The sequence below is a fragment of the Sporosarcina sp. G11-34 genome (genome assembly GCF_026931025.1).
The window spans coordinates 173014-230684 of record NZ_JAHNZW010000001.1 but is presented as its reverse complement, the minus strand read 5'-3'; the positions used below and the strand labels follow the sequence as shown (position 1 = coordinate 230684).

The window sequence follows — 57671 nt, the reverse complement described above, 5'->3', positions numbered from 1 at the left end:
ACTGGCGAAATTGCTCAACACCGTTACGAAAACTATCTGTATTTTTTACAGGAAATAACAGACAGAAAGCCGAGGTATGAAAAACATGATTAAAATTGCACCATCGATACTAGCCGCAAACTTTTCCAAACTTGCGGAGGAAGTAATAGAGGTAGAAAAAGCCGGAGCGGATCTCATTCATATTGATGTTATGGATGGTCATTTTGTTCCTAATATTACAATGGGTGCCATTGTTGTTGAGGCGTTAAGGCCTGTAACGAAACTGCCGCTTGATGTTCATCTTATGATTCAGAATCCAGATGCTTATATTGAACAGTTTGCAAAAGCCGGAGCAGATTACATTTCCGTCCATGTAGAGGCATGTCCGCATCTACATCGTACACTTCAACTTATCCGTTCAACAGGAGCGAAATCAGGGGTCGTTTTGAATCCGCATACCCCACTAGAATCCATTCTGCATGTGCTTGATCAAGTTGACATGGTGCTATTTATGACAGTGAATCCGGGCTTTGGTGGACAAAAGTTCATTCAGTCAGTCTTGCCGAAAGTCAAACAACTGTCGACAATCATTAAAGAACAAAATTTGCCAATAGAAATAGAAATTGATGGCGGCGTTGACGAAGAAACAATTATTCCTTGCGTTGAAGCAGGAGCCACGATTTTAGTTGCTGGATCGGCTATTTATAATAAAGATAACCGGGCAGAAGCTTTGCAACAACTCAGAGCGGCGGGAGTAGGAGCACTTGTAAAATGAAGTATGCTGTTGTCTGCGCGGGAGGACCAGAAGTTGCGGAACTATCGGAATTTCAAATAGACGAGACAATTTTTATAGGTGCGGACAGAGGCGCATTTCACCTGCTTGAAAAAGGAATTATTCCGGAAGAGGCAGTGGGCGATTTTGATTCGGTTTCAAGAGAAGAGTATAAAGTGATTAGGGATTCTGTGCTGATAGTCGATCGGTATCGCTCTGAGAAAGATGAGACGGATACTGAGCTTGCAGTCAGTCGCGCTTTAACTTATAAGCCAGAGCACGTGGTCTTGACTGGGGTAACTGGCGGTAGGTTAGATCATACGGAGGCTGCACTCCATCTGCTGTATCGATTGCAAACAGAGAACCCTGCTATCTCATTTTCGATTCGAAACGAAACAAACGAACTGTCTATGCTACTACCTACAGTTCATGAGGTTACAAAGAAACCTAATTACCCATACGTATCATTTTTTCCTTTCGGGGGAAAAGTAACGGGGCTTACACTCATTGGGTTTAAATACGAGACACTTAACGAGACGCTTGAGACAGGGATGACAAAGTTCACAAGTAATGAGACTGCTTCTAGTAACTGTACTATCTCATTCCATGAAGGCATATGCTTAATGGTAAGGAGTTCAGATGCTTGAAAGGAGTGGGGAGTTGCGCGTTTATACATTTACATTACCTAAGTTTGTGAGTGGTTTTGTCAGGAAGTGTATGTACGTATTTAGGAAAGATGAGCAACCGAATTCATCAAATAAGAAAAAGAAGAAGAAAAACGAAAAAACACCAGGCTGATTTTTTCTCAGCCTGGTATTTCATTTTATTCACGACTAAACGTTAGTCGAAAATCAGTTTTGCGCCATTGTAATTATACGCGTTGTACTTTACCTGATTTAAGAGCTCTTGCAGAGACCCAAACACGTTTAGGTTTTCCGTTAATAAGAATGCGGACTTTTTGAAGGTTCGCACCAAATGTACGTTTAGTTGAGTTAAGCGCGTGAGAACGATTGTTTCCTGAACGTGCTTTACGTCCTGTGATAACACATTGTTTTGCCATTATTGTACCTCCTCGTAACTGAAGATTAAGCGATGCATTTCTTAATTCGCATACAACTTAATTTATCATATAAGAGCGTGCATTGCAACTAATTTCGATGCATCTATCAAGTAAGAGTACTTTACACGTTTTTTGAATGAAAATCCTTTCTTTTATTATAATGTAGTATATAGTACAATAAGGTAACTGATTAAAGGATGCGGGGAGGACATATATATGTCAATCGAATTGATTAACGAATATGGTAAGATCGATATTACGAATGATGTAATTGCCCAAGTCGTCGGTGAAGCTGCAATCGAATGTTATGGCATTGTAGGTATGGCATCAAGACATCAAATTCGCGATGGACTAACTGAGATCTTGAGAAAAGAGAATTACTCTCGAGGTGTCATCGTTCGCAACATAGGTGAGGAAACTCACATCGACATGTACGTTATCATAGGTTACGGTACGAAAGTTTCGGAAGTTGCCTATCAAGTACAATCGAAAGTAAAATATACGCTTAGACAATCGGTCGGAATGAATGTAAAATCAGTTAACATTTTTGTCCAGGGTGTCCGCGTGATAAACCCATAGAAGGAGGAAATTATTTCAATGAAGTCTATAGATGGTTTAAAGTTTGCTGAAATGATTGAACTAGGTGCGCATCATTTATATTTGAATGCGGATTACGTTGATTCATTAAACGTATTTCCAGTACCTGATGGTGATACAGGGACTAATATGAATTTGTCCATGACATCGGGCGCGAAGGAAATCGAAGCGAACGCAGTTACGCATATTGGCCAAGCAGCACAGGCGCTTTCAAAGGGATTGTTGATGGGAGCACGGGGAAATTCCGGTGTTATTTTATCGCAATTGTTTCGTGGGTTCGGGAAAGCGATTGAAGATGAGGCCATTATTGATGGCAAGCAATTTGCAGCGGCGCTAAAATATGGCGTTGAAACGGCTTATAAAGCAGTGATGAAGCCTGTTGAAGGTACAATATTGACTGTAGCTAAAGATGCGGCTAATGTTGGCGTTGAAGTAGCAGAAACAACAGATAATTTTATTGAGGTAATGGAAGCAATTGTAACGGAAGCGAAAGCCTCACTTGAAAGAACACCAGACTTGCTTGCTGTATTGAAGGAAGTTGGCGTCGTTGATAGTGGTGGACAAGGTCTTGTATACGTCTATGAAGGATTCCTAGCTAATTTAAAAGGTGAAGGGCTTCCTGAAAGAACAGACGCAGAAGCGATGGGTGCGCTAGTTAGTGCGGAACATCAGCGTAGTCTGCAAGGATTTATGAATACTGAGGATATTATTTATGGTTACTGTACAGAGTTTATGGTGAAATTTGAAGAGGACAAGCTAAAAAATAATCCATACGATGAAACTAATTTCCGAAAGGAATTAAGTCAATTTGGAGATTCGCTTCTTGTTATTTCAGACGATGCAGTAGCTAAAGTACATATTCATTCGGAAGAGCCGGGCGATGTCCTTTCATTTAGCCAAAAACACGGTTCACTAATCGATATTAAAATCGAAAACATGCGTGAGCAGCATATAAATCTTGTTGGGAAAGATCATGATGTACATAGCGGTCAACAAACGAAAGCTGTCACACATCCATATGCGGTTGTTACAGTCGCAATGGGAGCGGGAATAGCTGAATTATTGAAGAGCGTAGGTGCCTCAGCAGTAATTGAAGGCGGACAAACAATGAACCCTTCAACTGAAGATATCGTAAAAGCAATAAAAGATGTTGGTGCTGAGCGCGTGCTGATTTTGCCGAACAATAAAAATATTATTATGGCAGCACAACAAGCTGCTGAAATTATAGGTATTGAAGCGGCAGTTGTTCCAACGAGGACTGTCCCAGAAGGATTGTCTGCTCTTCTTGCTTTTAATCCGGAAGTAGCTGTAAGTGTGAACGCGGCTGCGATGGCGGAAGCGGCTTCCCATGTGAAAACAGCTCAAATAACACATGCGGTGAGAGATACATTAATTGACGGCATCGATATAAAGAAAGATGAATTTATGGGGATTTACGATGGGAAAATTGTTACGACTCATGCATCGGTTGACGGCGTAACAAAGTCACTCCTCTCGATGGTTATTGATGAAGATTCGGAGATTGTTACGGTTTTATACGGAGAAGACGTTAGCGAAGAAGAAGCGACACTTCTCGAAGAATACATTGATGAACATTTTGATCATGTCGACACAGAGTTTTATAACGGTAAACAACCACTTTATCCATACATCATCTCTGTCGAATAAAATAAGTAAACAGTGCGTAGTAGTTTAAGCGCACTGTTTTTTTTATTGGAAAAAGAATTGCTTTTTGTGTTTAACTAGAATCTCATGTAACATAGTAATAAGTCTATTAATATTAGGGGGTAGAGAGAGATGAAATTTAGATCGGTTTTTGATGTTATCGGTCCAGTTATGATTGGACCATCATCTTCACATACGGCTGGTGCTGCAAGGATTGGCCGAGTAGCACGAACACTTTTTGGCCGCCAACCTGAATGGGCCCGTGTTCATCTTTATGGATCCTTTGCCGAAACATATAAAGGGCATAGTTCGGATGTTGCAATCATCGGTGGTCTATTAGATTATGATACATTCGACGAGCGAATAAAAACATCGTTTAGCGAGGCTGAAAAAGTTGGTATGACATTTGAATTCATCCCTGAAGAAGAAGAGATGGATCATCCGAACACCGCAAAGATTGTAATTGGAGACAGCGAGAGTGTCATGGAGCTTACCGGGATTTCAATCGGTGGAGGAAAGATGGAAGTTGTTGAATTAAACGGATTCCCATTAAGACTTTCTGGGAACTATCCGGCACTGCTTGTCGTTCATGAGGATCGTACTGGTTTGATTGCAAGCGTTTCCAATGCACTAGCCAAAAAAGATGTAAACATTGCGCACATGGAAGTTGGGCGTAAAGAAAAAGGTAAGATGGCATTAATGGTCATTGAAGTCGACCAGTTAATTGACCAATCTATAATTGAAGAACTCAAAGTATTGCCACACATTATACAAATTGCAACAATAGCAGATTAAGGGGGAATAAAAGATGAAAGTATTATTTAGATCTGTAAAAGAACTTGTCGCTTTAGCTGAATCACAAAATAAGCCTATTTCAGAAATAATGATTGAGCAGGAAATGTCTATTACAAGACGTTCGCGCGAAGACATCATCGCACAAATGGATAATAATCTAACGGTTATGGAAGAAGCAGTGGAGCGTGGACTAAAAGGTGTAGAATCCGTATCGGGTTTAACGGGCGGTGACGCGGTTCTTATTAAGAAGTATATGGAATCGGGTAAATCATTGTCGGGAGACGTAATTTTAGATGCAGTAAGTAAAGCAGTTGCGACGAATGAAGTGAATGCAGCGATGGGAACAATTTGTGCAACACCAACAGCGGGGGCAGCTGGCATCGTTCCAGGAACCTTGTTTGCAGTGAAAAATAAATTGAATCCAACACGCGAGCAAATGATTAACTACTTATTTACATCGGGTGCATTCGGATTTGTGGTAGCAAATAATGCATCAATTTCTGGTGCTGCAGGAGGATGTCAAGCTGAAACAGGTTCAGCAGGTTCTATGGCTGCTGCGGCAATTGTTGAAATGGCAGGTGGAACGCCACAACAAAGTGCTGAAGGATTCTCTATAGTTATGAAGAATATGCTCGGCTTAGTTTGTGATCCGGTTGCAGGCCTTGTTGAAGTACCTTGTGTGAAGAGAAATGCGATGGGTGCAGCGAAGGCACTAGTGGGTGCTGATATGGCGCTTGCGGGTGTAGTAAGTCGTATACCAACGGATGAAGTAATCGAAGCGATGCATAAAATTGGTCAGGCAATGCCTTCTTCACTACGGGAAACTGCAAAAGGCGGATTAGCGGCTACGCCAACTGGAAAAGCATTAGAAGAAAAAATATTTGGTGGAGCAAGAGTGACAAGTGCCAATCCTACTTCATGACAATGTGACAACTGTAAAAGGAATTGGACAGAAGACGGGAGAGCAACTTGAAGCGCTCAACATCTATACAATTTCGGATTTAATTATGACGTACCCGTATCGTCATGATGATTTCACATTGACGGATTTGTCGGAAACACCACATAATGAACGAGTTACAATTGAAGGACGAGTAGAAAGTGAACCTAGTGTCTTTTTTTCTGGGAATAAACGATCTCGTCTTGAAGTCCGCCTTCTTGCCGGTAGGCATTTAGTGAAGGCGGTTTTTTTTAATCAGCATTATTTAAAAAGTCGACTTGAACTAGGAGCGACAGTGACGGTTACTGGGAAATGGGACAGAGGAAGGCAGTCTATCAGTGTGAGCAATTTTAATGCAGGCGCAAAGGATGGACAAGCCGATTTTGAACCTGTTTATAGTTTAAAAGGGGTCATGCATCAAAAATCTTTTAGGCGTTATATGCGAAGCGCGCTCGATAGCGTGACTGGTCAGCATGAAGAGTCACTACCAGTGGCTTTGCTAGAAGAATATAAGTTGCCGCCGATTGACCAAGCGCTAGAAATGGTTCACTTTCCTAAAAACCCAGCACATATGAAACATGCACGAAGACGTTTTGTGTATGAAGAATTATTGCTGTTTCAGCTGAAAATGCAAGGCATGAAGAAGATACGGAAAGAAACAGAGCGCGGGCTTATTATGGATTATAATCTTGATAAGATCAAAGCGTTTATAGCTTCGTTGCCATATGAGTTAACAGGTGCTCAAAAACGTGTTGTCAATGAATTGTGTGCAGAGTTAAAAAGTGAAGTTCGGATGAATCGATTACTGCAGGGAGACGTCGGTTCCGGGAAGACCGTTGTGGCCGCAATCGCTCTTTATGCGGCCATTACAGCGGGTTATCAAGGCGCGCTTATGGCTCCTACGGAAATCCTTGCTGAACAACATGCATCGTCTTTAGCGGAGTGGCTGGAACCTTTTGGGGTTACTGTAGCTTTCCTTTCTGGTTCGACAAAAGGGAAGGCGAGGGTCAATGTGCTTGAAAAGTTAGCAAATGGCGATGTGGATTTACTTATTGGTACACATGCACTTATTCAACCCGATGTCATCTTCAATAAGTTAGGGCTTGTCATTACGGATGAGCAACATCGATTTGGTGTTGAGCAACGACGCGTCCTTAGAGAAAAAGGGATGAATCCAGATGTCCTATTCATGACGGCAACACCGATTCCGCGAACACTAGCCATTACGGCTTTCGGCGAAATGGATGTATCGGTATTGGATGAGCTGCCTGCTGGGCGTAAAGAAATTGAGACGCACTGGCTGAAAGAAGATGCATTGCTTTCGATATTGGATAAAATGGAAAACGAACTTCGAAACGGTCGGCAAGCATATGTCATTTGTCCGCTTATTGAGGAATCCGATAAATTGGACGTGCAAAACGCAGTCGAAGTATATGAACAGTTATCTTTCCATTACAAGGATAAATATACCGTTGGACTTATGCATGGGCGCCTCCATCCAACTGATAAGGACCATATTATGCGCCAATTTAGCGAAGGGGTCATTGATGTTCTCGTTTCAACGACAGTTGTTGAAGTCGGCGTTAACGTGCCGAATGCGACATTTATGTTGATATACGACGCAGGTCGTTTTGGGCTTTCGCAACTTCATCAACTAAGAGGACGAGTCGGACGAGGTGCGGAGCAGTCCTACTGCGTATTGCTTGCGGATCCCAAAACCGATGAGGGTAAGGAACGAATGAAAACAATGACAGAAACGAATGATGGGTTTGTGCTTGCGGAAAAGGACCTTGAATTAAGAGGTGCAGGTGACTTTTTTGGAAGAAAACAAAGTGGTATGCCAGAGTTTAAAATGGCAGACCTTATTCACGATTATCGAGCACTTGATACGGCGAGAAAAGATGCAGAGAGATTTCTTGCTTCAAAAGAATTTTGGGAAGCTCCAGAGTATGCCGTGTTAAGGGCCCGCCTGAAAGAATCGGGTGCGCTCGGTAATGAGCGGATTGATTAAATAAAGGGCGGAAGGCGAAGCTAAATAAGCGCCTTCCGCTTTTCTTGCTGTCTAGTCTTCAGCGGTCAGATGCTCGGGTCATAAATCGTTTTGTTAGGGAAGGATAGAACTGAAAACTATCTCGGCAAAGAACGCCACTTCACCAATCCGCCTTATGCTTGTCGGAGCTAAACAACGCCATCTACTTTTCTTACTTGCTTTCTCTTTTGAGTCTTTATATACTGATGTTAGTACCAAGTGCTAATTTGGAAGGTGAAATGATTGCGGATGCCGAAAAGGGAGAGGCAAGAGCTTCTTCAAAAGTTGGTAGAGCGAAATCCATTCCTGACAGATGAAGAGCTGTCGAAACGATACGATGTTAGCGTTCAGACAATTCGGTTGGACAGGCTTGAATGTGGAATTCCCGAACTACGAAAACGATTATTAAACGTAGCCTCGCAAACGATGGAGGATAAAGTGAAATCAATAGGAACCGATGAAGTTCTCGGCGACATTATCGATATTGTACTCGATGAAAGAGCGATATCCATATTTGATGTTACAATAGATCACGTCTTTCAACGTAATGGAATCGCGCGTGGACATCATTTATTTGCCCAGGCCAATTCACTTGCAGTAGCGGTTATGGACGACGACCTTGCCTTAACTGTGAAATCTTCGATTGATTTTTTGAAGCCGGTAAAAGCCGGAGACCGAGTAGTTGCACGCGCAGAAGTGAACAAAGAGAGCCTTTTGGAAAAAAGGACACTCGTAGAAGTCGTATCAACAGTTGGCGATGTCCAAGTATTTACAGGGAAGTTTTACATGTACCGTACGACGGATAGGAAGCAGGTAGATTAACGATGATTATAGCTTTAGATGGAATGGGCGGCGATCACGCTCCTGGTAAGATTATTGATGGGGCGCTGGAAAGTCTTGCTACATTCACCGACATACATATACATATTTTTGGAGACGAAAAAGTAATGGCTCCTTATTTAAAAGAACATGACCGTTTAAAAGTCATTCATTGCACAGAAATAATAGAACCAGATGATGAGCCGGTTCGTGCAATCCGCAGGAAAAAAGATGCCTCAATGGTCCGTATGGCACAAGCCGTTAAAGACGGTGAAGCTGATGCGTGCGTTTCTGCAGGAAACACTGGCGCGCTTATGGCTGCCGGGCTCTTTATTGTGGGAAGAATAGATGGGATTGAGCGACCTGCTCTTGCACCCACACTACCTACAGTTGATGGACAAGGATTTGTCATGTTGGATCTCGGGGCCAACGCAGATGCAAAGCCTTCACATCTTGGACAATACGCGGTAATGGGAAGTATTTATGCTGAGAAAGTACGTGGGATTTCAAATCCAAGAATCGGCTTATTAAATATTGGAACAGAAGAAGGTAAAGGGAACGAATTAACGAAAGCCGCATTTGATGTACTCAAAGAAGCCCCGATTAATTTTATTGGAAACGTGGAAGCGCGTGATTTATTAATGGGTGTTGCAGATGTTGTCGTTACGGATGGCTTTACAGGAAATATGGTCTTAAAAACGATTGAAGGTACAGCGCTTGGCTTTTTCACGATGTTGAAAGAAGTATATACGACTTCTTTAAAAACAAAAGTTTCAGCTGCACTTGTAAAAAAAGAATTGGGCGGATTGAAAAAAACAATGGATTACTCGGAATACGGTGGAGCAGGTTTGTTTGGTCTGAATGCACCCGTTATTAAAGCACATGGTTCGTCAAATGCGAATGCGATTTTTAATGCCATTCGACAAACGCGTACGATGGTTGAACATGACGTCTCCAGAACAATCCAAGAAACAATTGGAAAGGGGCAAATAGAATGACAAAAGTTGCATTTGTATTCCCAGGGCAAGGCTCACAAAAAGTGGGCATGGGAAAAGAACTAGCTGAAATTACAGAAGCTAGCGGACACTATTTTAAAAAGGCTGATGAGGTTTTAGGGTTCTCATTAAGTGAACTTATTTTAGAGGGGCCACAAGATTCGCTAACTGTAACTTATAACGCCCAACCTGCATTACTCACGGTTGGTACAATGATTGCGGCAAGACTTACTGAAGCGGGAGTTACCCCGGATTATACAGCGGGTCATAGTCTCGGTGAATATTCAGCACTTGTTGCTTCGGGTGTATTATCATTTGAGGATGGAGTATCAGTCGTGCATAAACGCGGTCTATACATGAATGATGCAGTGCCAGCAGGTGTTGGCGCGATGGCTGCAATCCTCGGTTTAGACAATGAAGCAGTAACTAAAGTAACGGACGATATTACTGCAAACGGTGATGCAGTCCAACCTGCAAATTTAAACTGCCCGGGCCAGATTGTGATTTCCGGTACAAAAGCAGGTGTTGAAAAAGCGTGTGTCGAATTAAAAGAAGCAGGCGCGAGAAGAGCGATACCGCTAGATGTTAGTGGACCGTTCCACTCATCGCTCATGAAGCCAGCCGCAGAAAAACTGAGTGCTGCACTTGATGAGGTAACGATGAATGATGCTACAATTCCGGTCGTCGCAAATGTTAATGCCAAAATTATAAAAGATAGCAATCAGTTACAGGAATTACTTGTCGAACAACTATACTCCCCAGTATTATGGGAGGATTCGATTCGCACGTTACTTGATAACGGGGTCACGCATTTTATCGAATGTGGTCCGGGGAAAGTATTGAGCGGTCTTATTAAAAAGATTGACAGAACAGCAACAGTCATGCCAGTCTATGATGAGTTGACTTTACAAGAGGTAATTGAAGCTTCGAAAGGATGGTCGTAATGAATAGATTTGAAGGCAAGGCTGCAATCGTTACAGGTGCATCACGCGGTATTGGACGTGAAATCGCGTTACAACTCGCGAAAGAAGGGGCCAAGGTCGCTGTTAATTATAGTGGTAGCAAAGACAAAGCCGACGAAGTAGTTCAACTTATTAAAGATGCCGGCGGAGAAGCGTTTGCGATTCAAGCAGATGTGTCAAATTCGGATAGCGTGAAAAACTTGGTTGAGAAGACGATTGAAACTTACGGCTCAATTGATATACTAGTAAACAATGCAGGCATTACGAAAGATAATTTGCTCGTTCGAATGAAAGAGGACGAGTGGGACGACGTTATTAACATTAATCTAAAGGGTGTCTTCCTTTGTACGAAAGGCGTGACTCGCCAGATGATGAGGCAGCGCGCTGGAAAAATTGTTAACGTCGCATCAATTGTTGGTGTTTCAGGAAATGCGGGGCAAGCAAACTATGTTGCTGCAAAAGCAGGCGTTATAGGATTCACAAAAACGACTGCACAAGAACTTGCGGCACGTAATATTAATGTCAACGCAGTAGCACCTGGATTCATCACAACAGATATGACGGATGCCTTGGATGAAGATATGAAAAAACAAATGTTGGCAAACATTCCGCTTGGAAAGCTTGGTAGTCCTGAAAACGTAGCAAAAACAGTTATGTTCTTGCTTTCCGATGATGCCGCTTATATTACGGGTCAAACAATACATGTCGACGGTGGCATGGTAATGTAATATGGTTGGTATTGATTACATTGAGGGGAGGTGAAAAATTTGGCAACGGTAAGTGAACGTGTAATTAAGGTAATCGTCGATCGTCTCGGCGTAGATGAAAGTGAAGTTAAAATTGAAGCTTCTTTCCGTGATGACCTCGGTGCGGACTCTTTGGACGTAGTTGAGCTTGTTATGGAATTAGAAGATGAATTCGATATGGAAATTTCTGATGATGACGCTGAAAAAATTGGAACAGTTGGTGATGCAGTTTCGTACATCGAAACGAAAGTGAAATAAGAGGCATTCTGGCTGAGGCGCTTTCTCCTTTCGACTGAAAGGGTGAAAGCGTCTTTTTCGTCTTTGCACTTATCGGGCTAACAAGGTAAAATTAAAGATATCATAAAGGGGAAAGGCAGAATCGTTGTTATGACAAGAAAACAAAATACAAGTAAAAACAAATCAGCGCTATTACCACTAACGGTGCGAAATAAATTTACGGAATTAGAAAAAAAATTAGCCATCGAATTTAATAATCATTCCCTTTTATACAATGCGTTTACCCATTCATCATATGTGAATGAGCATCGAAGGAAAAACTTTACAGATAATGAACGGCTGGAATTTCTTGGGGATGCGGTTCTTGAACTTAGTGTTTCTAAGTATCTGTATTCAGCAGAACCAGGGATGAGCGAAGGTGAATTGACGAAATTAAGAGCGGCGGTTGTTTGCGAACCCGCGCTAGTAAAGTTTGCCAATGAGCTTGAGTTCGGTCAGTATGTTCTGCTTGGTAAAGGTGAAGAACAAACGGGTGGACGAATGCGCCCAGCTCTCCTAGCGGATGTATTCGAAGCGTTCATCGGGGCTTTATACATAGACCAAGGGCTAGATGCTGTAACCGCATTTTTGGAAACCATTATTTTTCCGAAAATTAGTGACGGTGCTTTTTCGCATGTGATGGATTATAAGAGTCAATTACAGGAAAACGTTCAACAAACAATTAATGGTCAACTTCAGTACGAAGTGATTGAAGAGAAAGGCCCAGCTCATTCCAAAACATTCGTGACAGTTGTTCGGCTTGAAGACAAAACGCTTGGAATGGGAGAAGGGAAATCGAAAAAAGAAGCCGAACAGGAAGCTGCACGTCACGCAATCATAGAACTAAAGCGTGGCCAGATTGAAGGAGAAGTTTAAATGTTTTTAAAAAGGCTCGAAATTATAGGGTTTAAATCTTTTGCGGACCGAATTGGTATCGATTTTGTGAAGGGTGTAACCGCAGTCGTCGGACCCAATGGCAGTGGGAAAAGTAATATTACAGACGCAATTCGGTGGGTTCTCGGTGAACAATCAGCGAAATCACTTCGCGGCGCCAAAATGGAGGACGTCATTTTTTCAGGAAGCGATTCGAGAAAACCGCTTAACTTTGCCGAAGTGACGCTTATTTTGGATAATAGCAAAGGTCTGTTTCCTTTGGATTACACCGAGATCAGTGTCAGTCGACGTGTATTCCGTTCCGGTGAAAGTGCATTTTTGTTGAATGGGCAGCAATGCCGATTAAAAGATATAACGAATGTCTTTATGGATTCGGGACTTGGGAAAGAAGCGTTTTCAATTATTTCACAAGGGCGCGTCGACGAAGTCTTAAACAGTCGTCCCGAAAATCGAAGAAGTATTTTCGATGAGGCTGCAGGAGTATTGAAATATAGAACGAGAAAGCGTAAGGCTGAGCATAAGTTATTTGAAACGGCCGATAATCTTGATCGTGTACTTGATATATTAAAAGAACTAGATACACGAATCGGACCACTTAAAGAGCGCTCTGAAGCAGCTGAAAGACATGTAATACTTTCGGATGAAACTAGGGAAGCTGAATGTAGACTCTTAAATTACGATGCTGGCAACTTACGCATTGAAATTCAAGCGAAGATGGTTGAGGCAGAGCGATTTCTAACTAGTAAAGAAAAACTGACCGCCACAACTGTGGAATTGGAAGAAGAAACAAAAATCTTAAAGCAGGAGTTAGCAACCGTAAATCAGCAGATGGAAGCATTACAAAGAAAGCTCGTTGATGCAAGCGCCGAAACTGAAAAGTGGGAAGGCCGACGCCTTTTATCACTTGAAAAAGAACGTAATGCAAGTGCTCAAATTGGTCGAATCCAATCGGATTTATCTGCGACTGAAGAAGAATATAAAGAGCTAGAGTTGAAATTGGCCGAAGCAAGAAAAACTCATGCTATCTTAAGTGCTGACTATGAAGAAGCTTCAAGAGAAATGGGCGAAATTTCACAAATTCTAAAGCGTTCCGTGAAAGAAACGGAAATTGAAATTGAGGAATTGAAGTCAGTATATATAGAAAGACTGAATGAGGAAGCAACACTTCGCAACGAGTTGAAACATATTGAGGAACGACTAGCCGGTGAGAAATATTCTACCGAAAAAACAATTGAGCAAACGAACACGCTTAAGAGTCGCTTTAAGACATTGAAAGCACAACGAGAAGAGCAGGAATTAGCGTTAAATGAATTAAAACGTAAGTTGAAAAGTGTGAATGAATCCTACTCTGAGAGTGCGAAAGCATTGAAGGAAATCGAAGAAGAATCGCAAAATAAGCAACAGTTACTTCAACAAGCGCATAACAAACAACATGAAATGCAGGGTAGGATGCGTGCGCTAGAAAGTATGGAGGCGGACTTCTCTGGGTTCTTTTCTGGCGTCAAAGAAGTGTTGGTTGCCCGAGAATCTGGAAAAGTTACTGGTATAAATGGGGCTGTTGCAGAACTGATTACTGTCGAAAATAATTATATTAAGGCAGTAGAAACAGCGCTTGGTGGAGCTATGCAGCATATTGTTACCTCTACTGAAGCTGATGCAAGAAAAGCAATCGGCTATTTAAGGGCGCGAAATGCCGGTAGGGCAACATTCCTTCCGTTGGATGTTATGAAGTCGAGGAAGATTCAGCAGTCTGCGTTAAGTGCGATTGCGAGGCATCCAGAATTTATTGGAATAGCCGACGAACTTGTCAATGTGGAAGAGCGCTATCGAGTTATTAAGGAAAATCTTTTAGGAAACGTCCTAATCGCTACGACGCTTGCGGGTGCGACAGAAATTGCAAAGTCGCTTAATTATCGGTACCGTATTGTAACGATAGATGGTGACATTGTAAATGCTGGTGGATCACTAACGGGCGGTGGTGTCAAAGGTCGAGCAACCGTATTTTCTAGGAAAGCTGAACTTGAAACCCTAAGAGGGCAACTTGATAAAATGTCTTCCTCAATTGAGGTAGCGAATCGGACAATCGGCGATACGAAAATGGAAGTTGCCAAGTATATGCAATTGACAGAGCAGTCTCGTAAGCACATTGAAACGCTACAACTCGAAATCGCCGCTGCCGAATCTGGAAAACGGGAAACCGAAATCGCTATCCATTCCATTGAAATCGAAGTGGCAAACGTCGAAATGGGCAGGCGTGGGGCAGAATCAGCGGGTTCACAGCTATCTAAAAGGAAAGTCGAGCTTGAAACGAACTATAAACAACTTCAAGCAACACTTGAGACGATAAAGAAGGAAGTAGAAAAGCTTGAACGTCTAGCTACGAATAGACGAAATGAAGAGGCGACATTGACAGCTCGTTTGACGGAACTACGTGAAAAAACGGCTGTCTTACGCGAACAGAAAACGTATAAGAAGCTAGCAATAGATGAGATGGATAAAGCGATGTCAGTTGCCCATCAAAAAATAGCGACGTTATCAGGGGATCTTCATTATTTCACTGATGCTGATGGAGGAAAAGAATTATCCTTCGAAGATATTGAAAAGCAAATTACAGAAGCCGCGCACGAAAAGAAATCAATAGAGTTATCGATTGTCAGCGGAAGAGAAAAGCAGAAGGATTGGTCTACAAGAATTGGCGAAAAAGAAGAGTTGTTACGTAAGCTAAGGTTGGATGTAAATCGGGAAACGACCAATCATAATAAGTTATCGGTTGCTTTATCTCGTTTGGAAGTCAGCTACGAGACGATAGCAGAAACACTTCTTAATAAATATGGTTTACGTCCCGACTTCGACTTGACGATAGAGGTTGACGAACAAATCGCGCGTGATAGGCTCGCTAAATTGAAAAAAGAACTGGAGGAAATTGGACCTGTTAATCCGGGGTCAATTGCCGAGTATAAGGAAGTTTCAGAACGACATCAATTTTTAACTGAACAACGGAATGATCTTCTGGAGGCTAAGGGAACATTGCAAGAAGCGATGTCTGAAATGGATGCAGAAATGTCATCACGATTTTCGACTACGTTCAACGCTGTGCAAAGTAGATTCCGGCATGTCTTCAAAGAAATGTTCGGCGGCGGAGATGCGGACCTAATACTTACGGATCCCAATAATTTACTTGAAACAGGTGTTGATATTGTGGCACGCCCTCCAGGGAAAAAGTTGCAAAACTTAAGTCTGTTGTCTGGTGGAGAACGCGCATTGACAGCTATTTCCTTATTATTTGCGATTATAGAAGTACGTCCAGTCCCATTTTGTATTTTGGATGAAGTCGAGGCAGCACTAGATGAGGCGAATGTTATCCGCTATAGTAACTATTTGAAGAGCTTTTCTGATAAAACGCAGTTCATCGTCATTACCCACAGAAAAGGGACGATGGAGGGAGCAGACGTACTTTATGGTATAACTATGCAGGAATCGGGTGTATCCAAACTTATTTCTGTTAAATTGTCGGAAGTGCCAGAGGAAGCATTACTATAGATAGGGATATTGTTTGTTTATCCAAGTACTTTTTACGATGAGAATCTTTAGTCCGACATATTTAGACCAACTTCAAAGGAGCGATGTATGAGTGTCTTTTTTCAGGAAAATAAAAGAAAGAATTACGGGAACAAATGAAGCAGTAACTGAGAAGTTTAGAGATGGACTTACAAAAACACGTGACCAGTTTACATCAAAGGTAAACGATCTTGTTGCGCGCTTTAGGGTTATTGATGAAGAGTTTTTTGAAGAACTGGAAGATTTACTTCTTCAAGCAGACGTAGGTATCGAAACGGTTATGGAGCTTATTGAGGAGTTAAAACTCGAAGTACAGCGAAGCAATAGGAAAGACACAGCAGGAATCCAATCGGTCATTTCAGAAAAATTAGTTGAAATATATGAAGCGGGCGAAGAAATTGATGTCAGCTTAAATATTCAACAAGAGGGATTGACTGTCATTCTAATGGTTGGGGTTAATGGCGTTGGTAAAACAACAACAATTGGAAAGTTAGCGGCACGTTTGATGGCGGAAGGTAAAACGGTTATGCTAGCGGCGGGGGACACGTTCCGCGCAGGTGCAATCGACCAATTAGTTGTCTGGGGAGAACGAGCAGGCGTGGAAGTTATTCGCCAGTCTGAAGGATCCGATCCCGCAGCCGTGATGTTTGATGCAATTCATGCTGCAAAAAATCGCAAGGTAGACGTGCTTATTTGTGATACAGCAGGTAGATTGCAAAACAAAGTGAATCTGATGAATGAACTAGAAAAGGTTCACCGAGTTATTAGCAGAGAAGTAGAGGGCGCTCCACACGAGGTCCTGCTTGCGCTAGATGCGACGACGGGCCAGAATGCACTCGTACAAGCTGAGACGTTTAAGGAGGCGACAAACGTCACTGGTATCGTACTGACAAAGCTTGACGGAACTGCAAAAGGCGGAATCGTATTAGCAATCAGGAAAAAGTTGAATATTCCTGTGAAATTCGTAGGTCTTGGTGAAGGTGTAGATGATTTACAACCGTTTGATCCTGAAAAATATGTCTATGGATTATTCGCCGAAGGACTTGAATTAGAAGAGGACGAGGCAGACAAGTAAAAGAGCTTGACAGTAGTCGTGGTTCCTATTATGCTATTGTAGGAATCAAAAGTTAAGGTGGCTAAATGAATGTCGCTAGTAAAAACAACTCGCATTAACTTTCTCTTTGATTTCTATCAGTCGCTCTTGACTGATAAACAAAGAGAGTACATGAACTTGTATTATTTGGAAGATCTTTCGCTCGGTGAAATCGCCGGAGAGCATAGCGTTTCGCGCCAAGCAGTTTATGATAATGTGCGTAGAACAGAAGCGTTACTTGAAGACTATGAAGCGAAGTTGAATTTATTTTCGAAGCACCAAAAGCGAATAGAGCTTGTTGAAAGCATGGAAATGCTACTGGCGGGTAAAACTGATCAACGAGAAGATTTGCAAAAGCTGTTGGTCACATTAAAAGATCAAATGTAGGAGGCGGCGAGCATGGCGTTTGAAGGATTAGCTGAGCGGCTGCAAGGAACGCTCCAAAAAATTAGGGGCAAAGGAAAAGTTAACGAAGCTGACGTAAAAGAAATGATGCGCGAAGTGCGCTTTGCGCTCATTGAAGCAGATGTTAACTTAAAGGTCGTTCGGGAGTTTGTTAAAAAAGTTAGCGAATTAGCTGTTGGTCAAGACGTTATGAAAAGTTTAACACCGGGTCAGCAAGTTGTGAAAATCGTTAAAGACGAGTTAACCAACTTGATGGGCGGAGAACAAGATCCGATTCAGTTTTCTAGAAAACCCCCGACTGTCATTATGATGATAGGCTTACAGGGTGCCGGAAAAACGACAACTTCTGGAAAACTTGCGTCATTATTACGCAAACGACATAATAAAAAACCGCTTCTTGTTGCGGCAGACGTTTATCGACCGGCGGCAATAGAGCAGCTTATTACGGTAGGTAAGCAATTAACGATACCGGTATTTTCACGCGGGACTGACATTTCACCTGTTGAGATTGTTCGGCAGGCAATGGAAGAAGCGGAAAGAGAACATCACGATGTTGTCATTGTGGATACTGCGGGAAGATTGCATGTTGATGAAGAATTAATGCAAGAGTTGACAGATATTCACGAACTTTCAAAGCCGGAAGAAGTGTTTTTAGTTGTTGATGCAATGACAGGGCAAGATGCTGTTAACGTTGCGAAAAACTTTGATGAGACCGTCGGCGTTACCGGTGTTGTCTTAACGAAATTAGATGGGGATACACGAGGTGGAGCCGCGCTTTCTATTCGTGCAGTTACGGGCAAGCCAATTAAATTTATTGGTGTCGGTGAACGAATGGATGCCCTTGAGGCGTTTCATCCAGAGCGAATGGCTTCAAGGATATTGGGTATGGGAGATGTCATGTCGCTTATTGAAAGGGCACAAGACAATGTCGATGACGGAAAGGCGAAAGAGCTTGAAGAGAAGTTCCGGTCGCAGTCTTTCACGCTTGATGACTTCCTAGAACAACTTCAACAAGTTAAACAAATGGGACCACTCGATGAATTATTAAAGATGATGCCGGGTGCAAACAAAATTAAAGGGCTGGAAAATGCTCAGGTTGATGAGGGTCAAATGGGGCGTGTAGAGGCAGTTATTCAATCAATGACACCTACAGAGCGCGCGACGCCTGACATAATCAATGCGAACAGACGTCGTCGAATTGCAAAAGGATCGGGAACTTCTATTCAGGAAGTAAACCGACTTTTAAAGCAGTTTGAGGATATGAAGAAGATGATGAAGCAAATGTCGGGCATGCAACAAAAGGGAAATAAGAAAATGAGGATGCCTGGATTGGACTCGTTTTTCAAGTAAAAAGAACGTTTTAAAAAAGAATTTCAAGGTGTTAAGAGAAAACCCTTTACAAACAAGTGAAAGCTTGATAACATACATTCTTGTGTGAAACTATTCGGAGGTGCAATAAATAATGGCAGTTAAAATTCGTCTTAAACGTATGGGTGCAAAAAGAAATCCTTTCTATCGTATTGTAGTAGCGGACTCACGTTCACCACGTGATGGTCGTCAAATCGAAACAGTTGGAACTTACAACCCACTTACTAACCCGGTTGAACTGAAAATCAATGAAGAATCTGTTCTTCAATGGTTACAAAATGGTGCTAAACCATCTGACACAGTTCGTAACCTACTTTCTGACCAAGGCATTATGGAAAAATACCATAACGCAAAACTCGGTAAATAATCAGGAGGGGTGCACATGAAGCAGCTGATTGAAACAATCGTCAAACCGTTAGTCGATCATCCCGGCGATGTCCGGGTTGAGCAAGATGAACAGGAAAGCAGAGTTACATATAAACTTTCTGTAAATGGTGAAGACATGGGTAAGGTAATTGGAAAGCAAGGACGTGTTGCAAAAGCAATCCGTACCATTGTTTACTCAGCAGCAGGCAGTCACCACGGTAAGAGAGTCTTTGTAGACATAATAGATTGACTTGAAAAAGGAAGGAGCCTAGGTTCCTTCCTTTTTCTACTTTCACAATTTGTTTATAGGTTAGGCTTAAGGTAATAACTAATAATTTGCTTCAACATATACAGTAATAATTTCTTTGGAGGTGGACAATATGCAATGGTTTAATGTTGGTAAAATTGTTAATACGCACGGAATCCTTGGAGAGGTACGCGTTATTTCAAGTACTGATTTCCCAGAAGAGCGTTATGCAATCGGGAGTAAGCTCGCTCTTTTTATGCCGAAAGATAAAACACCTAAGTATCTAACTGTCGCAAGCCATCGACGCCATAAAACCTTTGATCTGTTAACATTCGAAAATCATCCATATTTACAGGATGTCGAACATTATCGAGATGGAGTCCTTAGGGTGTCTGAGGACCAGTTGACGGAATTAGAAGAAGGTGTTTACTACTATCACGAAATTGTTGACTGTGTTGTCGTAACAATAGATGGCATGGAAATCGGTAAAGTGACAGAGGTTTTGGAAACGGGTGCGAATGATGTGTGGACAGTTACACCTGATAAAGGTAAGCAACAATACATTCCGTTTATTGATGATGTTGTAAAAGAAGTGGACATCGCCAATAAGCGAATTGTTATTGACGCGATTGAAGGCTTGCTTTCGTGATGAAAATTGATATTCTTTCATTATTTCCGGAAATGTTTGAGGGCGTGCTCCATTCATCCATAATGAAAAAAGCACAAGAAAACGAAGCTGTTACATTTGGTGTGACGAACTTTCGTGACTTCTCTGAAAACAAACATCGGAAAGTCGATGATTATCCGTATGGTGGTGGGGCAGGTATGCTTCTAAAGCCCGAGCCGCTCTTTGCTGCGGTCAAATCAGTTACAGAGGACTCTGAGGCTGCCCCTCGTGTAATCCTGCTCTGTCCGCAAGGAGAGCGCTTTACGCAGGTGAAGGCAGAAGAACTTTCGAAAGAAGAACATCTTGTCTTTATTTGCGGTCATTATGAGGGGTACGATGAGCGAATTCGTCAACACCTAGTGACTGATGAATTATCGATTGGCGATTTCGTACTAACTGGTGGGGAACTCGCGGCTATGACTATTGTCGATAGTGTTGTTAGACTGTTGCCGAACGTTCTTGGTAATTCGGAATCACCTGTTCAAGACTCATTTTCCACCGGCTTGCTCGAGCACCCTCAATATACAAGACCGGCCAATTTTAACGGAATGGAAGTCCCGGAAGTTCTACTGTCCGGGAACCATGCAAAAATTGACCAATGGCGGGAAGAACAGTCACTACTTCGGACGTATGAGCGAAGAAAAGACTTGCTTAAAAAGGCTCCATTAACAGAGCATCAGAAAAAAATGTTGATTAAATTAGAAGCTAAAGATAAATGAACAGAAAGCCTTGCATGACTTAACCCTTTGTGATAAAATCTGTTATGTACTTCTAATATGGAGTATATACTGACGAATGCTCCGCTACAAAGGAAAGTGTGTATGAGCATCTGTGAAGAAGGAGAAGAATAAAATGCAAAACATTATTGCAGCAGTTACTAAGGATCAGCTTCGTACAGATCTTCCAGCATTCCGTGCAGGAGACACTGTTCGTTTGCACGTTAAAGTTGTAGAGGGAACGCGCGAGCGTATTCAACTCTATGAAGGTGTTGTCATTAAACGTCAAGGTGGCGGAATTAGTGAAACATTTACAGTTCGTAAAATTTCAAACGGTGTAGGCGTTGAACGTACATTCCCTGTACATACACCGAAAATTGAATTGATTGATGTTATTCGTCGCGGTAAAGTACGTCGTGCAAAATTGTACTACCTACGCAGCCTACGCGGAAAAGCAGCACGCATCAAAGAAATTCGCAAATAATAAGACAGATTCAAGGAGGCCGAAAACACGGCCTCCTTTCTTTTTGCCCCAAATATGAATAGAATGTATAATAGGTTAAGTAAATGCGGGAGGCTTGCATAATGAAAGAGAAAAAAACTAAAAATGAAACGTGGGAATGGATAAAAGCCCTATTAATTGCTTTTGGTTTGGCTGCAATTATTCGAGTGTTCCTTTTTACGCCAATCGTCGTTGATGGGGTTTCGATGATGCCGACATTGGAGAACGGGGACCGGATGATTGTAAACAAGATAGTGTATACAATTGGTGAGCCGGACCGTTTTGATATCGTTGTTTTTCATGCTGAAGAAGAAAAAGATTATATTAAGAGAATTATCGGGCTTCCAGGCGACACAGTAGAATATCAAAATGATGTTTTATATATTAACGGGGAACCATTTGAAGAACCGTACCTAGACCAATCTAAACAGGAAATTGCTGAGAACCAATTGACTGAAGACTTTACACTACTAGACAAAATCCAAAGTGAGGTCGTTCCGGAGGGTCATGTATTTGTCTTGGGAGATAATCGAAGGCAAAGTAAAGACTCACGGCATATTGGTGCTGTCTCGATTGATGAAATCATTGGCAGTACAAGAATTGTATTTTGGCCATTCAAAGATTTCGGATTCGTTAACTAATAGAAGGAGATAACTGATATGACTATACAATGGTTTCCAGGACATATGGCGAAAGCTCGGCGGGAAGTAACTGAAAAGCTAAAACTCGTCGATATCGTATTTGAACTAATTGACGCAAGACTGCCGCTATCGTCCAGAAATCCGATGATTGATGATGTGATTCATCAAAAACCGAGGCTACTAATTTTGAACAAAGCGGATCTTGCGGATAGTGCAGAAACAACAAAATGGATTCAGCACTTTGAAAGAGAAGGAACCCGTGCGGTTGCTATTAACTCATTCCATGGGCATGGTTTACAAGCGGTTACACGTGCAGCGAAAGAAATACTAGCACCGAAAACTGAACGAATGATTTCGAGGGGCATTCGTCCAGGCGCAATTCGAGCCATGATAGTCGGCATACCGAACGTTGGAAAATCAACGTTGATTAACCGATTGGCGAAAAAAAATCTCGCGAAAACGGGCAACGCACCGGGTGTAACGAGGGCGCAACAATGGATCAAGTACGGGAAAGAACTTGAACTGCTCGATACTCCAGGTATTCTGTGGCCCAAGTTTGAGGATAAAGAAGCTGGATATAAATTGGCGTTGACTGGAGCGATAAAAGATACGCTGCTAAATATGGAAGACTTAGCGCTTTATGGGCTCCGGTTTTTGGAAGAACATTATCCGAAACGTTTAATGGAAAGATATGATGTGTCAACGGTTGGAGAGGGTCAAGATGATATTATCAACCTGCTCAATCATATTGGAAGACAGCGCAATATTTTAACGACGGGTAATGAGGTCGATTATGATAAGGTGTCTGAGCTGATCGTTCGGGAAATTCGAAGTGAGCTGCTTGGAAAATTGACGTTTGACTTTACGACAACTGAAATATCGAAGTAATTGGGTCGATGCCAATGCAGAATTCTGTCATGGCAATCGGCTTTTTTTATTCAAAAAAACCTTAATGACCATATAGTGGTTAGGTTTTTAGTTTATGAATAAAAAGGTAGAAGATTTAAAAGAGAAATCCTATTTTATGAATTATTTAATAAGAATACTAACTTTAATATACATATTGAACTAAAGTAAGCGACGCTTGGTTTGTTTAAGTGCTCAGTATGGTTAGAGTGGTTACTTCAACTTACATAGCAAAGGAAATACTGTATTAAATATCAGGGGGATGATTGTGTGAAGACGGTAAAGGAAATTGAAGCTCTGTTACGTGAGATTGACGAGCCGACATCTTGGCTGACAGAACTTAGTAGTGATGAGCGGGCAGGCGTAAAGAAAGCACTTGCCCGTTGGCAAAGTAGATATGATAAAAAGCAACTTATAAAAGAAGCACATCAATTAAAGATGGAGTTTGACGCTTCATATAGGCCGTTTAAGGGAGCGTATATTGCTGGAGTCGATGAAGCAGGCAGAGGACCGTTAGCGGGCCCTGTCGTCACTGCAGCGGTTATTTTACCAGAAGAGACGCCGGAACTTGTAGGACTCGACGATTCGAAGACGATATCTAAGGCTTCCCGTGAAGAGTTAGCCAATAAAATCCGAGGTGTCGCCATTTCTATATCGGTGCATATTCAATCGGCACCAAAAATTGACGAGCTGAATATTTATGCCGCGACGCGCGATTCTATGGAACGAGCTGTCAATGCACTTTCGGTTACACCGAACTTTGTCATTGCCGATGCAATGTCGCTAAAAGTAGATTGTCCAACAGCGTCGGTAATAAAAGCAGATGCGCAGAGTTTGGCAGTTGCAGCGGCATCTATAATTGCGAAAACGACACGGGACGAAATAATGGATAACCTACACAAGGAGTTCCCGATTTACAATTTCTCGAAAAATGCTGGATACGGAACGGCAGAGCATCTTGCAGCGTTGCAAACAGTTGGACCATGTGAGCATCACAGGGAAAGTTTCGAACCGATAAAATCTATGGTTAGAAACAGGTGAAAATGAGTTACGCCAAAGTTTATCGGGAAAAGGGATTATACGATGAGTAAATTGCCGATGAATATAATTGGCACGCTATCCCAATTCAAGAGAATCCAAGTCTTGTAGAAATATTAGGGTAGTTAAACATAAATGACTCAATCCCGGAAGAATTATAAAGGAAGTATCTGAAGTATTTGCTTATATATATCAAGCAAACTACGAGCACAGCCTACAAAAAAGACCTGAAATGCAACAAGCATTGACAAATTTCGATATTCAGTGGTCATATGTGGACATTGTATGACATGTTTATTACAATAGATAAGGCAGTAAATTAAAAGAGTTATAAGTTCGATTGGAGGATGTAAGATGAATATCCATGAGTATCAAGGAAAACAGCTTTTACGCGATTATGGTGTAGCTGTTTCAACAGGAATTGTCGCTTTCTCTCCGGATGAAGCGGTTAAGGCAGCAAAACAACTTACAACAGACATCATCGTTGTAAAGGCACAAATCCACGCAGGTGGCCGCGGTAAAGCCGGTGGCGTCAAAATTGCAAAAAATCTTGACGAAGTTCGTGCTTATGCAAAAGAATTACTCGGTAAGATTCTTGTCACTGAGCAGACGGGTCCAGAAGGAAAAGAAGTAAAACGTCTACTTATTGAAGAAGGTTCTAACATCGAGAAAGAATATTACATCGGGCTAGTACTTGATAGTGCAACAGACCGTGTAACACTTATGGGATCAGAAGAAGGCGGCGTAGATATTGAAGCAGTTGCTGAAGCAACGCCTGAAAAGATCTTCAAAGAAATAATTGACCCAGTTGTAGGATTAACTGGATTCCAAGCACGTCGAATGGCTTTCAACATGAACATCCCGACGAAACTTGTTAATAAAGCAGCGAATTTTATGGCTGGTCTTTACAAAGTATTCATTGAAAAAGATGCATCTACAGTTGAAATTAACCCACTAGCTGTAACAGCTGAAGGCGATATTTTAGCTCTTGACGCGAAATTTAACTTTGACGAGAGTGCGCTATATCGTCATAAAGATATCGTAGAACTTCGTGATTTCGACGAAGAAGATCCAAAAGAAATTGAAGCTTCAAAGCATGACTTAAGCTATATTTCTCTTGATGGAAATATTGGCTGCATGGTTAACGGTGCTGGTCTTGCAATGGCTACAATGGATACAATCAATTATTACGGCGGATCACCCGCAAACTTCCTTGACGTTGGGGGCGGTGCAACTGCTGAAAAAGTTACTGAAGCGTTCAAAATCATCCTATCAGATGAGGCTGTTAAAGGAATTTTCGTTAACATCTTCGGTGGTATTATGAAATGTGACGTTATTGCAGAGGGCGTAATTGCTGCTGCTAAAGAAGTTGGTCTTCAAGTTCCACTTGTTGTGCGTTTAGAAGGTACAAACGTGGACAAAGGTAAAGCATTGTTGAACGAATCAGGTCTTAACATCATCGCTGCGGGATCAATGGCAGACGGTGCACAACAAATTGTTGAACTCGTAGGCTAAGAAAGGCTGGGACAAACATGAGTATTTATATTAACAAAGATACAAAAGTTCTCGTACAAGGAATTACAGGTTCTACAGCACTTTTCCACACGAAGGAAATGCTTGACTACGGTACAAAAATTGTAGCTGGCGTTACTCCTGGTAGAGGTGGAGAAACAGCTGAAGGCGTACCTGTTTTCAACACAGTTGAAGAAGCAGTTAGAGAAACAGGAGCTAATGTTTCAGTAATCTACGTTCCGGCTCCATTCGCAGCAGATGCGATTATGGAAGCGGTTGATGCAGATTTGGACATGGCAATCTGTATTACAGAGCATATTCCAATCTTGGATATGGTTAAAGTTAAGCGCTATATGGAAGGCAAGAAAACACGTCTTGTCGGACCAAACTGTCCAGGTGTTATCACTGCGGACGAATGTAAGATTGGTATTATGCCAGGTTATATTCATACAAAAGGACATATTGGAGTCGTTTCACGCTCTGGAACGCTTACTTATGAGGCGACTCATCAGTTAAGTGAAGCAGGTATCGGACAGACAACAGCTGTTGGTATCGGTGGAGATCCAGTAAATGGAACTAACTTTATTGACGTTCTAAAAGAATTCAACGAAGATCCAGAAACTTATGCGGTTGTTATGATCGGTGAAATCGGTGGAACAGCTGAAGAAGAAGCTGCAGAATGGATCAAAGAAAACATGACGAAGCCGGTAGTAGGATTTATCGGTGGTAAGACAGCTCCAGAAGGAAAACGTATGGGCCATGCCGGTGCGATTATCTCTGGAGGTAAAGGAACTGCTGCAGACAAGATCACAGCACTTAATGCTGCTGGCGTTCAAACAGCGGACACACCATCTGTTATCGGTGAAACTTTAATTAAAGTAATTAAAGAAGAAGGCCTTTACGAAAAATGTAAAACACATTAAGATAAACGGTACAGCGTATTCTTTTATACGCTGTACTTTTTTTATACTTTGAAATGGAGGCGTGCAGTTGAAGCTATCAGATATGGAAAAAAGGTTACTGGCACTTCATTATTTTTTTCCCGTTCCCAAAAATCGTTTGAATAGACTTTACGAGATAGACCCCAATCTCGAAAACTTTCACACGTACACTGCCGAAATACTATCAAAAATATTGAAAATAACTAGTCTAAAAGCAACTAGATTGAAAGCGAATTTACTGGAAAATTCGCATACCCCATATGAAGTTTTATACAAACAGTATAAAATAACCCCAATCCCATTCTCGAACCCCTTATATCCTGAACATTTATTAAAATTAATTGATCCTCCCGCTGTCTTATATATGAAGGGAGACCCCACCATTTTATCTCACAAATTTAAAGTGGCTATTATCGGTTCCCGGAAAGCGACAACATATTCGAGGGATGCTATGTCCTTAATCGTACCTCCTTTGGTAAAGAATAATACGGTGATCGTGTCAGGGCTCGCAAAAGGAGCGGATACGCTGGCCCATGAAGCCGCTATTGCATATGGTGGAAAGACAATCGCCGTTCTAGGACATGGTTTGTTCCATCTTTATCCTAAAGAAAATAGTCATTTAGCATCAGAAATCAGTCAGAATCACGTGCTAATTACTGAATATCCACCTTATGTAAAGCCTGAGAGATGGACATTTCCAATGCGAAATCGTATTATTAGTGGCTTGTCTGATGCAGTTGTAGTCACAGAATCTGCGATAAAAAGTGGAACGATGATTACTGTGGAGCACGCCCTTGAAAATGGTAAGGATGTATATGCCGTTCCAGGCCCTGTCACATCAGACCTATCAGCAGGCCCAAATCGGCTCATAGATGAAGGTGCACAGCCGCTATGGAATGGCTTTCAAATCGTCGAATCACTAGTTTTCATGCACTAATCTATGGTATAAACTCTGAAAAGTTTGCATTAATTTCGAAACTAGTATACATTTTGCAACAGGTTAGACTATTGAGGCATAAATATAAAACCTCTATAAGGAGGCAATTAAGATGGCAGATTATCTGGTAATTGTAGAGTCCCCAGCAAAAGCGAAAACGATTGAACGCTATCTTGGGAAGAAATATAAAGTACGGGCATCACTAGGCCATTTACGGGATCTCCCTAAAAGCCAAATGGGTGTAGACACTGAAAATAATTATGAACCTAAATATATTACAATTCGGGGTAAAGGCCCAATACTTCAAGAATTAAAGAAAGACGCAAAAAAAGTTAAGAAAATATTCCTCGCGGCTGACCCCGACAGAGAAGGGGAAGCAATAGCTTGGCATTTAGCGCATCAGCTTGGTGTTGATATTGAGTCTGATTGCAGAGTCGTGTTTAACGAAATTACAAAAGAAGCCGTTAAAGCATCATTTAAAAACCCGCGACCAATTAATATGGATCTTGTCGATTCACAACAAGCACGAAGAATCCTTGATCGGCTTGTGGGATATAGTATAAGTCCAATACTTTGGAAGAAAGTTAAGAAAGGTCTATCGGCTGGGCGAGTTCAGTCAGTAGCGCTTCGATTAATTATTGACCGTGAAAACGAAATCAATGCATTCGTACCAGAAGAGTATTGGAGTATAGCTGGTAACTTCACTAAAGGGAAGTCCTCATTCAGTGCAGAGTACTTTGGAAATGAAAAGAAAAAAGTGAAGCTTACAAATAAAGAGCAAGTTGACGGTATTATTGGGCAACTAGAAGGCGATAGCTTCGAGATTTCGGACGTTGTTAAAAGAGAGCGTAAACGTAATCCTGCGGTTCCATTTACGACATCTTCGCTTCAGCAAGAAGCAGCGCGTAAGTTGAATTTCCGTGCTAGAAAAACGATGATGGTTGCCCAGCAACTATACGAAGGGATTACCATCGGAAAAGAAGGAATCGTTGGACTCATCACTTATATGAGAACTGATTCCACTAGAATTGCAGATAGTGCTGTTGAAGAAACGAAGTCATTTATCGAAACGATGTATGGCAAGGAGTTTCTTGCAGAGGAAAAACCCGTTGCTAAAACAACTTCAAAAGCAAAATCACAAGATGCGCATGAGGCAGTGCGTCCAACCTCTGTTATGAGGCCGCCTGCGGCAATGAAAGCATACTTAACAAAAGACCAGCTTCGGTTATATAAACTTATTTGGGAACGACTTGTAGCGAGTCAGATGGCTCCAGCAGTACTAGATACTGTTAGGGTTGATCTGTTAAACGGCGACGTGCGTTTTAGAGCTACGGGATCCCAGGTGAAGTTCGAAGGATTTATGAAGGTATATATAGAAGGCGACGATGATAAAAAAGAAGAGAAGGATACTATCCTACCGCCGCTAGAAAAAGGCGAAAAGATTAAATATGAAGAGATTGATCCTAAACAACACTTTACGCAACCACCGCCAAGGTATACTGAGTCAAGGCTAGTTCGAACGCTTGAAGAGTCGGGAATTGGACGACCTTCTACATTTGCACCTACTTTAGACACCATTCAAAAACGTGGCTATGTCACGTTAGATGCGAAGCGGTTTATTCCGACAGAGCTAGGTGGAATTGTCCACAAGGCAGTTGATGAATTTTTCCCCAAAATCATTGATGTCGAATTCACTGCGCAAATGGAAAAAGAACTTGATGACGTTGAAGAGGGAAATAAGGAATGGAAAAAAGTAATCGATGATTTCTATAAAGATTTCGAGGCAACCGTAGAATACGCAGATGCTGAAATGGAAAAGATAGAGATTAAAGATGAACCTGCTGGTGAAGATTGTGAAAAATGTGGACTGCCAATGGTCTATAAACTTGGCCGCTATGGTAAATTTATGGCTTGTTCGGGATTCCCGGACTGTCGGAACACGAAAGCAATCATGAAACCGATAGGCGTAACCTGTCCGACTTGTAAAGAAGGGCAAGTTGTCGAGCGTAGAAGTAAAACGAGACGTATTTTCTTCGGGTGCGATCAGTACCCAGAATGTGAGTATGTTTCATGGGATAAGCCAATTGCAAGACCTTGTCCAAAATGTGACAATACTCTTGTTGAAAAGAAATCGAAAAAAGGTGTTCGAATTCAGTGTACTGAATGCGAATATGAAGAGGATGTACAGTAAGAATACGGCAAGGCAAGAAGGGGCTTCGGCTCCTTTTTTGGTGCGAAAAGAAGCTAACTAATAGTAGACATTATATTCACCAAGTTTTTTAGTTGCCGTTCTCATGCCATCTATTGTATAGTTACTAGTGGACGACTTCCGAATTTGGAAACTAATCAACATTATGATAATTGGGAAGTAAGTTATTTGCGTGCTGAAAACTAAACTATTTGAAAAATGATTATAGGAACTCCTATCTCTGAAGAGGTCTCATTCTGGTCAATCTAATTGTCTTTTTGTTATAGTAGTAAAGGATTTTCATCGGGGGAGTGTATTGTATGGCAATCCAACCTTTAACTGTTCGCGATGAATATATTACGTATATCCGGTTAGAACGAAACTATTCGTCTCATACCGTGTCAGAATATACAACAGATATCGATGCATTCCTTTCATTTCTTGCTGTTGAAGGAATTACGGACTTGAACGACGTCACGTATACGGAAGCACGGCTTTATGTTACGTCTCTTTATGACAGTGGATTAGCAAGAACGACGATTTCTAGAAAGATATCCTCTGTTCGGTCCTTATTTAAATTTGCAAGTTCCAGATATGGCGTTACTGATAATGCATTTAAATCACTTCATCATCCTAAAAAACAAGAACGACTACCAGCTTTTTTTTATGAGGATGAAATGGAGCAATTATTCAAAGCTTGTGAAGGCACAGATAATAAATCATTAAGAGATTATGCAATACTGGAAATGCTTTATGCAACAGGAATTCGGGTAAGTGAACTAATATCGATAGAATTAGAAGACATCGATAATCATCTTGGTATTGTCTTGGTGATGGGGAAAGGGAAGAAGGAACGGTATATCCCTTTCGGAAGTTTTGCCGAGGAAGCCCTCGGTACATATACGGAAATTAGTCGTCCCAAACTTATGAAGCAAAAAAAACATGACAAATTATTCGTTAACTTGCGTGGCGATCCGCTTACCGACAGAGGCGTTCGTCATATTTTAAGTTCGATGATGGAGCGTGCTTCGCTACATTCAAAGATCTATCCGCATATGATACGACATTCATTCGCTACTCATCTTTTATCGAATGGTGCTGATATGCGTACAGTACAAGAGCTATTGGGGCATTCACGATTGTCTTCAACTCAGGTATACACACACATAACGAAGGAACATTTACGGGATACGTATATGAATACGCATCCTAGAGCATAGGGAGGATGATTTTGTGGAATTCCATGCAACGACGATATTTGCAATACGTCATGGCGATGCCTGTGCAATGTCAGGCGATGGCCAAGTAACAGTCGGAAATGCAGTAATCATGAAACATACGGCGAAGAAAGTGCGCAAAATTTTTGGTGGTAAAGTCTTGGCTGGTTTTGCTGGTTCAGTAGCAGATGCATTTACTTTGTTCGAATTATTCGAGGAGAAGCTAACTGAGTATAATGGCAATCTTCAACGTGCAGCTGTGGAGCTTGCGAAACAATGGCGCGGAGATCGAATGCTTCGTAAACTCGAGGCTATGCTACTCGTAATGGATGACAAGGAATTGCTTCTAATCTCAGGTACTGGGGAAGTAATCGAACCGGACGATGGCATCTTGGCCATCGGTTCGGGTGGCCATTATGCATTAGCAGCAGGCAGAGCATTGAAGAAATACAGCGGCGATACACTTACTGCCAAGGAAATTGCCCAAGCAGCACTTGAAACAGCTGCCGAGATATGTGTCTATACAAATGACCAAATTATTGTGGAGGTACTATGATGACAAAAAGTGGGGAATTAACGCCGAAGGAACTTACGGCGCATTTGGATCGTTATATTATCGGTCAGGATAATGCAAAACGTGCAGTCGCGGTGGCAATTCGTAATCGATATAGAAGAAGTCTTCTTTCTGATGAGGAAAAAAATGAGATTATCCCTAAAAATATTATGATGATTGGACCAACAGGAGTTGGAAAGACTGAGATAGCCAGAAGGATTTCCAAACTTGTCAATGCTCCCTTTCTGAAAGTAGAAGCTACAAAATTTACAGAAGTTGGATATGTCGGTCGTGATGTCGAGTCGATGATCAGAGACCTAACTGAGGCAGGTGTTCGCATTATTCTTGCGGAAAAACGTGAAGAAGTTAGGGAAGAAGCGACAAAACTTGCGAATGATCAACTTGTTAAACTAATTGTTCCAGAGAAAAAGAAAAAGAGTGGCGGAACAAACCCTTTTGAAATGCTCTTTGGACAACAGCAAGAAGAGGAAGAACCCAATCAGGAAAAAATAAATGAAGTGAGACAAAAACGTTCTGAAATCAAGCGAAGCCTTTTAGCAGGTGAACTTGAAGAGCAGGAGGTTACTGTTGAAGTTACTGATCAACAGTCGTCACTTTATGATGCATTTCAAGGGTCGGGAATGGAACAAATGGGTGCGAATATGCAAGATGCACTTTCCTCGCTCATGCCTAAAAAGAAGTCAATGCGAAAAATGAAGGTAAAAGATGCACGCACTGTGCTTGAAACGATGGAAGCAGATAAGCTTATTGATCACGATGAAATAGCAAGAAGAGCGATTGAACTTACAGAACAGTCGGGCATTATTTTTCTGGATGAAATGGACAAAATTGCCCGAAGTGGAGGAAATGGCTCTTCAGCAGACGTTTCGCGTGAAGGGGTTCAACGTGATATCTTACCAATCGTTGAAGGTTCTACTGTATCCACAAAGTACGGAGCTGTAAAAACTGATTTTATTCTCTTTATTGCTGCGGGTGCTTTTCACACTGCAAAACCGTCCGATATTATTCCGGAACTACAGGGTCGCTTTCCAATCCGCGTAGAACTAGATAAACTTTCAAAAGCCGATTTTGAACGAATTTTGAAAGAACCGGATTTTTCTCTCATCCGTCAATATGAAAAATTACTCCTTACTGAAGATGTCATTTTAGATTTCACTGATAAAGCAATTAACAGAATTGCAGAAATCGCATTTGAAGTTAATGATAACACTGAGAATATTGGAGCAAGACGTCTTCATACGATTTTAGAGAAGTTACTTGAAGAATTGTCTTATGAAGCAGCGGATATTGGCCCGGTGACGATAAAAATAACACCGGCATATGTCGACGAAAAACTACAAGATATTGCAAAAAACAAAGATTTGTCACAATTTATACTCTAATTAGACCTTATTAGTTTATTTAACGAATGAAAAGGTTTAGAATATTCTATAAACACATAAACGCTTGTGCTAACATTTTGAGGAGGAAGAATAACAATGACACTATTATTAAAAACAAGACAAATTAACGCAATGCTACAAGAATCAAACGGGGAAGCAGTAAACTTTAAAGAAATGGCTGAAAAACTTAGCTCGGTAATCGAGTGTAACTCATACATTGTCAGCAGAAAAGGGAAATTATTAGGCTTTGAAATTTTCCAACAGATTGAAAACGAACGTATGAAAGAAATGTTCGATAGCCGTCAATTCCCTGAGGACTATACAAAAAAATTATTTGAAGTAACTGAAACATCATCAAACTTAGATTTAGAAAGCCGCTACACAGCGTTCCCAGTTGAGAACAAAGAAATGTTTGCAGGTGGCTTAACAACTATCGTTCCAATTATCGGTGGTGGAGAGCGTTTAGGAACATTAGTGCTTGCGAGAATGACTAATGATTTCCAAGACGACGATCTTATCCTTGCAGAATACGGTGCTACTGTTGTTGGTATGGAAATCTTACGTGAGAAAACTGAAGTAATTGAAGTTGAAGCGCGTAGCAAAGCTGTTGTTCAAATGGCGATTAATTCACTTTCATACAGTGAGCATGAAGCAATTGAACATATTTTCAAGGAGTTGGACGGCGAAGAAGGTCTACTCGTAGCATCGAAAATTGCTGACCGCGTAGGAATTACTCGATCAGTCATTGTTAATGCTTTACGTAAACTTGAAAGTGCTGGCGTAATCGAATCACGTTCATTAGGAATGAAAGGGACTTATATTAAAGTTCTAAACAACAAATTTCTATCTGAACTTGAAAAACAAAAAAACTAATAACTACTAATGAAAAAGATACTTTTCCTAAATAGGAATAAGTATCTTTTTTGTTGTGGAAATATGCCATAAGCGAAGAACAGTTACATTATTACTAATCTAATAAAGAAGACATAAAAAATCGAAAGAGTGCATTAATGCCAGGATAAGATTTGGTGTTTCTTGTAACAAGGTCTATTAAATAAGTTCCATGTAGATATAGATGGAGCAATGTCGGAATTTGTCGCAAGTTGCAGTAGAATGTTGAAAGCATTTTATTAGAGGAATTTTAATATTTATAACAGACCTGGATTGAATGAATCTTTTTGGAAAGACAGTTCCAATCCTTGAACAAGGACTCCGCTACTATGCGACAAAAGAAAAAGTTATTTCTCAAAACATGGTGAATCCACTGAGCCGTATATTGAAAATACCCCAACTGTTAATGTGTCAATAAATCTTGCATTGAAATCTTGTCAATCAACAAAAGCCTACTTTTTCGGATAGAATTGATAACAGAAAGCGATTGTTTTAGCTTCATGGAGCGGGACAATCTTTCGGGAGAATAGCGAAAAAAACAGGTAAGGGTCGAACGGTAGATGAACTCATTATGAAAATCAGTTGAATCCAGTTGCAAATTAAATTTTAATGTGTTATATTATCAAATGGTATTACTACACACGTACAAGGACTTTGGAAACGGTGCCGAGAGGTCGTTCCACAGTATGATCTGTACGGAGGAATCCAACCAAAACAGGAGGAATTACAAATGGCAGTTGTCTCAATGAAACAATTACTAGAAGCAGGTGTTCACTTCGGACACCAAACACGTCGTTGGAACCCGAAAATGAAGAAGTTTATTTTCGTGGAGCGTAACGGAATTTACATCATCGATTTACAAAAAACGGTGAAAATGCTTGAAGTGGCATATGACTTCATGCGTCAAGTTGGTGAAGACGGTGGGAAAGTTCTTTTCGTTGGAACTAAGAAGCAAGCACAAGATGCGATTAAAGAAGAAGCTGAACGTGCTGGAATGTACTACATTAACCAACGCTGGCTTGGAGGTACACTAACAAACTTTGCTACAATTCAAAAGAGTGTATCCCGCATGAAGAAAATTGAGCGTATGGAAGAAGACGGTACGTTTGAAGTACTTCCTAAAAAAGAAGTTGTTCAATTAAATAAAGAACATGAACGTCTAGAGAAATTCCTCGGTGGTATTCGAGATATGAAGGCTCTTCCAGACGTAATGTACGTAGTAGATCCGCGTAAAGAACGCATCGCGGTTGCGGAAGCAATTAAATTAAACATTCCAATTGTTGGAATCGTAGATACGAACTGTGATCCGGACGAAATCGATTATATCATTCCAGCGAATGATGATGCAATCCGTGCAGTACGTCTACTTACAAGCAAAATGGCTGACGCTTTACTTGAAGCAAGACAAGGTGAAGAAGAAGTAGTAGTTGAAGAAGAAACAGTAACTGTAGACTAATCTTTGAAATTTACCGAGTCAAAACAAGGCGATAAGCGGCCCAAACCCCTTATCGTCTTTTTTAGGAATAGTCTCGAGATTGGCATGCGTTATTATACCGCAAATAGATTTTATACTTTATGACACATATTGGAGGAATGGAAAAAATGACAGTAAAAATTACAGCTCAAATGGTAAAAGAATTACGTGAAAAAACAGGTGCAGGTATGATGGACTGCAAAAAAGCACTAACAGCAGTTAATGGTGACATGGAAGCGGCACTTGACTTCCTACGCGAAAAAGGACTTTCAAGCTCTGCATCAAAAGCAGATCGCATTGCTGCTGAAGGAACTTCTTACATTCACGTAGACGGAAACGAAGCAATCCTTATTGAAGTGAACGCAGAAACAGATTTCGTTGCTAAAAACGAAGGATTTCAAAAACTCGTTAAGGATCTTGCAGAGCATCTCTTAGCAACAAAACCAGCTACTATTGAAGAAGCACACGACTCGAAATTGGCAAACGGACTTTCCGTTGCAGATGAAATTTCGAATGCAGTTGCTAAAATTGGTGAAAAGCTAACACTTCGCCGCTTCGAAATTCGCACGAAAACAGACAATGATACATTTGGTCCTTACCTCCATATGGGTGGAACAATTGGTGTTCTTGTTGTTCTTGAAGGAACTACTGATGAGCAAGCAGCGAAAGACATTGCTATGCACATCGCAGCACTAAATCCGAAATACGTTTCACGTGATCAAGTTCCAGCAGAAGAAGTTGAGCGTGAGAAAAAGGTTCTTACTGAACAAGCACTTAACGAAGGAAAACCTGAAAATATCGTTGCTAAAATGGTTGAAGGCCGTATTGGCAAGTACTTCGAAGAAATTTGTGTACTTGACCAAGCATTCGTTAAAGACTCAGATCAAACAGTTGGAGCATTCGTTAAATCTACTGGTGGTACGTTGAAAGATTTCGTACGTTATGCAGTAGGCGAAGGTATTGAAAAACGTGAAGAAAACTTTGCGGATGAAGTAATGAACCAAGTACAAGGAAAATAATTATAAAAATATAAATTAATGGGGAACACACAAGTGGTGTTCCCTCTTTTTCGAGAAAATCGATTAAATGGAGGGTACTTATGAGCGTCGCAAAATATAAGAGAATAGTTTTGAAAATTAGTGGGGAAGCACTTGCCGGTGAACAAGGATTTGGAATTTCTCCAGAAATTATCAAAACTGTTGCTAAACAAGTAAAAGAAGTTGCCGAACTTGGTGTTGAAATTGCCATTGTTGTTGGTGGTGGTAACATTTGGCGAGGTAAAGTAGGTAGTGAAATGGGAATGGACCGTGCAACAGCAGACTATATGGGTATGCTTGCAACTGTTATGAATTCTCTAGCCCTTCAAGATTCACTCGAAAAACTTGAGGTACCATGTCGCGTATCGACTTCAATTGAAATGAGACAGGTTGCAGAACCATACATACGCCGAAAAGCGATACGTCATCTAGAGAAAAAGCGCGTAGTTATTTTTGCTGCTGGTACTGGGAATCCATATTTTTCTACGGATACAACAGCGGCGCTTCGTGCAGCAGAAATTGAAGCGGATGTTATTCTAATGGCAAAAAACAATGTTGACGGTGTTTATTCAGCAGATCCGTTAACAAATAAAGATGCAATCAAGTATACGGAACTTACCTACCTGGATGTCATTAGCCAAGGGCTTGAAGTAATGGATTCAACTGCTTCAACTCTATGTATGGACAATGATATACCACTTGTTGTATTCTCAATTATGGAGACAGGAAATATAAAAAGAGCCGTACTTGGTGAGCCCATCGGGACGGTTGTCAGGAGGAATTTGTAATGCCAAATGAGATTATGAATCAAGCACAAGAGAGAATGGACAATGCAATTGGGGCGTACTCAAGAGAGTTGGCTTCAATCCGTGCCGGGCGAGCAAACGCTTCGCTGCTTGACAGAATTATGGTCGAATATTACGGCGCACCGACTCCACTTAACCAAATGGCTGGAATTTCGGTACCGGAAGCAAGACTTATCGCAATCCAACCTTACGACAAAACAACACTTGGTGATATTGAAAAAGCAATTATGAAGTCAGATATCGGCATCACACCATCAAACGATGGTACAATTATTAGACTTGCAATTCCAGCGTTAACAGAAGATCGTCGAAAAGAGATTGTTAAGACTGTTAAGAAGGAAGCAGAAGAATCTAAAGTTGTTATTCGCAACGTTCGTCGTGATGCAAATGAAGACTTCAAGAAGCTAGAAAAGGATTCTGCAATAACTGAAGATGATTTACGTCGAAGCGGCGAAGAGATTCAGAAGTTGACAGATAGCTACATTAAAAAAATTGATGATATCGCAAAAGTAAAAGAAGATGAAATCCTGGAAATCTGATAGAGAACTTTCTATATTTCGAGACGTCCTTATTTCAGGGCGTCTTTTTTATAACGCCATAATAAACAGTTTGAGGACGACCCAATAAGTGCGACTAAAGCTCTGCTATGGCCTAAAGGCTCTGTAATCGCAAGGTTTCTTTTATAACCTACATAAACAGTAAGTTTTTATAAGTGCAACTAAGGCTCTGCAATCGCCAAGTTTTCTTTAATACATCATAAAATATTAAGTTTAAGAATACCTAATAAGTGCAACTACTACTCTGGTGTCGCCTAAAGGTTCGGCAATCGCGTGTTTCCTTTACGTGTACAGTGCATTCAATAGTGAATTTGAGTGTGATTTTTGGTACGATAGAAGTAGGCTTGCTCTGAAAAGTAGCGGAGTGGAGGAAATGACATGCTAGGAAAACTCATGCGCAAGAAAACCGCTGAACCCGACAGATTATTGGCGGAAGAAATAGCAAGTGTGAAAAGCAGGCATATCCCTGCTCACGTGGCAATAATAATGGATGGCAATGGTAGGTGGGCAAAAAAAAGAAACTTACCAAGAATTGCAGGACACCACGAGGGAATGAAGACTGTTCGTAAGATTAGTCGCATTGCAAGTGATATGGGGATAAAAGTTTTAACACTTTATGCGTTCTCAACGGAAAACTGGAAACGTCCAAAATTAGAAATAGATTTTCTTATGAAGCTTCCCGGAGAGTTTTTAAGTACGTACCTTCCGGAGCTAATTGAACAAAATGTTAAGGTCGAAATGATAGGAAATTTTGAACTCCTACCATCTCATACGAAAAATTCAATTCAGCGTGCGATTGATGCGACTGCCGAAAATGACGGCATGACACTTAACTTTGCAATGAACTACGGAAGTCGTCTTGAGCTTATCCAGTGCATGCAGGAAATTGCGAAGCTGGCTGCTGAGGGTAAAATTGATCCGTCGGAAATAGATGAATCACTTATAGAGTCACATTTGATGACATCGCATTTACCGGAACCCGATTTACTTATTCGAACAAGCGGTGAAGTTCGGTTGTCGAATTTTATGCTATGGCAGCTTGCTTATGCTGAATTTTCATTTACAGATGTGCTATGGCCTGACTTTGACGAACAATGTATGGTTAGTGAAATCAAAGAGTTTCAAACACGGGTTAGGCGATTTGGAAGTGTAGAAGGAGATGGGAACACTTGAAAGAAAGAATAATAACCGCAATTGTAGCTTTAATTGTATTTGTCCCGTTTGTAGTCATCGGAGGATGGCCCTTCACACTTATGATTTATGCAATAACAACAATTGGTCTATTTGAATTATTACGAATGCGTGATATTAAACTGTTCTCAGTACCAGGTATACTTACATGGGTTGCGTTAGCAGTTGTGCTATTGCCATCTAGTTGGGAAATTCGCTTGTCTGAGGCAGTTGGGTATACAAAGATAGAACTAGCCTTTATGGCAGTATTGCTACTGCTAGTCGTTACTGTACTTAGTAAAAACAAGTATACTTTTGACCATATTGCCTTTTCGGTGCTTGGAGCACTATACTTAGGTATCGGTTTTTATTATTTAATTGAAACTCGACTGTTTGGCATTGAATTTGTCGTTTACGCACTAATTGTCGTTTGGATGACGGATACGGGAGCCTATTTTGTAGGTCGTAAAATCGGTAAGCGTAAAATGTGGCCAGACATCTCACCCAATAAAACCATAGAAGGTGCTATAGGGGGTATTGTCTCAGCAATTATTTTCGCATGCATATACAATTATTTCATACCTATTGCCTCATCCTATCTAATCCTCGTTGTTGTAACACTAATTGCTTCAGTAGCTGGTCAGCTTGGCGACCTTGTGGAATCAGCGATTAAACGGCATTATGACGTAAAGGACTCAGGAAAACTTTTACCAGGGCACGGTGGAATCCTGGACAGGTTTGACAGCCTCCTTTTTGTTTTGCCATTGCTTCACTTTCTTCAATTTGTCGCATAATGGAAGGGTGTCACGATGAAAAAGAAAATAAGTTTACTGGGAGCCACTGGTTCCATTGGTTTACAAACAATAGATATAATCGAATCTAACCCTGAGAGTTTTGAACTCGTATCTTTTTCAGCGGGGTTGAATATTGATAAAGTAAGAGAAATTGCTTCATTGTTTCAACCGAAGACAATTTCGGTTATGCGGTATGATGATGCCGAACGCCTTAAGGCTGAATTTCCGTCAATTCAATTCGTCCATGGGAATGAAGGCTTGGTTGAAGTTGCAGCGCATACTGGCGCGGATATCTTAGTGAACGCCGTAAGCGGTAGTGTTGGGCTTAAGCCGACATTGGAAGCGATACGTTCAGGTATAACAATTGCAATTGCAAATAAAGAAACATTGGTCGCCGCAGGGGACATTGTAATTGAAGCGGCTAGAAAGTATGATGTTCCTCTATTGCCAGTTGACAGTGAACATTCAGCACTGTTTCAATCTTTAAACGGTGAAAATCCGAAACATATCTCCAGGTTAATCTTAACTGCTTCAGGTGGTAGCTTTAGAGATTTAACTCGGGACCAACTAGCGGACGTCACGGTTGAAGAGGCCTTGGCACACCCGAACTGGTCAATGGGTAACAAACTTACAATCGATTCAGCAACGATGATGAACAAGGGGCTGGAAGTAATTGAAGCCCACCATCTATTTGGCGTACCATACGAGCAAATCGATGTGCTTTTGCATAGAGAAAGTATCATCCACTCAATGGTTGAATTTGAAGATACAAGTGTGATGGCACAACTAGGTTCACCCGATATGAGAGTGCCTATCCAATACGCAATGACCTATCCTGATCGTATGACGATGCAAAATGGAAAAACCCTTCGACTCGAAGAAATAGGTAAACTTCATTTTGAGAAATTGGACCTTACTCGTTTTAAGGCGCTTGGACTAGCTTATGCTGCAGGTAAAGAAGGCGGTACGATGCCAGCCGCGATGAACGCGGCAAATGAAGTTGCCGTCAGCTTGTTCATGGAGGGAAAGATTTCATTCCTTGAAATTGATAATATCGTTGAACGTGTGATGGAATCACATAAAACGATTTCCAAGCCTAATCTTGAAATGATTATGGAAATCGATTCACACACTAGAAAAATAGTGTATGATATGTTAGATTAACGAGGTACTTATATCCGGCCAAAAGGCCAGTTAAGGTGGTTTTGTATGCAAACCGTTATTGCTTTTGGAGTTGTATTTGGTTCGCTCGTCTTTTTTCATGAATTAGGACATTTCCTTTTCGCGAAAAGGGCAGGAATAATGGTACGTGAGTTTGCAATTGGTTTCGGTCCAAAAATTCTCGGGATTACTAAAGGTGAAACATTATACACAATACGACTCTTACCATTCGGCGGTTATGTCCGTATGGCTGGGGAAGATTTTGACTCAGTGGAACTTAAGCCGGGATATCGAGTTGGACTTGACATCGATGACTCCGGTGAAGTTGTGAAAGTTTATTTAAATCAAAATGTAGCAAATCCTAATATACTTTTTTTAGAAACAGAGTCCTCAGATTTTGATAAAGAGCTATTTATCGAAGGCTATGATGAAGATGGTGAACTTGTCCGTTACGATATATCGAGGACGGCAATAGTTGTTGAAAAAGGCCAAGAGACAATTATCGCTCCGTATGATAGACAATTCGAATCGAAATCTGTCTTTAATCGAATCCTAACAATTTTTGCAGGCCCTCTATTTAACTTCATACTTGCTTTCTTTATATTTCTAGCGATTGGACTTCTTCAAGGGGTACCCACACTCGAGCCGATCATTACAGAAGTACAGAGTACAGGTTCAGCACATGATGCAGGCATGAAAGACGGAGACTTAGTTAAAAAAGTTGATGACAAGGAAATAAAAAATTGGAATGACTTTGCGGAAACCATTCAAAATAGTCCTGGCGTTCCGCTTACATTCATAGTCGAACGTAACGAGCAACTGGTCACACTCGAAGTTGTACCTGCGACAATTGAAGAAGCAGGGCAAGAGTTTGGGCAAGTTGGTGTCTTGTATACGAGCCCGATTGAAAAAAATGTCTTTAAAGCAGTCTCTTACGGTGCAGAGCAAACAGTATTTTGGTTCAAGAAAATTCTTGAATTACTTGGTATGCTCGTAACAGGGAAGTTCACAATAGATGCACTATCAGGCCCGGTAGGTATCTATAAGGCAACAGAAGAAGTTGCGAAATATGGTGTTTTCAACTTAATGAATTGGGCTGCAATATTGAGTATTAACCTAGGGATTATGAACTTACTTCCGCTACCGGCATTAGACGGTGGTAGATTATTGTTCTTCTTCCTTGAAGCGATACGTGGAAAACCAGTTGATAAACAAAAAGAGGGAATGGTTCATTTTGTGGGAATCATACTTCTAATGCTTCTAATGCTCGTTGTAACTTGGAATGATATTCAACGTTTCTTCTTTTAAATAGAGTGGAAAAAAATAAGGGGTGGGGATTTTTATGAAACAATCACTTACATTCATACCAACAATGCGTGAAATACCTTCTGACGCAGAAATTAGATCACATCAACTTCTTTTGCGCGCTGGATTTATTCGTCAAACGACAAGCGGCGTGTACTCATACCTGCCTCTAGGTAAAATGGTTCTGAAGAAAATTGAAGCCATTATTCGCGAAGAAATGGATGCTATTAACGGTGTTGAAGTGTTAATGCCAGCGTTACAACAGGCTGAACTTTGGCAAGAATCAGGAAGATGGCAATCATATGGGCCTGAACTATTCCGTATGAAAGATCGTCATAACAGGGATTTTGCGCTAGGTGCAACTCACGAGGAAGTTATCGTGTCGTTGGTGCGCGATGAACTGAAATCGTACAAACAGCTTCCACTAACGATGTATCAAATTCAAACGAAGTTCAGAGATGAACAGCGTCCACGATTTGGTTTGCTTCGCGGTCGTGAATTTATCATGAAGGATGCTTATTCCTTCCATGCTACTGAAGAAAGTCTAAATGAAACTTATGAACATATGTATCAAGCATATACGAATATTTTTACACGACTAGGCCTTAATTTCCGTTCGGTTATTGCTGATGCAGGTGCTATCGGTGGATCAGGAACACATGAATTTATGGCACTATCAGACATCGGTGAAGATACAATCGCTTATTCAGATGAGACGTCTTTCGCAGCGAATATTGAAATGGCGGAAGTGCGAAATGAGTATGTTAAATCTGATGATCCATTGAAAGAGATGGAGAAAGTTGCGACTCCTGACCAACGAACGATTGAAGATGTTGTATCGTTCCTAGGAGTAGAAGCAGAGCGTTGTATTAAAACACTTGTCTTTAATATCGATGGAGAACTCGTGATGGTCCTTGCGCGCGGGGATCATGAAATTAATGATATTAAATTAAAAAACGCTTTAGATGCGGACACAGTTGAGTTTGCATATGAAGGAGACGTTTATGAATTACTATCATGTGAAGTAGGTTCTGTAGGGCCTGTAAAACTCCCTATTGGTGTAAGAGTAATCGCTGACCATGCAGTTGCATCGATTGTCAACGGCGTTGCAGGAGCAAACGAAGACGGTTACCACTTTATTAACACCAACCCAGAGCGTGATTTTGGTGTGGATGATTACATGGACCTTCGGATTATACAAGAAGGTGACTTGACACCTGACGGCGAGGGCACAGTTAAGTTTGCTAAAGGAATCGAAGTTGGACATATCTTTAAACTTGGAACAACGTATAGCGAACCTATGAGTGGAAAATTCCTTGATAATAACGGAAGATCTCAACCGTATCAGATGGGTTGCTACGGCATTGGCGTTTCTCGAATTATGGCAGCTGTTGCTGAAGAGTTCAATGACGAGAATGGTTTGAAATGGCCGAAAAAACTAGCACCATTTGACATCCATCTTGTTCCGATAAATATGAATAATGAAGATCAAAAAGAACTTGCTGATAACTTGTATAAGCTACTAAAATCATACAAATTTGACGTGTTGTACGATGATCGTACTGAACGAGCAGGCGTTAAGTTTACCGATTCAGATCTTATTGGATTGCCAATGCGCATTACGATAGGAAAGAAAGCGGCAGAAGGAATTGTCGAAGTGAAATTCCGTGAATCAGGCGAAACGACTGAATGGCATGTTGAAGAAATCACTGAAAAACTACAAGAATTTTTCGTGGAAAAATAAAAAAGGAGGGAAGGCCGATTATCGGTACTTCCTTCTTTTTTACGGATTACGTAAGGAGGCCCTATCTTTGAGCGATTTACGGGACGAAAAGATGAAATTACATCTATTATTACAGCAAATTGATATGACCGATGATCAGTTCGCAATACATTTCGAAAATGCGTTACTACAACGCGTTAGTATTCACCGAAAATCCAGGGTATGGCAGTTTAATATTAAATTAGACCAACCACTTCCTGTTGAGGTTTTTACAATTTTTTCGCAAAGAATAAATAAAGCCTTTTCTGCGATTGCAACAATCAGATTACAAATTACATGTGAAAATACGGCTGTCGATGAGCAATTAATTGTAGGCTATTGGCCATTCGTTATTGACATGCTTCAAGATATGTCCCCTCCGATTAGGGGAAGACTAACGAGTCAAGTACCCGTTATGATGGGTGAAAAGATGACATTAGTTTCGATGAATGATATGGAAATCCAAACAATGAAAGGCAAGTATGCTGCACTCATTTCAGATGTCTATACATCGTTTGGTTTTGCTATCCCAGTAATTGAATTCGTGCTGACAGAGGATAGTAACGAGGCTGAAGAAGCGCATCAGGCATTTTTAGTTGAACGGAAAGCTGAAGAAATGGAAATGTCTAGAAAGGCGTTAGCTGATTTAACAGAACGCGAACAAAACAAGTCGGAAGACAGCGAAATGCCATCTGGTCCATTCATTTTAGGAAAGCCAATTAAAAATGATGAACCCCTAATGGAAATTCGTAACATTCAAGACGAAGAACGACGTGTAGCAATTGAAGGGTATATTTTCGATGCGGAGGTAAGGGAACTTCGGAGCGGTCGATCCCTACTAACAATTAAAATTACGGATTATACGGATTCTATCATTGTAAAAATGTTTTCACGTAACGAAGAAGACGGAAGATACATGTCAACGTTGAAAAAGGGGACGTGGGTCCGCGCGCGTGGGGGCATTCAAAACGATACGTTCGTTCGCGATTTAACTATGATGGCACAGGACATTATGGAAGTTCCATCTATTGTCCGTAAAGATAAAGCACCTGCAGATAGAAAGCGTATCGAGCTTCATGCTCATACAACAATGAGTCAAATGGATGCAGTTGTTTCGGCATCAGCTCTCGTTGAACAAGCTGCTAAATGGGGACACCCCGCGGTAGCGATAACAGATCATGCAAATGTGCAGGCGTTCCCCGATGCATATTCGGCAGGGAAAAAGAATGGTATTAAAGTGTTGTTCGGTATGGAAATTAACCTTGTAGATGATGGGGTTCCAATCGTTTACAACGAAGAACGCCGGAAGCTTGAAGATGATACCTACGTCGTATTTGACGTAGAAACAACTGGTTTATCTGCAGTTTACAATACGATTATCGAACTTGGTGCCGTTAAGATAAAAGGCGGAGAAGTAATCGATAGATTTGAGCGTTTTTCGAATCCGGGATACCCAATATCTGCACTCATTACGAAATTGACTGGTATTACAGATGATATGGTCAAAGATGCACCGTCAGTGACGGAAGCTGTAACAGATTTTACTGCGTGGATTGGCGATTCTATACTCGTCGCCCATAATGCATCCTTTGATATGGGCTTCCTATACGAAGCACAAAAAAAGGCCGATTTGCCGAAAGTTTTCTATCCAGTTATTGATACACTTGAACTTGCTCGGTTTATCCACCCTGAAATGGGAAATCATCGCCTGAACACACTTACGAAAAAATATAATATCGAATTGACAAATCATCACCGTGCAATTTATGATGCCGAAGCAACGGGCCATTTATTTCTTAGGTTGCTAGAGGAATCGGAAGAGAAAGACATTTTGTACATGGACGATTTCAATAAACATATTGGAGAAGGCGATGCTTACAAGCGTGCGCGTCCATCACATTGTACGATACTTGCTACAAGCGATGAGGGAATAAAAAACCTGTATAAATTAGTTTCTTACTCACATATGAATTACTTCTTCCGTGTCCCAAGAATTCCGCGTTCTTTACTAATCAAACATAGAGACGGCTTGATTATCGGTTCTGGTTGCGCAAACGGTGAGGTTTTCAACGGGCTCATGCAGAAACCGATTGAAGAAGTTGAGGAAATCGCGAAATTTTATGATTACCTTGAAATTCATCCGAAAGCAGTTTATTCGCACCTCATTGATATGGAATTGATTCGCGATGAGTGGAATATGGAAGATATTATGAGGAAATTATTGAAACTAGGCAAAGCTGTTAACATTCCGGTTTGTGCCACAGGAAATGTGCATTATATTGATGAAACGGATGCAATGTTCCGTAAAGTACTTATTCGCTCACAAGGTGGGGCAAATCCGATGAACCGACATTCGTTACCAGCGGTTCATTTCAGGACTACGGATGAGATGTTGAAAGAATTCGCATTCCTTGGCGAGCATATTGCCGAGGAAATAGTAATCGATAATCCACGTGCAATTGCGGCTAGAATCGGTGATGTGAAGCCGATAAAAGATGATTTATATACACCTAAAATTGAAGGTGCCGAAGAAGAAGTAAAAGAGCTAACCTATTCGATGGCGCATGAAATATACGGCGAAGTATTACCCGAAATCGTTGTAGAACGTGTGGAGAAAGAACTTACTTCGATTATAGGAAATGGTTTTGCGGTTGTTTACCTTATATCGCATAAGCTTGTCAAACGCTCTCTAGATGATGGCTATCTTGTAGGGTCGCGTGGGTCGGTTGGATCATCCTTAGTTGCTACAATGATGGAGATTACAGAAGTAAATCCATTGCCGCCGCATTATGTTTGTCCATCTTGTAAAGCATCCGAATTTTTCGATGACGGATCTGTTAGTTCAGGATATGACCTACCGAACAAAGAGTGTTCGGCATGTAATGTGCCCTTCAAAAAAGACGGGCAAGATATTCCTTTCGAAACATTCCTAGGATTTGAAGGGGATAAAGTTCCAGATATTGACCTCAACTTTAGTGGTGATTATCAGTCCAAGGCCCATGATTATACGAAGGAATTGTTTGGAGAAGATTTCGTTTACCGTGCAGGAACAATTGGAACGGTAGCCGAGAGAACCGCTTATGGATATGTCAGAGGATATATGAATGACAATGGTTTAAATCTTCGAGGTGCCGAAATTGATCGTCTTGTTATAGGATGTTCGGGCGTTAAGAGAAATACTGGGCAACATCCAGGTGGAATAATCGTTGTACCAGATACGATGGACATTTATGATTTCACACCAATTCAATTTCCAGCGAATGATTTAGAATCCGCTTGGAAAACAACGCACTTTGATTTTCATTCTATCGAAAACAACTTGTTGAAACTAGATATTCTAGGTCATGATGACCCAACAATGATCAAAATGCTAGAAGACTTATCTGGAATTGATGCACTTTCCATTCCCCCAGACGACGAAGGCGTTATGAAATTATTTAGTGGAACCGAATCCCTAGGCGTCACGCCGGAACAAATTGGCTGTAAAACAGGAACGCTTGGCGTACCTGAATTTGGGACTCGATTTGTACGACAAATGCTTGAGGAAACTAAACCATCTACGTTTTCCGAGCTTATTCAAATATCTGGACTTTCTCATGGGACGGATGTATGGATAGGGAATGCTCAGGAATTAATTAAAAATAAGACTTGTGTGTTGTCAGACGTTATCGGTTGCCGTGACGATATCATGGTCTACTTAATCTATCAGGGCTTGAAGCCGTCATTGGCGTTCAGTATTATGGAGTCGGTCCGACGTGGCCGGGGGTTAACGCCAGAATTCGAAGCGGAAATGCAGGCTCAAAATGTTCCGGCCTGGTATATAGACTCGTGTAAAAAAATTAAGTATATGTTCCCTAAAGCGCATGCTGCCGCCTACGTTCTAATGGCATTACGCATTGCTTATTTTAAAGTTCATCATCCAATCTTATATTATGCAACGTACTTCTCGGTAAGGGCTTCCGATTTTGATTTGCTCACGATGACGAAAGGGTCGGCGACGATTCGAGCGCAGGTGCAGGAAATTAACGCGAAGGGGCTTGACTCAACACCGAAGGAACGGAACTTGTTGACAGTGCTTGAAATTACGCTTGAAATGTACGAACGTGGATTTTCAATCGTGAAGCCGGATTTATATAAATCCGATGCTACTACATTCATTATCGATGGTAATACGCTAATCCCGCCGTTTAATTCAATTCCATCACTTGGAACAAACGTAGCCAAATCAGTGGTCGAGGCAAGAAAAGACGGCGAATTTCTTTCGAAGGAAGATTTGCAGCAACGTGGACGTGTTTCGAAGACGGTTATCGAGTATATGGATTCGCTAGGTAGCCTTGAAGGCATGCCAGAAGCAAACCAGTTATCGTTGTTCTGACGCATTGTTTGCAACACTGTTTACCATATGTTATGATAAATACAACTTTTGTAATAGTCTTGCGCAGAGAGTGGGGTTTCCCGCTCTTTTCTGTTGTTCTATAGTTTATTACTGTGATTTGGGGAGGGATATTATGACTGAAATTACGGAAGTAGTCGAAGAGCTCGTGAGTCCAATCGTAACTGATTTGAATTTAGAACTTGTTGAAGTGGAGTTTGTGAAGGAAGGAAGCGATTGGTTTCTTCGTGTTTATATCGATACGCTTGCAGGTGCTGAGCCTATCGACATCGATCAGTGTGCGCTTGTAAGTGAAAGACTTAGCGAGGAGCTTGATCGTACTGACCCAATCGCACAAAATTACTTTCTTGAGGTCTCATCGCCTGGCGCGGAGCGACCATTGAAAAAAGAGGAAGATTTTATAAATGCAGTTGGTCAGTTTGTTTTTATAAAAACTTATGCACCAATTGAAGGTATGAAAGAGTTTGAGGGTTATTTACTGCAATACGGTCCAGACGGGGCAGAAGTTGAAGTGCGAATTAAGACTAGAAAATTAGTTGTTTTAATTGAACAAAATAAAATTGCCCTTGCACGCTTGGCAATTGATTTTTCTGCATAATTGAATATAGGAGTGATGAGGATGAGTAGTGAGCTACTCGATGCACTAACTGCCCTTGAGAAGCAAAAAGGTATTTCTAGGGAAGTGTTGCTCGAAGCAATTGAAGCGGCGCTTGTAACTGCATATAAACGGAATTTCAATCAGGCCCAAAACGTACGAGTAGATTTGAATTCTGATAGTGGTTCAATGAAAGTATATGCACGAAAAGATGTCGTTGAAGAAGTTGAAGATGATCGTCTTCAAATTTCGTTGGAAGATGCACAGGTTATTAATCCCGCGTATGAAATTGAAGATGTTTATGAAGAAGAAGTAACACCTAAAGACTTTGGTCGAATTGCTGCACAAACTGCCAAGCAGGTCGTTACGCAGCGTGTACGCGAAGCAGAGCGTGGCATGATATATGATGAGTACGTGGACCGAGAAGACGATATTGTAAATGGTATCGTAGAACGACTCGATGCCCGTAATTTATATGTTAGTCTCGGAAAAGTTGAAGCTGTTTTGCCATTAGGGGAACAAATTCAAACGGAAACATACAAACCGCATGATCGGATCAAAGTATATATTACAAAAGTTGAGCGTACATCACGTGGTCCGCAAGTGTTCGTATCAAGAACACATCCAGGATTACTACGTAGATTGTTCGAACTTGAAGTGCCTGAAATTTATGAGGGAATTGTAGAAATTAAAACAATCGCTCGTGAAGCAGGCGACCGTTCTAAAATGTCGGTATATACGAACAATGAAGAAGTAGATGCGATTGGTTCATGTGTAGGTACAAGAGGAGCCAGAGTTCAATCGATTTCAGATGAGCTAAATGGAGAGAAAGTCGACATTGTTGAATGGTCCGAAGATCCAGTGATTTTTGTGGCTAACGCACTAAACCCTTCGAAAGTACTTGATGTTCAAGTGAATGAAGCGGCAAGGTCAACAACTGTTGTCGTACCTGACTACCAATTGTCACTAGCAATCGGAAAACGTGGGCAAAACGCAAGGCTTGCAGCTAAGTTAACAGGTTGGAAAATAGACATCAAAAGCGAAGAAGATGCGCGTGCTCTTGGTATCTATCCGTCTGCACAAAGCGAAGAAACTGCTAAAGTCCTATCAGATTACAATGACGAAGATGAATACTTAGATGAAACTAACAATGAACCAATTGATTTATATAAAGTAGACGAAGACTGAAAGGGTGATTACACATGACGAATATGAAAAAAGTACCTTTGCGTAGATGCGCTGCGACAGGCGAGATGTTCCCTAAAAAGGATCTGATTCGAATCGTTCGTCCAAAAGAAGGGGAAGTATCAGTCGATCTCACGGGCAAAAAATCGGGCCGTGGGACATATGTGTCAAAATCCGAAGAAGCAGTCGAAACTGCACGACGTAATCGGTCAATTGAAAGTCAACTTAAGACAGCTGTTCCTGAAGAGGTGTATGAAAACCTCCTTCATGCGGTCCGTAGGGAGTCGTTGAAATGAATACCGAACAAAAGATTTTGCAAATGCTTGGTTTAGCTGCACGGGCAAGGATGGTTGTGACCGGTGAAGACTTGGCGGTACGCGAAGTCCAAAGCGGCAATGCAAAACTTGTCATTGTTTCGAAAGATGCATCTGCAAATACGATGAAGAAAATTACTGATAAATGTACCTTTTTTAACGTTGAGAAGCATGTTTTTTCAAGTCGAGAAGACCTTGGCCATGCAATCGGGAAAGATTCGCGAGTAATACTTGTGATTTCGAATGCTGGATTTGCTAACAAGCTATCCGAGCTTCTTAACGAATATAACCGGGGGTGAGCGAATGACAAAAGTACGTGTACATGAATACGCTAAACGAGTGAAGAAAACGAGTAAAGAAGTAATCGATGAACTCGAGAAAAATAATGTTACTGTGACGAATCACATGTCAACAATTGAACCATCTGTAATCACAAAGCTAGACAAATCATTTGGCGTGAATACAGAAAGTAAAGCAGCACCACAGGCAAAGAGTACTTCGCCAAAAACTGCTCAGAAAACTACATCTTCAACAACAACAAGTGGACAAAAGCGACCTGCATCAACCGGAACTCCAAGCCGACCAGCAGCAAGTCGTCCTGCATCAACCGGAACTCCAAGCCGACCAGCAGCAAGTCGTCCTGCATCAACTGGAACTCCAAGTCGACCAGCAGCAACTGGTCAAGGGGGACAAACACCACGTCCATCTGGAGGTCGACCAGCATCGGCTGGTCGTCGCGGTGGACGTCCACCAGCACGCGGTATTAACCAAGGTAGAAGAAGATACCGTCCGGCTAATGTACCTAAAGTACAAATGCCATTACCGGAAAAAATTACATTCTACGAATCACTTTCTGTTGCAGAACTTGCGCGCAAATTGGGTCGGGAACCATCTGAGTTACTTAAAAAGCTATTAATGCTAGGCGTTATGGCAACAATTAACGAAGAGCTCGATAAAGATGCGATTGAACTTATCTGTGCAGATTACGGTGTAGACGTTGAAGAAGAAGTACGTATCGACGTTACTGACCTTGAAATTTATTTCAATGAAATAGAAGAATCTGAAGAAGAAGAAGAGGCATCAACTGAAAATCTAGTTGAGCGTCCGCCAGTTATTACGATTATGGGTCACGTTGACCATGGTAAAACAACACTTCTTGACTCGATTCGCCATACTAAAGTAACACAAGGTGAAGCCGGCGGAATTACGCAGCATATTGGTGCGTACCAAGTTGAAAACAAAGGCAAAAAGATGACATTCCTTGATACACCTGGCCATGCTGCGTTTACAACGATGCGTGCTCGTGGTGCGTCAGTGACTGACATTACTATCCTTGTTGTTGCAGCGGATGACGGTGTTATGCCACAAACTGTTGAAGCTATTAACCACGCACAAGCTGCGGGTGTTCCGATTATCGTTGCGGTTAACAAAATGGATAAGCCAGCTGCGAACCCAGACCGGGTTATGCAAGAGCTAACTGAACACGGACTTGTTTCAGAAGAATGGGGCGGCGACGCTATCTTTGTTCCAATCTCTGCTCTTACAGGCGAAGGAATCGATTCATTGCTTGAAATGGTCCTTCTAGTTTCAGAAGTTGCCGAGCTAAAAGCGGATCCAACAATTCGTGCTCGTGGTACGGTTATCGAGGCTGAACTTGACCGTGGACGTGGTTCGGTAGCTACATTACTAGTACAGAACGGAACACTTCGTGTAGGAGATCCAATCGTTGTTGGAAACACGTATGGTCGTGTTCGCGCAATGATTAGTGATATCGGACGTCGTGTACAAAGTGCTGATCCATCAACGCCGGTAGCAATTACTGGACTAAGTGATGTGCCAAAAGCTGGAGATCGTTTTGTTGTCTTTAAAGACGAGAAAACAGCGCGTCAAATCGCTGAATCAAGAGCTGGTGAAGCGATACAAGAACAGCGTGATGTGAAAACAAGAATTACGCTCGACAACTTATTCGATCACATGAAACAAGGCGAAATGAAAGAATTGAACTTAATTGTTAAAGCAGACGTTCAAGGTACAGTTGAAGCAATGGCAGCATCCCTTATGAAAATTGAGGTTGAAGGTGTCAACGTGAAAATTATCCATACGGGTGCTGGTGCGATTAATGAATCAGACATCTCACTTGCAGCAGCATCAAATGCGATTGTCATCGGATTTAACGTCCGTCCTGACGTTAACGCAAAACGAGCGGCTGAAGAAGAGGGCGTTGACATTAGGCAACACCGCGTTATCTACAAAGTAATCGAAGAAATTGAATTAGCGATGAAAGGAATGCTTGATCCCGAGTTTGAAGAGAAGATTATCGGTCAAGCAGAAGTTCGCGAGACAATTTTGGTTTCGAAAATTGGAACGATTGCAGGAAGCTATGTAACAGAAGGTAAAATTTCTCGTGATGCAGGCGTCCGTATTATTCGTGATAGCATTGTAATTCACGAAGGTGAAATCGATGCATTGAAACGATTTAAAGACGATGCAAGAGAAGTTGCAAGAGGTTATGAATGTGGAATTACGATTAAAAACTTTGATAATATTCAAGTGGGCGACGTAATCGAAGCATTTGTTATGGAAGAAATTAAACGAGTATGATTGTTTACGCGGAATGTACCTTCTTCATTCCGATGGCTGCTTCATTAAAAGGGAAGCGATCGGTTTTAAAAAGCATGACGGACAAGGTGAAAAATTCCTATAATGTCTCTGTTGCTGAAATCGAATTTCAAAATCTTTGGCAGCGAACGACAATTGCACTCGTAGCAACAGCTTCATCAAAAGACGCAGCTGAGCGCGAAGTGCGAAGAGCCATCCGATTACTGGAATCAAATCCAGAATGGGAAATGACCGACTCTACAATCGATTATTACTGAATACGAATCGGGGTGACTATCCATGTCAAAGCGTGTAAACCGTGTTGCGGAACAGATGAAGAAAGAACTAGGTGATATTATCTTTCAAAAGGTAAAAGATCCAAGAATTGGCTTCGTCACCGTAACTGACGTAGAAGTAACAGGTGATTTACAAAATGCCACAATCTTCATATCCGTTCTTGGTGATGATTCCGATAAGGAAGCTTCACTAAAAGGATTGAATACGGCAAAAGGCTTTATTCGTGCAGAAATTGGTAAGCGAATTAGGCTCCGTGTAACGCCTGAAATTGAATTTGCATTTGACGAATCTATTGCTTATGGTAGCAGAATCGAATCCTTGCTAACGCAAGTAAATAACGAATCTAAAGAATAATAAATAAAGGAAGTCGGTGTCCAATTGGACTTTCCGACTTCCTTTATTTACATAGAAAATGAGGTTTTAGCATGAACGGGATACTTCCACTATGGAAAGAAAAAGGGATGACGTCACATGATGCTGTGTATAAATTACGCAAAATACTTGGGACGAAAAAAGTAGGCCATACGGGTACATTAGACCCTAGTGTGGAAGGTGTCCTCCCTATGTGTATTGGTCAAGCGACAAGAGTGGCAGAGTATATAACAGACGCGGGAAAAGAATATATCGCTGTCATCTCAATTGGAACAGCAACCGAAACAGAAGATGCTGACGGTGCTGCGGTTGTGTCAGATAACTCCTTTAAAAAATTTAGTCGAAGCGAACTTGAAGAAGTGTTGGCGCAATTGACAGGAGAAATTGTTCAGGTACCTCCGATGTTCTCCGCGGTCAAAGTGGAGGGGCGCAGGCTGTATGAGTATGCTAGAAAAGGCATCGAGGTAGAAAGACCGAGTCGAACGGTAACGATAGACAAACTCGAAATTCTGGACGACGCTGAATATTTTGAAGGAAGCGAGGTTACGTTCCGTTTGCGCATTATTTGCGGGAAGGGAACGTATATCCGAACACTAGCCGTTCAAATTGGTGAATTACTTGGTTATCCAGCACATATGGCATCGCTGATACGCACCGCCTCAGGTAATTATAGAAAAGAAGACTGCCGAACGCTAGCTGAAATAGCAGAATTAAAAGAACAAGGGAAATTGGCCGACTTCATACAACCGCTTGAAGCTGCACTCGAGGACTTCAGATTTTTTGAAATTGAAGAAGATATGCATTTTGACATTATAAATGGGCAAGTATTACCAAAGCATCCTTTATTTGAAGAAGATGAAACACCAATCGTATTTACGCAAAACAGTAAAGCGCTTGCTGTCTATCAAATTCATCCAAGGAAACCACTGCTTATGAAACCGGAGAAAATGTTTCCGGAAAATAGTTAAACGATAGGAGGTAAGAAAATGGACGTGTATGAATTGAGTTATCCTGGGAATATATCAATTGAAAGTGATGAGCAATTTTCCCTAGCTATCGGCTTTTTTGATGGCTTACATAAGGGACACCAGACTGTGATCAAAAAAGCGATTGAAAAAGCTAAAGCACTAGGCATTCGTTCCGCGGTGATGACTTTCAATCCTCATCCATCTCATGTATTGGGAGGTGGCGAGAATAAAATTGGATACATTACACCTTTCGAGGAGAAGAAAAGACTACTTAATTCAATGGGTGTTGATGTGATGTTTGTTGTGGAATTTGACAAGCCGCTTGCCGCACTCCAACCAGCTATGTTCGTCGATCTATTCATTAAAAAAATGGGCGTTAAGCATGTCACTGCTGGATTCGATTATTCATTTGGATCTAAAGGTGCTGGTAATATGGAATCTATGGCGGAACTCGCAGACGGCGTATATGGAACAACAGTCGTTGGTAAGATAACGGATGAGGAAGATAAGATTTCATCGACACGAATCCGAGAACTACTTTCAATAGGAAATGTCGAGGCTGCATCGTTACTTTTAGGCCGTGATCTTCGAACAATTGGAACTGTCGTGCACGGTGAGAAAAAAGGCAGGCAGTTGGGTTTTCCAACTGCCAATGTCAATCCGCCCGAAGGTTGTATTCTACCAGCCAATGGTGTCTATGCCGTTCGATTATTGTTCGACGGCTTATCCTTGGACGGTGTATGTAATGTAGGCGTCAAGCCGACATTCAATAACCCCGATATCAAAGCTCCAATGGTTGAGGTGCATGTTCTGAATTTTGATGAAGATATATACGGGAAAGAAGTTGCGGTCGAATGGGTTGAACATATTCGCGGGGAAATAAAATTTGAGTCACTAGATGCGCTTATTTCACAAATCGGTCAAGATAAGAAGACGGCACAGGAAATCCTAACGTCACGTTAAAGAATTCTTGCTAATAAAAAATGAACATGCTATTATAAAGTAGTACTCATAGTAGTACTAACCACTTCTTGGCATGACGCATCACCAACGTATGCGAGGTAGTCGGGGATATTTAAATATAGGAGGTGAATAGGATGGCTATAACACAAGAACGTAAAAACGAACTAATTTCTGAATTCAAAACTCACGAAAGTGATACAGGCTCAGCAGATATTCAGATTGCTATCCTTACTGAAGAAATCAACAACCTGAACGGACATTTATCAACTCATAAGAAGGACCACCACTCACGTCGTGGACTTTTGAAAATGATTGGTCGTCGTCGTAAACTTCTTAAGTATATGCGCGACAATGAAGTTCAGCGTTACCGTGATCTTATCGCAGCACTCGGTTTACGCCGTTAATAAGATATTACACGAAAGCGGGCCTTGCCCGCTTTTTCTTTTTGTTTCTAAAAGTGAACTAGGCGATAGCAGAGCCGGCATGCTTTAGAATCTAATTGTGATTAAAAGACTGCTTTAAACTTAAACCTTTATGCTGTTAAAAATATGATGATTCGCATAGATGCACCATATTTGTTACACTAATAATATACATACACACACGTAAACATTCCAGATATCTGGAAGATGGAGAGGGGTTCAATAATGACAGAACAAAAAAAGACCTACACAATTGATTGGGCAGGTCGACAATTAACTGTTGAAACGGGTCAATTTGCAAAACAAGCAAACGGCGCGGTACTAATTAGATACGGAGATACAACTGTCCTTTCAACTGCAACAGCTTCAAAAGAGTCAAGAGGGCTAGACTTTTTCCCATTACAAGTCAATTACGAAGAGCGTCAATATGCTGCCGGAAAAATCCCAGGTGGTTTTATTAAGCGTGAAGGTCGTCCTTCTGAAAAAGCGGTTTTGACAAGTCGTCTAATCGACCGTCCAATCCGTCCATTATTTGCCGACGGTTTCCGTAATGACCTCCAAGTTATTTCACTCGTTTTATCAATCGATCATAACAGTTCACCTGAAATGGCTGCAATGTTAGGGTCATCTTTAGCAATAGCTGTTTCGGATATTCCATTTGATGGACCAATTGCAGGCGTTCAAATTGGACAAATTGACGGAGAATTCGTTGTGAATCCTACGCTAGAACAAATGGCGAAAAGTGATCTTGATTTAATCGTTGCAGGTACAAAAGATGCGATCAACATGGTTGAAGCAGGCGCATCTGAAGTAACTGAAGATGTTATTCTTGAAGCGATTATGTTTGGACATAATGAAATTATCCGTCTTGTTGAGTTCCAAGAGAAAATCGTTGCAGAAATCGGCAAAGCGAAAAAGGATATTGTACTTTTCGTACCAGATGCAACATTAAAAGAAGAAATTAAAGCAGAATTCGGAGCTAAACTGACGGATGCGATTCAAACAAAAGAAAAGCAAGCCCGTGAAGAAGCGATAAATGCTGTAAAAGCTGAAGTAACTGAAATTTATGCAATTGAAGATGAGAATGATCCAGATAGAAAGAAACATGTTAAAACGATTTTAAGCGATATGGTGAAAGATGAAGTTCGCCGCCTAATTTCAGATGAAAAAGTACGTCCAGACGGCCGTGCACCAGATGAAATCCGCCCACTAGAATCGCATGTCGGCCTATTGCCACGTGCACATGGTTCAGGTCTCTTTACACGCGGACAGACACAGACGCTTAGCGTTTGTACGTTGGGTGCACTAGGTGAAGTCCAAATTATCGACGGAATCGGTCTTGAAGAATCAAAACGCTTTATGCATCATTATAACTTCCCGAATTTCAGCGTCGGTGAAACAGGTCCAATTCGTGGGCCAGGGCGTCGTGAAATTGGTCACGGAGCACTCGGAGAACGCGCACTTCAAGCAGTTCTTCCAGACGAATCTGAATTCCCATATGCAATGCGTCTCGTAGCAGAAGTACTTGAATCTAACGGTTCATCTTCACAAGCGTCTATTTGTTCATCAACGATGGCAATGTTAGATGCGGGTGTGCCGTTGAAAGCACCTGTAGCCGGAATTGCAATGGGTCTCGTAAAACGTGGCGAAAACTACTCGGTGCTATCGGATATCCAAGGGATGGAAGATGCGCTCGGAGACATGGACTTTAAAGTTGCGGGAACTGCAAAAGGAATTACGGCACTTCAAATGGATATTAAAATTGACGGCTTATCGCGTCAAATCCTTGAAGAATCACTTTCCCAAGCAAAAATCGGTCG

Annotated in this window: 57 protein-coding genes (2 of these 57 only partly in view); 56 read left to right on the top strand and 1 reads right to left on the bottom strand. The window is 41.3% G+C overall.

All coding sequences use genetic code 11. The annotated features are described in order from the left end of the window. The 4 genes in view from rsgA to spoVM are tightly spaced (at most 13 nt apart) and all read left to right on the top strand, a layout consistent with a single transcriptional unit that may run on beyond the window. A protein-coding gene (gene rsgA, locus KSU66_RS01050) for a ribosome small subunit-dependent GTPase A (protein ID WP_269049757.1) crosses the window boundary here: on the top strand, positions 1-93 show its end. It extends 801 nt beyond the left edge of the window; 93 of the gene's 894 nt are visible here — the last part of the coding sequence; its start codon lies off the left edge, out of view; the stop codon is at positions 91-93. Further along, entirely contained in the window at positions 86-754 is a 669-nt protein-coding gene (rpe, locus tag KSU66_RS01045) for a ribulose-phosphate 3-epimerase (protein WP_269049756.1), read from the top strand. The genes rsgA and rpe overlap by 8 nt, the downstream gene beginning before the upstream one ends. Next, a complete protein-coding gene (locus KSU66_RS01040; RefSeq protein WP_269049551.1) occupies positions 751-1398 on the top strand; it encodes a thiamine diphosphokinase in 648 nt (215 codons plus the stop codon). Before rpe ends, KSU66_RS01040 begins: the two co-directional genes overlap by 4 nt. Positions 1399-1411: 13 nt before the next feature. Beyond that, a complete protein-coding gene (gene spoVM / locus KSU66_RS01035) occupies positions 1412-1549 on the top strand; it encodes a stage V sporulation protein SpoVM (protein ID WP_269049550.1) in 138 nt (45 codons plus the stop codon). A 73-nt stretch (positions 1550-1622) separates the two neighbouring features. Here spoVM and rpmB read toward each other — a convergent pair whose 3' ends face one another. Continuing rightward, entirely contained in the window at positions 1623-1811 is a 189-nt protein-coding gene (gene rpmB, locus KSU66_RS01030) for a 50S ribosomal protein L28 (protein ID WP_269049549.1), read from the bottom strand. Positions 1812-2027: 216 nt separating this feature from the next. Here rpmB and KSU66_RS01025 point away from each other — a divergent pair, with 216 nt between their 5' ends. The 52 genes from KSU66_RS01025 to pnp form a co-directional block, all read left to right on the top strand. Continuing rightward, positions 2028-2390: an Asp23/Gls24 family envelope stress response protein gene (locus tag KSU66_RS01025; protein WP_269049548.1), complete on the top strand. Its 363-nt coding sequence runs from the start codon at positions 2028-2030 to the stop codon at positions 2388-2390. An 18-nt stretch (positions 2391-2408) separates the two neighbouring features. Then, on the top strand, positions 2409-4076 hold the full coding sequence (locus KSU66_RS01020) for a DAK2 domain-containing protein (protein WP_269049547.1): 1668 nt from the start codon (positions 2409-2411) through the stop codon (positions 4074-4076). Between the two features lie 129 nt (positions 4077-4205). After that, positions 4206-4868: an L-serine ammonia-lyase, iron-sulfur-dependent subunit beta gene (gene sdaAB / locus KSU66_RS01015; RefSeq protein WP_269049546.1), complete on the top strand. Its 663-nt coding sequence runs from the start codon at positions 4206-4208 to the stop codon at positions 4866-4868. A gap of 13 nt (positions 4869-4881) precedes the next feature. Next, complete coding sequence (gene sdaAA, locus KSU66_RS01010; protein ID WP_269049545.1) at positions 4882-5790, top strand: L-serine ammonia-lyase, iron-sulfur-dependent, subunit alpha; 909 nt, start codon at positions 4882-4884, stop codon at positions 5788-5790. After that, positions 5777-7819, top strand: coding sequence for an ATP-dependent DNA helicase RecG (recG, locus tag KSU66_RS01005; protein WP_269049755.1), 2043 nt, complete (start codon positions 5777-5779; stop codon positions 7817-7819). Before sdaAA ends, recG begins: the two co-directional genes overlap by 14 nt. Positions 7820-8080: 261 nt before the next feature. After that, positions 8081-8659, top strand: coding sequence for a transcription factor FapR (gene fapR / locus KSU66_RS01000; protein WP_269049544.1), 579 nt, complete (start codon positions 8081-8083; stop codon positions 8657-8659). 2 nt (positions 8660-8661) lie between these two features. Next, positions 8662-9654, top strand: a complete 993-nt coding sequence (gene plsX / locus KSU66_RS00995) for a phosphate acyltransferase PlsX (protein WP_269049543.1) — start codon at positions 8662-8664, stop codon at positions 9652-9654. Then, positions 9651-10595, top strand: a complete 945-nt coding sequence (gene fabD / locus KSU66_RS00990) for an ACP S-malonyltransferase (RefSeq protein WP_269049542.1) — start codon at positions 9651-9653, stop codon at positions 10593-10595. The genes plsX and fabD overlap by 4 nt, the downstream gene beginning before the upstream one ends. Further along, entirely contained in the window at positions 10595-11341 is a 747-nt protein-coding gene (gene fabG / locus KSU66_RS00985; protein WP_269049541.1) for a 3-oxoacyl-[acyl-carrier-protein] reductase, read from the top strand. Before fabD ends, fabG begins: the two co-directional genes overlap by 1 nt. Positions 11342-11380: 39 nt before the next feature. Further along, positions 11381-11617: an acyl carrier protein gene (locus tag KSU66_RS00980; protein WP_269049540.1), complete on the top strand. Its 237-nt coding sequence runs from the start codon at positions 11381-11383 to the stop codon at positions 11615-11617. A 129-nt stretch (positions 11618-11746) separates the two neighbouring features. Beyond that, on the top strand, positions 11747-12511 hold the full coding sequence (gene rnc, locus KSU66_RS00975; protein WP_269049539.1) for a ribonuclease III: 765 nt from the start codon (positions 11747-11749) through the stop codon (positions 12509-12511). Then, positions 12512-16069, top strand: coding sequence for a chromosome segregation protein SMC (gene smc / locus KSU66_RS00970; RefSeq protein ID WP_269049538.1), 3558 nt, complete (start codon positions 12512-12514; stop codon positions 16067-16069). 91 nt (positions 16070-16160) lie between these two features. Next, a complete protein-coding gene (gene ftsY / locus KSU66_RS00965; protein WP_269049537.1) occupies positions 16161-17162 on the top strand; it encodes a signal recognition particle-docking protein FtsY in 1002 nt (333 codons plus the stop codon). 69 nt (positions 17163-17231) lie between these two features. After that, positions 17232-17567, top strand: a complete 336-nt coding sequence (locus tag KSU66_RS00960) for a putative DNA-binding protein (RefSeq protein WP_269049536.1) — start codon at positions 17232-17234, stop codon at positions 17565-17567. Between the two features lie 12 nt (positions 17568-17579). Then, a complete protein-coding gene (ffh, locus tag KSU66_RS00955; protein WP_269049535.1) occupies positions 17580-18935 on the top strand; it encodes a signal recognition particle protein in 1356 nt (451 codons plus the stop codon). Positions 18936-19047: 112 nt separating this feature from the next. Next, a complete protein-coding gene (rpsP, locus tag KSU66_RS00950) occupies positions 19048-19320 on the top strand; it encodes a 30S ribosomal protein S16 (protein ID WP_269049534.1) in 273 nt (90 codons plus the stop codon). 15 nt (positions 19321-19335) lie between these two features. Continuing rightward, positions 19336-19569: a KH domain-containing protein gene (locus KSU66_RS00945; protein ID WP_269049533.1), complete on the top strand. Its 234-nt coding sequence runs from the start codon at positions 19336-19338 to the stop codon at positions 19567-19569. Between the two features lie 130 nt (positions 19570-19699). Further along, positions 19700-20215, top strand: coding sequence for a ribosome maturation factor RimM (rimM, locus tag KSU66_RS00940; RefSeq protein ID WP_269049532.1), 516 nt, complete (start codon positions 19700-19702; stop codon positions 20213-20215). Further along, complete coding sequence (trmD, locus tag KSU66_RS00935) at positions 20215-20952, top strand: tRNA (guanosine(37)-N1)-methyltransferase TrmD (protein ID WP_269049531.1); 738 nt, start codon at positions 20215-20217, stop codon at positions 20950-20952. Before rimM ends, trmD begins: the two co-directional genes overlap by 1 nt. A 133-nt stretch (positions 20953-21085) precedes the next feature. Next, positions 21086-21433: a 50S ribosomal protein L19 gene (gene rplS, locus KSU66_RS00930; RefSeq protein WP_269049530.1), complete on the top strand. Its 348-nt coding sequence runs from the start codon at positions 21086-21088 to the stop codon at positions 21431-21433. Between the two features lie 101 nt (positions 21434-21534). Beyond that, positions 21535-22092, top strand: coding sequence for a signal peptidase I (gene lepB, locus KSU66_RS00925; RefSeq protein WP_269049529.1), 558 nt, complete (start codon positions 21535-21537; stop codon positions 22090-22092). Positions 22093-22110: 18 nt separating this feature from the next. Continuing rightward, positions 22111-22980 carry a ribosome biogenesis GTPase YlqF gene (gene ylqF, locus KSU66_RS00920; RefSeq protein WP_269049528.1) on the top strand — a complete coding sequence of 290 codons (870 nt, stop codon included), beginning with the start codon at positions 22111-22113 and terminating at the stop codon, positions 22978-22980. Between the two features lie 288 nt (positions 22981-23268). Next, the gene (locus KSU66_RS00915; RefSeq protein WP_269049527.1) at positions 23269-24039 is read left to right on the top strand and encodes a ribonuclease HII; all 771 of its coding nucleotides are present in this window, start codon (positions 23269-23271) and stop codon (positions 24037-24039) included. A gap of 351 nt (positions 24040-24390) precedes the next feature. Further along, positions 24391-25551 carry an ADP-forming succinate--CoA ligase subunit beta gene (sucC, locus tag KSU66_RS00910; protein ID WP_269049526.1) on the top strand — a complete coding sequence of 387 codons (1161 nt, stop codon included), beginning with the start codon at positions 24391-24393 and terminating at the stop codon, positions 25549-25551. Positions 25552-25568: 17 nt separating this feature from the next. Next, entirely contained in the window at positions 25569-26471 is a 903-nt protein-coding gene (gene sucD / locus KSU66_RS00905; RefSeq protein ID WP_269049525.1) for a succinate--CoA ligase subunit alpha, read from the top strand. Positions 26472-26553: 82 nt separating this feature from the next. Beyond that, a complete protein-coding gene (gene dprA, locus KSU66_RS00900; protein ID WP_269049754.1) occupies positions 26554-27426 on the top strand; it encodes a DNA-processing protein DprA in 873 nt (290 codons plus the stop codon). Between the two features lie 112 nt (positions 27427-27538). Continuing rightward, entirely contained in the window at positions 27539-29617 is a 2079-nt protein-coding gene (gene topA, locus KSU66_RS00895; RefSeq protein ID WP_269049524.1) for a type I DNA topoisomerase, read from the top strand. A gap of 317 nt (positions 29618-29934) precedes the next feature. Beyond that, positions 29935-30834, top strand: a complete 900-nt coding sequence (gene xerC, locus KSU66_RS00890; protein ID WP_269049523.1) for a tyrosine recombinase XerC — start codon at positions 29935-29937, stop codon at positions 30832-30834. 13 nt (positions 30835-30847) lie between these two features. Further along, positions 30848-31387, top strand: a complete 540-nt coding sequence (gene hslV / locus KSU66_RS00885) for an ATP-dependent protease subunit HslV (protein WP_269049522.1) — start codon at positions 30848-30850, stop codon at positions 31385-31387. Then, positions 31387-32787, top strand: coding sequence for an ATP-dependent protease ATPase subunit HslU (hslU, locus tag KSU66_RS00880; protein ID WP_269049521.1), 1401 nt, complete (start codon positions 31387-31389; stop codon positions 32785-32787). Before hslV ends, hslU begins: the two co-directional genes overlap by 1 nt. Before the next feature lie 96 nt (positions 32788-32883). Further along, entirely contained in the window at positions 32884-33660 is a 777-nt protein-coding gene (gene codY, locus KSU66_RS00875) for a GTP-sensing pleiotropic transcriptional regulator CodY (protein ID WP_269049520.1), read from the top strand. 748 nt (positions 33661-34408) lie between these two features. Next, entirely contained in the window at positions 34409-35134 is a 726-nt protein-coding gene (gene rpsB / locus KSU66_RS00870; RefSeq protein WP_269049519.1) for a 30S ribosomal protein S2, read from the top strand. Between the two features lie 146 nt (positions 35135-35280). Then, positions 35281-36171 (top strand): translation elongation factor Ts, encoded by an 891-nt coding sequence (gene tsf, locus KSU66_RS00865; protein ID WP_269049518.1) that lies wholly within the window; start codon positions 35281-35283, stop codon positions 36169-36171. Positions 36172-36251: 80 nt separating this feature from the next. Further along, entirely contained in the window at positions 36252-36977 is a 726-nt protein-coding gene (pyrH, locus tag KSU66_RS00860; protein WP_269049517.1) for a UMP kinase, read from the top strand. Beyond that, a complete protein-coding gene (frr, locus tag KSU66_RS00855; RefSeq protein WP_269049516.1) occupies positions 36977-37534 on the top strand; it encodes a ribosome recycling factor in 558 nt (185 codons plus the stop codon). The genes pyrH and frr overlap by 1 nt, the downstream gene beginning before the upstream one ends. 396 nt (positions 37535-37930) lie before the next feature. Beyond that, positions 37931-38725: an isoprenyl transferase gene (locus KSU66_RS00850; RefSeq protein ID WP_329958751.1), complete on the top strand. Its 795-nt coding sequence runs from the start codon at positions 37931-37933 to the stop codon at positions 38723-38725. Continuing rightward, entirely contained in the window at positions 38722-39516 is a 795-nt protein-coding gene (locus KSU66_RS00845) for a phosphatidate cytidylyltransferase (protein ID WP_269049515.1), read from the top strand. The genes KSU66_RS00850 and KSU66_RS00845 overlap by 4 nt, the downstream gene beginning before the upstream one ends. Before the next feature lie 15 nt (positions 39517-39531). Next, a complete protein-coding gene (locus KSU66_RS00840) occupies positions 39532-40680 on the top strand; it encodes a 1-deoxy-D-xylulose-5-phosphate reductoisomerase (RefSeq protein ID WP_269049514.1) in 1149 nt (382 codons plus the stop codon). 45 nt (positions 40681-40725) lie between these two features. Next, positions 40726-41985, top strand: coding sequence for an RIP metalloprotease RseP (gene rseP, locus KSU66_RS00835; RefSeq protein ID WP_269049513.1), 1260 nt, complete (start codon positions 40726-40728; stop codon positions 41983-41985). Between the two features lie 34 nt (positions 41986-42019). Beyond that, complete coding sequence (locus KSU66_RS00830; protein WP_269049512.1) at positions 42020-43726, top strand: proline--tRNA ligase; 1707 nt, start codon at positions 42020-42022, stop codon at positions 43724-43726. 67 nt (positions 43727-43793) lie between these two features. Further along, the gene (locus tag KSU66_RS00825) at positions 43794-48119 is read left to right on the top strand and encodes a PolC-type DNA polymerase III (RefSeq protein WP_269049511.1); all 4326 of its coding nucleotides are present in this window, start codon (positions 43794-43796) and stop codon (positions 48117-48119) included. Positions 48120-48252: 133 nt separating this feature from the next. Then, positions 48253-48735: a ribosome maturation factor RimP gene (gene rimP, locus KSU66_RS00820; RefSeq protein WP_269049510.1), complete on the top strand. Its 483-nt coding sequence runs from the start codon at positions 48253-48255 to the stop codon at positions 48733-48735. Between the two features lie 21 nt (positions 48736-48756). Beyond that, complete coding sequence (nusA, locus tag KSU66_RS00815; protein ID WP_269049509.1) at positions 48757-49920, top strand: transcription termination factor NusA; 1164 nt, start codon at positions 48757-48759, stop codon at positions 49918-49920. Between the two features lie 14 nt (positions 49921-49934). Then, on the top strand, positions 49935-50213 hold the full coding sequence (rnpM, locus tag KSU66_RS00810) for an RNase P modulator RnpM (protein ID WP_269049508.1): 279 nt from the start codon (positions 49935-49937) through the stop codon (positions 50211-50213). After that, a complete protein-coding gene (locus KSU66_RS00805) occupies positions 50210-50530 on the top strand; it encodes a YlxQ family RNA-binding protein (RefSeq protein WP_269049507.1) in 321 nt (106 codons plus the stop codon). The genes rnpM and KSU66_RS00805 overlap by 4 nt, the downstream gene beginning before the upstream one ends. A gap of 4 nt (positions 50531-50534) precedes the next feature. Further along, a complete protein-coding gene (gene infB / locus KSU66_RS00800) occupies positions 50535-52832 on the top strand; it encodes a translation initiation factor IF-2 (RefSeq protein WP_269049506.1) in 2298 nt (765 codons plus the stop codon). Next, positions 52829-53107, top strand: coding sequence for a DUF503 domain-containing protein (locus KSU66_RS00795; RefSeq protein ID WP_269049505.1), 279 nt, complete (start codon positions 52829-52831; stop codon positions 53105-53107). Before infB ends, KSU66_RS00795 begins: the two co-directional genes overlap by 4 nt. Before the next feature lie 22 nt (positions 53108-53129). After that, positions 53130-53480, top strand: coding sequence for a 30S ribosome-binding factor RbfA (gene rbfA / locus KSU66_RS00790; protein ID WP_269049504.1), 351 nt, complete (start codon positions 53130-53132; stop codon positions 53478-53480). 71 nt (positions 53481-53551) lie between these two features. After that, complete coding sequence (gene truB / locus KSU66_RS00785) at positions 53552-54466, top strand: tRNA pseudouridine(55) synthase TruB (RefSeq protein WP_269049503.1); 915 nt, start codon at positions 53552-53554, stop codon at positions 54464-54466. 18 nt (positions 54467-54484) lie between these two features. After that, positions 54485-55429, top strand: a complete 945-nt coding sequence (locus tag KSU66_RS00780) for a bifunctional riboflavin kinase/FAD synthetase (RefSeq protein ID WP_269049502.1) — start codon at positions 54485-54487, stop codon at positions 55427-55429. A 134-nt stretch (positions 55430-55563) separates the two neighbouring features. Beyond that, the gene (gene rpsO / locus KSU66_RS00775) at positions 55564-55833 is read left to right on the top strand and encodes a 30S ribosomal protein S15 (protein ID WP_269049501.1); all 270 of its coding nucleotides are present in this window, start codon (positions 55564-55566) and stop codon (positions 55831-55833) included. A 243-nt stretch (positions 55834-56076) separates the two neighbouring features. Then, a protein-coding gene (gene pnp, locus KSU66_RS00770) for a polyribonucleotide nucleotidyltransferase (RefSeq protein ID WP_269049500.1) crosses the window boundary here: on the top strand, positions 56077-57671 show its 5' portion. The gene runs 529 nt beyond the window's last position; 1595 of the gene's 2124 nt are visible here — the first part of the coding sequence; it begins with the start codon at positions 56077-56079; its stop codon lies beyond the right edge, outside the window.

What these genes read in the sequence shown, in the direction of transcription:
- rpmB (WP_269049549.1), bottom strand. Translation starts at nt 1,811, where the DNA reads ATGGCAAAACAATGTGTTATCACAGGACGTAAAGCACGTTCAGGAAAC.
- KSU66_RS01025 (WP_269049548.1), top strand. Translation starts at nt 2,028, where the DNA reads ATGTCAATCGAATTGATTAACGAATATGGTAAGATCGATATTACGAAT.
- truB (WP_269049503.1), top strand. Translation starts at nt 53,552, where the DNA reads ATGAACGGGATACTTCCACTATGGAAAGAAAAAGGGATGACGTCACAT.
- rimP (WP_269049510.1), top strand. Translation starts at nt 48,253, where the DNA reads ATGACTGAAATTACGGAAGTAGTCGAAGAGCTCGTGAGTCCAATCGTA.
- hslU (WP_269049521.1), top strand. Translation starts at nt 31,387, where the DNA reads ATGACAAAAAGTGGGGAATTAACGCCGAAGGAACTTACGGCGCATTTG.
- KSU66_RS00805 (WP_269049507.1), top strand. Translation starts at nt 50,210, where the DNA reads ATGAATACCGAACAAAAGATTTTGCAAATGCTTGGTTTAGCTGCACGG.
- rpe (WP_269049756.1), top strand. Translation starts at nt 86, where the DNA reads ATGATTAAAATTGCACCATCGATACTAGCCGCAAACTTTTCCAAACTT.
- sucD (WP_269049525.1), top strand. Translation starts at nt 25,569, where the DNA reads ATGAGTATTTATATTAACAAAGATACAAAAGTTCTCGTACAAGGAATT.
- rimM (WP_269049532.1), top strand. Translation starts at nt 19,700, where the DNA reads ATGCAATGGTTTAATGTTGGTAAAATTGTTAATACGCACGGAATCCTT.
- codY (WP_269049520.1), top strand. Translation starts at nt 32,884, where the DNA reads ATGACACTATTATTAAAAACAAGACAAATTAACGCAATGCTACAAGAA.
- rnc (WP_269049539.1), top strand. Translation starts at nt 11,747, where the DNA reads ATGACAAGAAAACAAAATACAAGTAAAAACAAATCAGCGCTATTACCA.
- topA (WP_269049524.1), top strand. Translation starts at nt 27,539, where the DNA reads ATGGCAGATTATCTGGTAATTGTAGAGTCCCCAGCAAAAGCGAAAACG.
- pyrH (WP_269049517.1), top strand. Translation starts at nt 36,252, where the DNA reads ATGAGCGTCGCAAAATATAAGAGAATAGTTTTGAAAATTAGTGGGGAA.
- KSU66_RS00850 (WP_329958751.1), top strand. Translation starts at nt 37,931, where the DNA reads ATGCTAGGAAAACTCATGCGCAAGAAAACCGCTGAACCCGACAGATTA.
- smc (WP_269049538.1), top strand. Translation starts at nt 12,512, where the DNA reads ATGTTTTTAAAAAGGCTCGAAATTATAGGGTTTAAATCTTTTGCGGAC.
- tsf (WP_269049518.1), top strand. Translation starts at nt 35,281, where the DNA reads ATGACAGTAAAAATTACAGCTCAAATGGTAAAAGAATTACGTGAAAAA.
- KSU66_RS00960 (WP_269049536.1), top strand. Translation starts at nt 17,232, where the DNA reads ATGTCGCTAGTAAAAACAACTCGCATTAACTTTCTCTTTGATTTCTAT.
- KSU66_RS00795 (WP_269049505.1), top strand. Translation starts at nt 52,829, where the DNA reads ATGATTGTTTACGCGGAATGTACCTTCTTCATTCCGATGGCTGCTTCA.
- KSU66_RS01020 (WP_269049547.1), top strand. Translation starts at nt 2,409, where the DNA reads ATGAAGTCTATAGATGGTTTAAAGTTTGCTGAAATGATTGAACTAGGT.
- KSU66_RS01040 (WP_269049551.1), top strand. Translation starts at nt 751, where the DNA reads ATGAAGTATGCTGTTGTCTGCGCGGGAGGACCAGAAGTTGCGGAACTA.
- frr (WP_269049516.1), top strand. Translation starts at nt 36,977, where the DNA reads ATGCCAAATGAGATTATGAATCAAGCACAAGAGAGAATGGACAATGCA.
- ffh (WP_269049535.1), top strand. Translation starts at nt 17,580, where the DNA reads ATGGCGTTTGAAGGATTAGCTGAGCGGCTGCAAGGAACGCTCCAAAAA.
- rnpM (WP_269049508.1), top strand. Translation starts at nt 49,935, where the DNA reads ATGACGAATATGAAAAAAGTACCTTTGCGTAGATGCGCTGCGACAGGC.
- KSU66_RS00780 (WP_269049502.1), top strand. Translation starts at nt 54,485, where the DNA reads ATGGACGTGTATGAATTGAGTTATCCTGGGAATATATCAATTGAAAGT.
- KSU66_RS00840 (WP_269049514.1), top strand. Translation starts at nt 39,532, where the DNA reads ATGAAAAAGAAAATAAGTTTACTGGGAGCCACTGGTTCCATTGGTTTA.
- dprA (WP_269049754.1), top strand. Translation starts at nt 26,554, where the DNA reads ATGGAAAAAAGGTTACTGGCACTTCATTATTTTTTTCCCGTTCCCAAA.
- rbfA (WP_269049504.1), top strand. Translation starts at nt 53,130, where the DNA reads ATGTCAAAGCGTGTAAACCGTGTTGCGGAACAGATGAAGAAAGAACTA.
- trmD (WP_269049531.1), top strand. Translation starts at nt 20,215, where the DNA reads ATGAAAATTGATATTCTTTCATTATTTCCGGAAATGTTTGAGGGCGTG.
- KSU66_RS00830 (WP_269049512.1), top strand. Translation starts at nt 42,020, where the DNA reads ATGAAACAATCACTTACATTCATACCAACAATGCGTGAAATACCTTCT.
- KSU66_RS00945 (WP_269049533.1), top strand. Translation starts at nt 19,336, where the DNA reads ATGAAGCAGCTGATTGAAACAATCGTCAAACCGTTAGTCGATCATCCC.
- rplS (WP_269049530.1), top strand. Translation starts at nt 21,086, where the DNA reads ATGCAAAACATTATTGCAGCAGTTACTAAGGATCAGCTTCGTACAGAT.
- xerC (WP_269049523.1), top strand. Translation starts at nt 29,935, where the DNA reads ATGGCAATCCAACCTTTAACTGTTCGCGATGAATATATTACGTATATC.
- rpsB (WP_269049519.1), top strand. Translation starts at nt 34,409, where the DNA reads ATGGCAGTTGTCTCAATGAAACAATTACTAGAAGCAGGTGTTCACTTC.
- rpsP (WP_269049534.1), top strand. Translation starts at nt 19,048, where the DNA reads ATGGCAGTTAAAATTCGTCTTAAACGTATGGGTGCAAAAAGAAATCCT.
- rseP (WP_269049513.1), top strand. Translation starts at nt 40,726, where the DNA reads ATGCAAACCGTTATTGCTTTTGGAGTTGTATTTGGTTCGCTCGTCTTT.
- sdaAB (WP_269049546.1), top strand. Translation starts at nt 4,206, where the DNA reads ATGAAATTTAGATCGGTTTTTGATGTTATCGGTCCAGTTATGATTGGA.
- fabG (WP_269049541.1), top strand. Translation starts at nt 10,595, where the DNA reads ATGAATAGATTTGAAGGCAAGGCTGCAATCGTTACAGGTGCATCACGC.
- lepB (WP_269049529.1), top strand. Translation starts at nt 21,535, where the DNA reads ATGAAAGAGAAAAAAACTAAAAATGAAACGTGGGAATGGATAAAAGCC.
- nusA (WP_269049509.1), top strand. Translation starts at nt 48,757, where the DNA reads ATGAGTAGTGAGCTACTCGATGCACTAACTGCCCTTGAGAAGCAAAAA.
- plsX (WP_269049543.1), top strand. Translation starts at nt 8,662, where the DNA reads ATGATTATAGCTTTAGATGGAATGGGCGGCGATCACGCTCCTGGTAAG.
- sdaAA (WP_269049545.1), top strand. Translation starts at nt 4,882, where the DNA reads ATGAAAGTATTATTTAGATCTGTAAAAGAACTTGTCGCTTTAGCTGAA.
- fabD (WP_269049542.1), top strand. Translation starts at nt 9,651, where the DNA reads ATGACAAAAGTTGCATTTGTATTCCCAGGGCAAGGCTCACAAAAAGTG.
- ylqF (WP_269049528.1), top strand. Translation starts at nt 22,111, where the DNA reads ATGACTATACAATGGTTTCCAGGACATATGGCGAAAGCTCGGCGGGAA.
- rpsO (WP_269049501.1), top strand. Translation starts at nt 55,564, where the DNA reads ATGGCTATAACACAAGAACGTAAAAACGAACTAATTTCTGAATTCAAA.
- sucC (WP_269049526.1), top strand. Translation starts at nt 24,391, where the DNA reads ATGAATATCCATGAGTATCAAGGAAAACAGCTTTTACGCGATTATGGT.
- infB (WP_269049506.1), top strand. Translation starts at nt 50,535, where the DNA reads ATGACAAAAGTACGTGTACATGAATACGCTAAACGAGTGAAGAAAACG.